Consider the following 55,932-nt stretch of genomic DNA (forward strand, 5'->3'; position numbering starts at 1 on the left):
GAAGCCGACCTCGTAGTCGACGAGGAAATCGTGGCGTTTGCCGGTGGCGATCATGTCGTCGTCGCGGTCGGGCCGGATTTTCACGGCCCGATGATGTTTCTTCGCGGCGATAGCGGCCAATGCCGCAAACTGATTGCCTTGCGTTTCCTTGCCGCCGAAAGCGCCCCCCATCCGGCGGATTTCCACCGTCACCGCGTGGCTCGGAACACCGAGCGCATGGCTGACCATGTGCTGGATTTCGCTCGGGTGCTGGGTCGAGGAATAGATGGTGACGTCGTGGTCCTCGCCAGGGATGGCCAAGGCGATATGACCCTCGAGATAGAAATGCTCCTGGCCGCCGATGCGCATCTGCCCTTTCAGCCGGCGTGGCGCTGCCTTGATCGCAGCCGCTGCATCACCGCGCTTCAGGGTCAGCGGCGGCGTGACCAGCTTGTCTTTCCGGGGATCGAGCTCGCCAATATCGGCGACGAACGGCAATTCCTTGTATTCGACCTTGGCCAGCCTCGTCGCCCGGCGCGCCTGCTCGCGGGTTTCGGCGATGACGCAGAAGATCGGCTGGCCGAAGAATTGCACCTTGCCGTCGGCAAGCACCGGCTCGTCGTGGCGGCCGGTCGGCGAAATATCGTTTTCGCCGGGCACGTCGCTCGCCGTCAGCACGTCGATGACGCCGGGTGCGGCGCGGACCCCCGACAGGTCCATGCTGGTGACGGTGGCATGCGTCGCCGCCGAAAGCCCAAGACAGCCGTGCAGCGTGCCGGCCGGTTCCGGCATGTCGTCGATATAGACGGCCGTGCCACTGACATGCTTGTGCGCGGAATCATGGCGCTGATCGGTGGCGACGCCGCCGGCGATTTTTTGCGCCTTCAAGTTCGGAGTGGCGTGCTTGTTCATCATGCCGCCTCGTGCCGTGATACCTGGATCGGCGCCCGGGTGCCCATGGTTTCGGCAAAGAAGCGCAGCAGCAGGTTGCGCGCCGCCAGCGCCCGGTATTCGGCGCTTGCCCGCATGTCGGTCAGCGGGGTGAAATCGCCGGCGTACGCGGCCATCGCCGCCTCGACCGTCGCTTCCGTCCAGGGCTTGCCAAGCAATGCCTTTTCTACGCCAAAGGCGCGCTTCGGCGTTGCCGCCATGCCGCCATAGGCGATGCGTATCTCCGCCACCGTGCCGTCCGCGGCCAGCGTCAGGAAAAACGCGCCTAGCGCTGCGGTGATGTCTTCGTCGCGGCGCTTGGTGATCTTGTAGACGGCAAATTTCGTCTCGCTGCCCGGCAGCGGAACATGCACGGCCTCGACGAATTCGCCGGGCTGCCGGTCCTGTCGGCCATAGGCGATGAAAAAATCTTCGAGTGGGATCGTCCGCCGCTTGTGGCCGCGACGCAGCGTCATGCGGGCACCGAGTGCGATCAGCGGCGGCGGCGTGTCGCCAATCGGCGAACCGTTAGCGATATTGCCGCCGATGGTGCCCATGTTGCGCACCTGATCGCCGCCGATGCGGTCGAACAGCGGGCCTAGCGCCGGGATGCATTTTGCCAGCGTCGAGAAGGCTTCGCTATAGGTGACACCGGCGCCGATCGAGATGACGCCCTTGTCCTCGGACATCCCGCACAGACCATCGAGATTGCCGATGAAAACCGCCGGCGAAATATCGCGCATGTGCTTGGTCACCCAAAGGCCGACATCGGTCGAACCGGCGACGATAGTGGCGCCCGGCTCCTCGACCAGCACGCTGGCGAGATCGTCGGCATTGGCCGGCACGATCAGCCGCTTGTTGCCGGAGCCGATCTCAATGCGCGAACCGTCCTTCATCGCGTCGAGCTTGGCCGTGACTGCCTTGCGCTCGGCCGCCAACGGATCCTTTGCCGCCTTGCCGTAGCTGGAGATGGCACGTGCGGCGCGCATGATCGCCTCGTAGCCGGTGCAGCGGCAGAGATTGCCTTGCAGTGCCTTTTCGATGGCGGCGTCCGACGGCTCCGGCGACCGCATCCACAGCGCATAAAGCGACATGACGAAACCCGGCGTGCAGAAGCCGCATTGCGAGCCGTGGAAATCGATCATCGCCTGCTGCACGGGGTGCAGTTTTCCTGCGTCGCCGCGCAGATGCTCGATGGTCACGACATGCGTGCCGTCTAGCGAGCCAAGGAAGCGGATACAGGCATTGACGCTTTCATAGACCAGTGTTCCACCGGAGAGCCTGCCGACCAGCACCGTGCAGGCGCCGCAGTCGCCCTCGGCGCAACCTTCCTTGGTGCCGCGCAGCGAGCGGTCGAGCCGCAGCCAGTCGAGCAGTGTCTGGTCGGGTGCAACCGTGCCGAGCGCGACGTCCTCGCCATTGAGGATGAACCGGATTTCGTTGCGTGTCTTGATCCCGGCCATCTCAGCTTCCCCGGTAGGTCGAATAGCCGTACGGCGACAGAAGCAGCGGCACATGATAGTGCATCGGCTCGGCCATACCGAAGCGGATGGGCACATGGTCGAGGAAGGCCGGTTCCGGCAGTTTTGTCCCCTGCCGGCGCAGATAATCGCCGGCCGCAAAGACCAATTCGTATTCGCCGGTACGGAACTCCGCGCCGGCAAGCAACGGAGCATCGCAACGGCCGTCATCATTGGTGACGACCGTTTTCAGATGCGTCCGGGCCTGGCCGTCAAGATGATAGAGCTCAATCGACAGACCGGCCGCCGGTTTGCCGGCCGCGGTGTCGAGGACATGGGTCGTCAGGCGCCCGCCTTCGGCTTTCGACGTTTCCGCCACTGGCTGCTCCATTCCCTGCACAGTCGAACACTATTCATGAATTGTGCGCCAATTAAAGGCGATGCATAAGTCCCGGTCGAGCGGAGCGCGACAAAAACACTTTCAAAAATTTCGGGGGAATGCGCAGGCACTCCTTTCGACTATCCTGATCACAATTTCCGGCAGGAGCGAGAATGCGTTACGAACGAGACATGCGCGGCTACGGAGCCAATCCGCCGGATCCAAAATGGCCCGGCGGGGCGCATGTCGCGGTCCAGTTCGTCGTCAATTACGAAGAGGGCGGCGAGAATTGCGTCCTGCACGGCGACAAGGCCTCGGAGGCTTTCCTGTCGGAGATCGTCGGCGCCGCGCCCTGGCCCGGCCAGCGCCACTGGAACATGGAATCGATCTACGAATACGGCGCCCGCGCCGGCTTCTGGCGATTGCTGCGCCTGTTCAGCGCGGCACAGGTGCCGGTCACCTGCTACGGCGTCGCCACGGCCCTGGCGCGCTCGCCCGACCAGGTCGCAGCGATGCAGGAGGCCGGCTGGGAGATCGCCTCGCACGGGCTGAAATGGATCGACTACCGCGACCATGCGCCAGAAGACGAGCGCCGCGACATGGAAGCGGCGATACGGCTGCATTATGAGGTGACAGGCGCGCGGCCGACCGGCTGGTACACCGGCCGCACGTCGATCAACACGGTGCGTCTGGCGGCGGAAGAAGGCGGCTTCGACTATGTGTCGGACACCTATGACGACGAACTGCCCTACTGGTTCGAGCATGTGACACCGAACGGGTCGGCGAAGCCGCAGCTGGTCATCCCCTATACGCTCGACGCCAACGACATGCGCTTTGCCACGCCGCAGGGCTTCAACTCCGGCGACCAGTTCTTTGCCTATCTCAGGGATAGTTTCGACACGCTCTATGCCGAGGGCAAGGCAGGGCGGCCGCGCATGATGAATATCGGCCTGCACTGCCGCCTGGTTGGGCGGCCGGGCCGGGTCGCGGCACTGAAGCGCTTCATCGACTACGTCAAATCACACGACAAGGTCTGGCTGGCACGGCGCATCGACATTGCAAAACATTGGCAGGAGACGCATCCGTTCCGGTTGCCGGCATTGCGCCCGTCGAAAATGGAATTCGAGGCCTTCGTCCACGCATTCGGCGGCGTCTTCGAACATTCGCCGTGGATTGCCGAGCGCGCCTACGAGTTGGAACTCGGCCCGGCGCATGACAGTGCCGGCGGCCTGCACAACGCGCTCTGCCGCGTCTTTCGCGCGGCCAGCGAGGCCGAGCGGCTTTCCGTGCTCAATGCCCACCCCGACCTTGCCGGAAAACTGGCGCAGGCCAAGCGGCTAACCGCGGAATCCTCCAGGGAACAGGCTTCGGCCGGGCTAGACGCGCTGACCGACAACGAGCGCGAGCTGTTCGCAAAGCTCAATGCCGCCTACGTCACCGGTTTCGGTTTCCCGTTCATCATTGCGGTGAAGGGCAAGACCAAGGAGGACATCCTGGCCGAGTTCGAAACGCGTATCGGCAACAGCCGCGATGTCGAATTCGAAACCGCCTGCAGACAGGTCGAGCGCATCGCGCTGCTTCGTCTCAAGGACATGCTTCCACAATAGGCTTTGGCTGCCGCGATGGGCCCTGGCTTCCGCAACAGGCTTGAATTTATGGATATGATGAAAATGGCCGAGCGAACCTATTATGCGCCGCAGGGCGGACATCCCGGCCAGAGTGAATTGCTGACCGGACGCGCCGTGTTCACACAGGCCTATGCCGTAATCCCCAAAGGCGTGATGCAGGACATCGTCACCAGCGCCTTGCCGTTCTGGGATGGGACACGGGTCTGGGTGCTGTCGCGGCCGCTGTCGGGTTTTGCCGAGACGTTTTCGCAATACATCGTCGAGCTCGCGCCCGGCGGCGGCAGCGACCGGCCAGAACCGGATGATGATGCCGAGGGCGCGATATTCGTGGTTGAAGGCGAGCTGAGCGTGTCGCTAGCCGGAAAGAAGCATGTGCTCAGGCCGGGCGGGTTCGCGTTTCTGCCGCCAGCGAGCGGGTGGACGGTGCGCAACGAAAGCGGCGCTGCCGTCCGCTTCCACTGGATCCGAAAGGCTTACGATGCGGTCGACGGCATCGAGCTGCCGCAAGCGTTCTTCGCCAACGAACAGGATATCGTACCGACGCCGATGCCAGGTACCGAAGGCCGCTGGGCAACAACGCGCTTCGTCGATCCTGAAGACATCCGCCACGACATGCATGTCACCATCGTGACGCTCGAGCCGGGCGCGGTCATTCCCTTCGCCGAGACGCATGTCATGGAGCACGGGCTTTATGTGCTGGAGGGCAAGGCGGTCTACCGTCTCAACCAGGACTGGGTCGAAGTCGAGGCCGGCGACTATATGTGGCTGCGCGCCTTCTGCCCGCAGGCTTGTTATGCCGGCGGGCCAGGCAAATTCCGCTACCTCCTCTACAAGGACGTGAACCGCCACGCCAAGCTCGGCGGTGTGGGCATCGAGGGTCGCGCGCGGTGATCCGCATCGTCGCGCGGCCGCTGACCCGCGAGAATTTCGCCGAATTCGGCGACGTCATCGATATGGGCGGCGACAACCATTATCCGATCAATGGCGGCAAGGCCGAGCGCTATCACGATCTCGCCACCGCTGAAGCACGAGGGCCGAATGCGCACGTGCTGATCTCGATGGTGCGTGGCACGCCCTATGAGCTGCCGTTGAAGCTTACCATGGTCGAGCGCCATCCGTTTGGCAGCCAGGCCTTCATTCCGCTGTCACCACGGCCGTTCCTGGTCATCGTCTGCCATGACGGCGAGGAAGGCCCGGGCGAGCCGCATGCGTTCATCACCGCGCCCGGGCAAGGCGTCAACTATCCGCGCAATTTGTGGCACGGCGTGCTGACGCCGATCGGCGAGCCCCAGGACTTCCTGGTCGTCGACCGGGGCGGCGACGGCTCCAACCTCGAAGAGTGCCACTTCTCGCACGCTTATGAGATTCATCTTCCCGATGGGAGCCGGTGATGGCTGACATTTCGCTGATCGACCGCCTGCTCGACGTCATAGAGCACGACATCGTGCCGAAGACGGCGAAGGGTGTCGCGCATGGCAACAAGTTGTTCGGCGCGGCGATCCTGCGCAAGGACGACAGCTCGCTGGTGCTTGCCGAAACCAACAATGAGACGGAAAACCCGCTGTGGCACGGCGAGGTGCATTGCCTGAAGCGCTTCTACGAAATGCCGAAGGCCGAGCGCGTCGACACCGCGGATGCCATCTTTCTCGCCACGCACGAACCTTGCTCGCTCTGCCTGTCGGCGATCACCTGGACCGGCTTCGACAATTTCTACTATCTGTTCAGCCACGAGGATTCGCGCGACAGTTTCGCTATCCCGCACGATTTGAAGATCCTGAAAGAGGTCTTCACCCTCGATCCCGGCGGCTACAATGCCGAGAATGCCTATTGGAAGAGCTTTTCGATCCGCAGACTGGTACGATCGCTGTCGGGGCCTGAGCGCGAGCGGCTGGAGGCGCGGATCAGCGCCATCTCTGCAATCTACGACGAACTGTCCGGCGCTTACCAGGCGAGCAAGGCCGAAAACGACATCCCGTTGAATTGACGCGGATTGACCAGCCGAATTCGTTGGCTGGCCCACGACGACATCCTGCGGACTCCATCATCTGGTGCTCCTGGAGTCTGCCGGCATGAAAATCGTCACTGAATTCCCACGAAAGATCGTCGAATTTCCGGATATGGGGATCGTCATGCCGGACGGCTGCCGGCTGTCGGCGCGGGTGTGGATGCCGGCCGATGCCGCCGACGATCCGGTGCCGGCAATCCTCGAACATCTGCCCTATCGCAAGCGCGACGGCACGATCTATCGTGATCAGCTGACGCATCCCTATTTCGCAGGCCACGGCTACGCCTCGATCCGCGTCGACATGCGCGGCAACGGCGATTCCGAAGGGCTGATGGACGATGAATATTCCGAGCAGGAATTGCAGGACGCTTGCGACGTCATAGCCTGGGCGGCGGCGCAGCCCTGGTGCAACGGCAATGTCGGCATGATGGGCATTTCGTGGGGCGGCTTCAACTGCCTGCAGGTAGCAGCCAAGCAGCCGGCGGCGCTGAAGGCGGTTATCAGTCTCTGTTCGACAGTCGACCGCTACGCCGACGACATCCACTACAAGGGCGGCTGCCTGCTGATCGAGAATTTCGGCTGGGCTTCGACCATGCTGTCCTATTCGTCGCGGCCGCCGGATCCGTTGCTGGCCGGCGACAACAGATGGCGCGAGCTGTGGCTGACCCGGCTGGAGAACCAGCCCTTCCTGGCGCCGCTGTGGTTGAAGCACCAGCATCGCGACGCCTATTGGAAGCGCGGCTCGATCTGCGAGGACTATTCCGCCATTCATGCCGCGGTGCTGTCGATCGGCGGCTGGCATGACGGTTATCGCAATACGATTTCCCATCTCGCCGCCAATATCGAGGCGCCGGTCAAGGGCATCGTCGGCCCGTGGATCCACAAATACCCGCATTACGCCGCGCCCGAACCGCGCATCGGCTTCCTGCAGGAGGCGTTGCGCTGGTGGGACCGCTGGCTGAAGGACCTCGACACCGGCGTAGAGGCCGACCCGGCCTACCGCGCCTATGTGATGGACAGCGTGCGTCCGGCGCGCTGGCATCCCGAGCGGCCGGGCCGCTGGGTCGCTGAAACGGAATGGCCGTCACCCAACATCAAGACGCAAGAGGTTGAGCTTATCGCTGAAGGCAACCACGCTATCGTCACTTCGCCGCAAAGCTGCGGCCTTGCCGGTGGCGAATATTTCCCCTTCACCTTTGGACCGGAACTGCCGGGTGACCAGCGCCCCGACGATGCGCTGTCGGTGTGTTTCGACCAGCCGGTGCTGAACGAAGCGATCGACATCGTCGGTGCTCCCGAAGTTGCGGTCAGGGGCTCGGCGGACCGGCGCCAGGCGAACATCGCGGTTCGGCTGTGCGACGTCCATCCGGACGGAGCGTCGGAGCTGATCTCCTACGGCGTGCTCAACCTGACGCATCGCAACTCGCACGAATTTCCCGAAGCGCTGGTGCCCGGCGAAATCGTCAACGCCCGGGTGGTGCTCGACCAATGCGCCTATCGCGTGCCGGCCGGTCACCGCTTGCGTGTGGCCATTTCCAACAGCTATTGGCCGATGATCTGGCCGTCGCCGGAGCCGGTCCGGCTGGAATTGTCGGCCGCGACATTGATGCTGCCGCTGCGCCCGCCGGCGACAGGCGACGAGGTCACCTTCCCCGCCCCCGAAGGCGCCACGCCCTGGGCAACCGAAACGGTCCGCGCCGCCAATTCCGAGCGTCATGTCGATCGCGACGAAAAGACCGGAATGATCACGCTTTCCATCGTCAACGATTTCGGTGAGGTGCGCGACCTGGAACACAGCCTTGCCAATGGCAGCATCGCGAGAGAGACGTGGGCGATCCATCCTGACGATCCGCTGTCAGCCTTGGGCAAGACGCATTGGACCCAGACGCTGTCGCGAAATGAATGGTCGGTGCGCACCGAAACCTTCGCCGAAATGCGCTCCGACGCGCAAAGCTTCATGGTTAGCGCCAGAATTGAAGCCTATGAAGGCGAGAAACTGGTCTTCGAGCGCGATTTCGAGGAGAACATCCCGCGGGTACTGCTTTGAGCGCTTATAGCGATTGGTCCAATTGCGACGCACGATTTACGCCACGGCATGTCGCATTCGGTCTTGCTTACCCCTTTCCCTTACGGTCATTATTCTCCCGATTGAAATGAGAAAAAACGACCATAAGGTCGGACCAACAGAGTGAGGAACTCAACATGTCGAACGAACTGGAATATCTGAGCCGGCGCGTTGCGTCCGGCAAGCTGAGCCGTCGCGATTTTCTCGGCCGGGCGGCAGCGCTCGGCGTCACCGCAACCTTCGCCAATTCGCTGCTTTCCAGCGCTTCCCGCGCGGCGGGTCCGGTCAAGGGCGGCACGCTCAAGGCCGGCCTCGTCGGTGGCGAATCCACCAACAGCCTCGATCCGGCGCTGTTCATGACGCAGGTGCCGTTCGCCTTCGGCAAGATGTGGGGCGAACTGATCGTCGAGCTGTCTCCCGAAGGCAAGCTCGAGAACCGCATTGCCGAGGAGATCGGCTCGTCGGACGACGCCAAGACCTGGACGCTGAAGATCCGCGACGGCGTCGAGTTCCACAACGGCAAGAAAGTGACTGCAGAGGACGTGGCCGCCACCCTCGAACGCCATTCGGACGAGAAGTCGAAATCCGGCGCGCTCGGCTATATGAAAGGCATCGAGAGCATCAAGGCCAGCGGCAAGGAAGTGGTGTTGACGCTGAAGGAGCCGAATGCCGATCTTCCCTATCTGCTTAGCGACTATCACCTGATCATCCAGCCGAACGGCGGCAAGGACAAGGCCGATGCCGGCATCTCGGCGGGTCCTTACAAGGTCACCACCAACGAGCCCGGCGTGCGCCATGGCGGCGAGCGCTTCGCCAACTACTGGCAGGGCGACAAGATGGGCCATGCCGACCAGATCGAGATCATCGTCATCAACGACGCCACGGCGCGTACGGCGGCCCTGCAGGGCGGCCAGGTCCACATGATCAACCGCGTCGAGCCGAAGATCGTCGACCTGATCAAGCGTGTGCCCGGCGTCACCATCCGCAACCATTCGGGACCCGGCCACTACGTCTTCATCATGCACTGCAACACCGCGCCGTTCGACAACAACGATTTGCGCATGGCGCTGAAGCTGGCGATCGACCGCGAGGAGATGCTGAACAAGGTGCTGCGTGGCTATGGCTCGCTCGGCAACGACTTCCCGATCAATGCATCGTACCCGCTATTCACCGAGATCGAGCAGCGCAAATACGATCCCGACAAGGCCAAGTTCCACTACAAGAAGTCGGGCCATGACGGTGCCGTCCTGCTCCGGACGTCGGACGTCGCCTTCCCCGGTGCCGTCGATGCCGCACAGCTGTTCCAGCAAAGCGCGGCCAAGGCCGGCATCAAGCTGGAGATCAAGCGCGAACCGGGCGACGGCTACTGGTCGGAAGTCTGGAACAAGCAGCCCTTCTGCGCCTCCTACTGGGGCGGCCGGTCGACGCAGGACCAGATGTACTCGACTGCCTATCTGTCGACGGCCGACTGGAACGACACACGGTTCAAGCGTCCGGATTTCGACAAGATGGTGCTGGCGGCTCGCGCCGAGCTCGACGAGGCCAAGCGCAAGGCAATGTACCACGACATGGCTGTGATGGTGCGCGACGAGGGCGGCCTGATCCTGCCGATGTTCAATCAGTTCATCGACGCGACGGGCGCCAAGGTTACCGGCTGGGTGGATGATCCGCATCAGGAGTTGATGAACGGATATGCTCTCGCGAAGTGCTGGCTCGAAGCCTGAGCCCGGCCTTGCGGATATGTCCTCACCCATCGTGAAACTGGTGGCCCAGCGCATTGCGCTGGGCATCATCCTTCTATTGGCCGTTTCGGTCCTGATCTTCGCCGGCACCCAGATCCTGCCCGGCGATGTTGCGCAAGCCATTCTCGGGCAGTCGGCGACACCGGAGTCGCTCGCCAATCTGCGCGAACAGCTCGGGCTCAACGATCCGGCTTACATCCGTTATTTTCGCTGGCTCGGCGGCATTCTGACCGGTGATCTCGGCACGGCTATGTCGAGCGGTCAGGATATCGCAACCTCTATCAAGGGAAGGCTGTGGAACACACTGTTCCTCGCCTTCTGGGCGGCGGTCGTCGCGGTGCCGCTGGCGATCATCCTCGGGCTGATCGCGGTGCGCTACCGCAATGGCTGGGTCGACAAGCTGATCTCGGGACTGGCGCTGGCCTCGACGTCCTTCCCGGAATTCTTCGTCGGCTATGTGCTCGTCTTTTTCTTCGCGGTGCAACATCACTGGTTTCCCGCCATTTCCACCGTCTATGACGGAATGCCGTTCGGCGAGCGCATCCAGGCCATAGCACTGCCGGCGGCGGCGCTGACCTTGGTGGTGCTCGCCCATATGATGCGCATGACGCGCGCCGCGATCCTCAATGTCATGCAGTCGGCCTATGTCGAAACCGCCGAACTCAAGGGGCTTTCCGCCTTCGCGGTCATCCGCAGGCATGCCTTCCCCAATGCTATTGCGCCGATCATCAACGTCGTAATGCTCAACCTGGCCTATCTCATAGTCGGCGTCGTCGTTGTCGAGGTGATCTTCGTCTATCCGGGTATGGGCCAATATCTCGTCGACCACGTCACCAAGCGTGACGTGCCTGTGGTGCAGGCGGTCGGGCTGATCTTCGCCGCCGTCTACATCAGCCTGAACATCATCGCGGACATAGCGGCAATCGTCGCCAATCCGCGCCTTAGACATCCGAAATGAAGGGGTCGGGTATGCTCGTCATCAAACGCATCCCCATCCCGGCATTGATCGGCATCGTGCTGACGGCGCTGTTCGTTCTGGCGGCGATTTTTGCGCCGTGGATCGCGCCGCATGGCAATGCCGAGATCGTCAGCGACGTCCCTTGGGAACCGATGTCGGCGGCGCATTGGCTGGGCACCGACAATCTGGGCCGCGATCTGTTGTCGCGCATGATCTATGGCGCCCGCATCACCCTGTTCATCGCGGTGCTGGCGACCGCGCTATCGTTCTCGCTCGGCGCCATACTCGGCTTCTCGGCGGCGGTTTTCGGCGGCTGGTTCGACACGCTTCTGTCGCGTCTCGTCGATCTCCTGATGTCGATCCCGACGCTGATCATGGCCCTTGTCGTGCTTTCGGTGCTGCCATCCAATCTGGTGACGCTGATCCTGGTCATGGGCGTTCTGGATTCGACCCGCGTCTACCGCCTGTCGAGGGCGGTCGCCGTCGACATCAACGTCATGGATTACGTCGAGGCGGCCAAATTGCGCGGCGAAGGCAGCGGCTGGATCATCTTCCGCGAAATCCTGCCCAATGCGCTGTCGCCGCTGGTTTCGGAACTCGGCCTGCGCTTCATCTATGCCGTGCTGTTCCTGTCGACGCTGTCCTTCCTTGGGCTTGGCGTACAGCCGCCGGACGCCGATTGGGGCGGTATGGTCAAGGAAAACAAGGATGGTATCGTCTTCGGCATAGGCGCCGCCCTCATTCCGGCGGCGGCGATCGCAGCGCTGGCGATTTCCGTCAATCTCGTCGCCGACTGGGTGCTCAACCGCACGACAAGCCTGAAGGGAGGACGCGGGTAATGGCTGACAAGCAACCGAAGCCCGGGCAACCGAAGCCCGGGCAACCGAGGTCCGGCGTGCTGCTCGACATCCGCAATCTGCGCATCGAGGCCACGGTATATCCGCCGGGCGAGGCGCCGAAGAACATCGTGCTGGTGCACGATGTCTCGCTGACGCTCGAAAAGGGCAAGGTGCTCGGATTGATCGGCGAGTCCGGCGCCGGCAAATCGACCATCGGCCTGTCGTCGATGGGCTACGGCCGCGGCGGCGTGCGCATCACCGGCGGTGAGGTCATCCTCAATGGCCGCGACATCCTGAAGGGCGGCAACGAAGGGTTCCGCAAATTGCGCGGCCGCGAGGTCTGCTATGTCGCGCAATCGGCGGCAGCTGCCTTCAACCCGGCGCACAGGCTGATGGACCAGGTGGTCGAGGCAGCACTGCTGCACGGCACGGCGACGCGGGCCGAAGCCGAAAAGCGCGCCGTGGCGCTGTTCAAGAAGCTCAGCCTGCCGAACCCCGAAAGCATCGGCGAGCGCTTCCCCCACCAGGTGTCGGGCGGTCAGCTGCAGCGCGTGATGACGGCAATGGCGCTGTGCTCGGAGCCCGACCTGATCGTCTTCGACGAGCCGACCACGGCGCTCGACGTGACGACGCAGATCGACGTCTTGGCGGCGATCAAGGATGCCATCCGCGACACGCATGTCGCGGCGCTCTACATCACCCACGATCTTGCCGTCGTCGCCCAGGTATCGGACGAGATCATGGTGCTGCGCCACGGCCGGCTGGTCGAATGGGGCGGCACGCGCCAGATCATCAAGGAGCCGCGCCAGGAATACACCAACGCGCTGGTTTCAGTGCATGAGATCGAACATCAGGAGCAGAAGCCCGGCACGAGCCCGTTCCTGTCGGTCAAGAACATCACCGCCGCCTATGGCCGCAGCCACATCAAGGTGTTGAAGAACGTCTCGGTCGATATTTTCCCGGGCCAGACGCTGGCGGTGGTCGGCGAGTCCGGCTCCGGCAAATCGACGCTGGCGCGCGCCATCACCGGCCTCTTGCCGCCCGAACAAGGCACCGTCACCTTCGACGGGCGGCCGCTCGCCAACCGGCTTGCCGACCGGCCGAAAGAGGATCTGCGCCAATTGCAGATGATCTACCAGATGGCCGATGTGGCGATGAACCCGCGCCAGACGGTCGGCACCATCATCGGCCGGCCGCTGGAATTCTATTTTGGGATGCGCGGGCGCGAGCGCGACAAACGCGTCGCCGAACTGCTCGACAAGATTGAAATGGGCAAAGGCTATATCGACCGCTATCCGGCCGAGCTTTCGGGCGGCCAGAAGCAGCGCGTCTGCATCGCCCGCTCGCTCGCCGCCAAGCCGAAGCTGATCATCTGCGACGAGGTGACCTCGGCGCTCGACCCGCTGGTCGCCCATGGCATACTGGAGCTGCTGCTCGGGCTGCAGAAAGAGGAAAACGTCGCCTATCTGTTCATCACCCACGACCTGGCCACGGTCAAGTCGATCGCCGATTCAATCGCGGTGATGTATCGCGGCGAGGTGGTGCGCTACGGCGCCAAGAGCACCGTGCTGACGCCACCCTTCGATGCCTACACCGATCTTTTGCTGTCGTCGGTGCCCGAAATGGAGATCGGCTGGCTGGAAAAGGCGATCAAGGGACGGCGCATGGCCAGCGCGGGAAATTAGACACTCCCGTGGCGCTCAAGACAAAACTTTTGGTCATCATCCTCGACGGCGTGCCTTACCGGAACTGGCGGCGGCTGATGGGCAATCTCGAAGGCTGGGTGCAATCAGGCGAAGCCCGCGTATGGAAAATGCGCTCCGTCCTGCCGTCGACCTCGGCATCCTGCTACGCCTCGATCCACACCGGCGTGCCGCCCCAAGTGCACGGTATCCTGTCGAACGAGAACCGGTTTCGCGTCGAACAGCCTGATATTTTTTCCGAAGTCAGCAGGGCCGGCGGCAAGACGGGTGCGGTCACCCATTCCTACTGGTCCGAATTCTTCCGGGCCTATCCGTTCGACCTGGTCGAGGACATGGAGTTCGACGAGCCGGGCGGGCCGATCGGCCACGGCCGGTTCCACACCATGACCGGCTATAATGCCAGGAACCAGATGACGCCGAGCGACGTCGACCTGTTCGCTACCTTGACCATGCTGACCAGGCGCTACGGCATCGACTACGGCATCCTGCACAGCTGCACGCTGGACTCGATGGGCCACCGCTTCGGCCATGACTGCCATGAGATGGATCATGCCGTCTATGCAATGGACGCCATGCTCGCCGGCTTCCTGCCGCGCTGGCGGGAGGCCGGCTACGAGGTGATCGTCACCGCCGATCATGGCCAGACCGATCGCGGCCATCATGGCGGCCACGACGAGGAGATGCAGGATTTCGCACTTTACTACTTCGGATCCAGCGAGGGTCCGGAAGCCAAGACGCTGCTCGATCAGCTGCAGCTCGCGCCAACGGTGCTTGCGCGCCTCGGCGTGCCGGTGCCGGCGACGATGAAGGCAAAGCCATTTCTCGACTGATTGGTGCCTGGCCTGCTTTGCTTGCGGAGAACATAAAGCCGGTCGAAATGCGCGACGCCAAATGGAGGCCAGATACAGGAGTCAAAGTTCGAGACAGACCTTGCCAAAATGCTTTTGGGACTCGTAGTGCTTGAAGGCATTGGCGATCTCCTGCAGGGGAAAACCGCGGTCGATCGCAGGCTTCAAACGGTTGGCCTCTATGGCACGGATCATGTCGTTCTGGTCTGCCCTGCTGCCAATCGAGATTCCGCTGATCCTGATCTGATTGGAAAACAGGGCCGGGATCGAAACTTGCCCGGCAAAACCAGTCAAGACACCGATCAGTGCGATGTGGCCGCCCATCCTGCAAGCTGTTATCGACTGCGCCAATGTGCCGGGCCTGCCAACCTCGATCACATGATCGACGCCGCGTCCGTCCGTCAATACCCTTGCCTTCTGGCCCCAATCCGGCACCGCCTTGTAATTGACGACAATGTCGGCTCCAAATCGCTTTAACTTTTCCAGCTTCTCCTCCGATGAGGAGGTGGCAATAACCCGAGCGCCTGCAATTTTTGCGAATTGCAGCGCGAACAGCGATACACTTCCCGTGCCAAGGACCAGCACCGTATCACCAGGCTTCACCTGGCCGCACACCATCAGGGCTTTCCAGGCGGTGACGCCGGCACAAGTAAGCGTTGCCGCCTCCACATGCGTGAAGTCTGCCGGTGCCCTTGTGAAGGCATGCCAGGGCATGCACACATACTCGCGGGCATAGCCGTCAACATCATCTCCCAATTCGCCCTTCTTATTGGCTGGCGTCGGTTCGCCTGCCAGCCAATGGGGCCAATAGGTGCTGACGACGGCATCTCCGACCTTGAATTCTTGGACATCGTCTGAGACCGCAACCACCTCTCCGGCGCCATCGGACAGCGGGATACGGCCATCGGCGCACGGTTTCTTTCCCAGCGCCACCATACTGTCGTGGAAATTCAACGAACACGCTCGTATCCTGACAAGCAACTCACCCGGCCCTGGTTCTGGGCAATCTTCCTCGACCAGCTTGAGATTTTCCAAGCCTCCCGGCGCTTTCAGCCTAATCAATCTCATGGAAAGCTCCTTCCGACCGCGCAAGGCTTCATGCGCCCCACCACTCGCGTGGACGCTTGACCGCGGCGAACACCGCCATGGGCGACTGATCCACGAGAATCGCGGCCGCAAAGCTGTTGTTGGTCATAACATTTCGTTTCTTCAGGCTGGATTGCCATTTGCGATCGGGACCTTAGTCGCCCGGCAGCGGACTGTTGAGTTACAAAACTGTCGGGAATCCCTGCACGGCGATGGCGTCCAATTACGCCTCGCCCGAGGCTGAACGACTGCACCTTACCCGATGGTTATGAGCCGCCTTGTGGCCGCCGTCATTGCGAGCCTGACGGCCGAGACAGTATCGCTAAAAAGGGGGAGAACGGTACACTCTGGCAACCTCTCCGCTCTTCGGTTAGCCTCCGCAAATATCCGGCGGAGGCGGTGAACCCTTTTTGGGCCGATCAGCGACAGATGCCCGAAGTGGAGATCGGCGGGCTGGAGAAGGCGAATCAAGGGACGGCGGATGGCAAGCGCGGGAAATTGAGCACCTAGGGATTCCCTCGCGTCACGGGAAATGCCGAGGATCGGTGCGCGGATCACGTGCGAGAACGGGTACTTTCGGGAGGTCACGTCGCGGCGAGCTTTGCGAGCCGGCGATAATCGCAATCCACCAGATTGGGGAGGCGCTGAAGTTCCTCGACATCAAACCACCGGATCTCGGTGTGTTCCTCGCAAATGTTGCTTGGATCCCCGCCTTCCCAGCCGATGACCTTGAAAACGTGGTGCAACGCCTTCCCATAGAGCTCGGGATGGCGCTCTCCAATGCACCGCATCCAACCGAAATCTGTTGGCGTCACTCCAATTTCTTCCTGAATCTCGCGAACGAGTGCCTCTTCCAGCGTCTCTCCGGCTTCAACGCGGCCGCCGATCGTGTCCCAATGCCCAGGCCACGCGCTCTTCCAGGCAGCGCGAAGACCCATCAAGACCTTCCGGTCGTGGTTCACCAGCAATGCACCGACCGTAACTGTGGGATTCCTGATCATTTGCGGAGCGTATTCGCTGCAGCGATGTTTGCAAAGGCGGCGTCTTCCCTCCCCCGCAGGGAGAAGGAGAAAGCGCACCTCTGGCAACCTCTCCGCTCTTCGGTTAGCCTCCGCAAATATCCGGCGGAGGCGGTGAACCTTTTTGGGCCGATCAGCGACAGAGCAGGCAGGAGCCAGGCGGCTCGACCGGCGATGACAGCCGCGGAGACCGATCGCGCGCTCGTCGAGCGGGTCGCGAAGGGCGACCGTGCAGCCGTGCGGCTCCTGTTCATGCGCCACCACGCGCGGGTCTACCGCTTCGTGGCACGCCAGACGGGATCGGAACTGATGGCCGACGATATCGCGAACGAGGTGTTCCTCGAGGTCTGGCGGCAGGCGCCGGCCTTCGAGGGGCGCTCGGAGGTCTCGACATGGCTGCTCGGCATTGCCCGCTTCAAGGCGCTGTCCCTGCTACGCAGGAAGAAGGAAGACTGGATCGACGACGATGACGCGGCCCAGGTCGCCGACGGTGCCGACACGCCGGAAGTCGTGACGATGAAGGAAGACAAGGCCGCTGCCTTGCGACGCTTCATCGATGCCATGCCGGAAGAGCATCGCACGGTGATCGACCTTGCCTATTATCACGGGCAATCGGTGAGCGAGATCGGCGAGGTGCTCGGTATTCCGGTCGCCACGGTCAAGACCAGGATGTTCTACGCCCGCAAGAAACTCGGCGAAGCTCTCAAGGCCGCCGGTTACGACAGGGGGTGGCCATGAGCGCCGCTGAAAAAATGTCACGCCGCGACGAAATGGAAATGCTGCTGCCGTTTTATCTGAACGGCTCGCTGGAAGGCGCCGAGCTGGAAGCCATCGAGGAATGGCTGGAGAGCGATCCGGCGGCGATGGCCGCGCTTGGCGAGGCCGAGGCCGAATTCTCCGGCACTGCTGCCGCAAACGAGGCAATCCGCCCGCCGGCCGATGCGCTCAGCCGCTTTGCCAAGGCGCTCGACGCCGAGGCCGGCCCGGCCCGCGCGCCGGCGGCGTCGCCCTGGCTGGCGCAGGCCTGGAGCCGCTTCATGGCGGTGCCGGCCGGCGTCGCCTGGGCCGCGGCCGCGGTGCTGCTGGCCCTGGTCGTCGCGCAATCCTTTGTCCAGACCGGCAGCAGAGGTGGCGACTTCAAGATTGCCGGATCGGCAGACGATCTGGCCAAAATGCCGTTTGCACTGGTGAAGTTCAAACCGGATGCGAAGCTGTCCGATATCGTCGCTTTTCTCGACCAGAACCAGTTGAAGATCGCCGGCGGGCCGACCGCCGACGGTGTCTTCCGCCTCGGCGTTCCGGCCAAGACCGCCGCCGACTATCAGAAGCTGCTTGGCCTTATTGCCGCCCAGCCTTTCACCGAAGCTGCCCTGGAGGGAAGGAAACCGGCTGATGGCGGCTAAGGCGGTCATTCGATTGACGGCGGCGATGACAATCTTCGCCACGTCCGCGATGGCGCAGACCAACGACCCGAACCTCACCCAGGCGGAGATCGACTGCCTGAACCGGGCAAGTGCCGCCGGCACCGACTGCGCCAAGGACGGCGACGACGGGAAGGATAGCGGCGGCAAAACGCCGGCTAAGGCTTCAACGGTGAGTGCCGTGTTTCTTCCCGCGCTGATCGTCGACTTGTTCCCCAATCCTACCCTAGTCACCGAGGCGCCGATACCTCCCGGCAATACCGCGGCCCCGCCGACCGCTCCGCCTTCGGGCCTGCCGGCAATACCGGCGGCCGCGCCGGGCGGTCCGATCGTAGCACCCACCGATCTTGTCGCAACCGAGCCGCCGCGCGCCGTGATCGGCGATTTCGTGCCCGACGAGGTGCTGGTCACGGTCAATGGCGATGCCGGCGCGGTCCAGCAGATCGCCGCCTCGTTCGGCCTCGAAATACGCTCGCAGCGGCAGTCGCGGCTGCTCGGCAACACGCTGGTGCGCTTCGGCATTCCCGATGGCCGCCCAGTCGGCGTCGTGCTGGCGCAGCTTGCCGCCGACGGCCGCACTTTGCGGCGTGAGGCCAACCACGTCTATTCGCTGCAGCAGGCGGCCAGCATCGTCAATTATGCGTTCGAGCGCATCGCGCTCGACGCCAAGGAAGCCAGCGGCGAGAATGTCCGCGTCGGCGTCATCGACACCGGCATCGACGACAGCAATCCCGCGCTCTCCGGTGTCATCGCCGAGCAGTTCGATGCCATGCCCGACGTGCCGATCAAGGCACGCGACCACGGTACTTCGGTCGATGGACTGATCGCCGGCACCGGCGCGTTCAAAGGCATGGCGCCGGGCGCCAGGATCTATCACGCCCGCGCCTTCGAGGGCGGCAAGTCGACCATGGACGTCATCCTTTCGGCGCTCGACTGGGCGGCGGAGCAGGATGTCCGTATCATCAATATGAGCTTCGTCGGCCCGAAGAACGACCTGCTCGGCATCGCCTGCCGCAATGCGCGCGCTCTCGGCATCGTGCTGGTCGCCGCCGCCGGCAATAACGGGCCGAAGGCGCCCTATGGTTATCCGGCCGCCTTCGACGGCGTGATCGCGGTGACGGCCACCGATGCCAAGGACGGGCTGATGCCGCAGGCCAATCGCGGCGCCTACGTCTTCATCTCCGCTCCCGGCGTCGAGATGGTGGCGCCAAGCGGCGCCGGCTCGGATGTGGTGACCGGGACGTCCTTTGCAGCGGCGATCGTGACCGGCGCGGTCGCCAACCTGTTGCATGCCGCGCCCGACCGTTCGGCCGACTGGGTCGAGAAAGCACTGGCCGCCACGGCAAAGGATCTCGGCCCCAAGGGGCGGGACAATGATTTCGGCTTTGGGCTGCTGGACACCAAGGCGGCCGAGGCGGCCAAGGACTAAGTCTCGTGTTTGAACCGAGCCGTCTCATAACGCTGTCGCGAAACTTGTCTCACGCCGTGCTATAATGACCAAGCCAACCTGCACTACGCCGCCGTAGGGAAAATGCTTCACCGCTGCGGGCGCACAGAATGTAGACCTGTGGTCGCCAGTCCGGATCAGAAATAAAAACGACAGGGAGGATGACGTGTCCCTCGACGCCAGTGGCTTCGATCAAGCAGTTGAAGAATACCACCTGGCTCTGGATGAGTTCATGAAAGGAAACCCCGCGCCAGCGAAGAAGCTCTTTTCCCAACGAGACGATGTAACACTGGGCAATCCCTTTGGCCCTTTCGCTCATGGATGGAAGCAGGTCGTTGAGACGATGGAGCAGGCGGCATCGAACTACAGGGACGGCGACGCTAGCGGCTTCGAGAACATAGCGAAGTGTGTGACGTCTGAGCTGGCATACATCGTCGAAGTGGAGCGGCTCAGGTCCAAGGTTGGCGGTCGGAGCGATGTCACGCCTCTTGCGTTACGCGCGACGAGCGTCTTTCGCCCAGAAGATGGTCTGTGGAAGATTGTGCATCGTCATGCCGATCCGATAACGACGGCTCAGCCGGCCGATTCGGTACTCCGCCGATAGCGGTTGTGGTATTGGGGAAGCGATCGATCTCCTTTGCTGCTGCAGCGCGGCTATTCTTCAGTCCGTTTTCTGCTAAGGGTTGGCCAGCGTCATCGGGCTCGCAGGGTCGGACGGCCGCTCTGGGTCGAACTCGGTCGCCGGGAGTGATCGAGTTTTGACCTTTACATCGGCGCGCCGGCCCTGGATGCCCTGACCACTGGTCGAACGGCCAGACCTCGCCGCGCGGCCTGCTCCGGCCAGAGATTCGCGACGCCAGCCGTTCGGCAATGCGCGCCGGCCAGGCGGATCGACTACGACGGCTCAAGTCGCGTTTTGCCGAGGACGCGCCAGAAAATAGAATGCGGCGATGTGCGTTATCATCAGCAGCGGTACGTAGATGATCGGGATCGCGTAGGTTGCGCCCAGTTCCCCCGCGCGGGCAGGAAGGCCGATCTGAATGGCGTGGTAATAGTCGACGATGAGGTCGACCGTCCCGACGACGTTGAAGGCGACGACCAACGGCCAGAAGAGCGGGCGTATCCTCACCGTGAGCAGCGCCAGCATTGCCAGCACGCCAGTCGCGAAATCGCCGTAGGCGGCAAACACGGCGAAATCGGCGGGCAGATTGGGGCTTACGACGCCCGGAACGATGAAGACGAGCCCGAAGAAGCGGAAGCTGTGCAGCGTAGCGATAGCACGTTGCGCTGCGACCCGGTCCATCGACCTGAGCCACGGCAAACCGTATGCGCCGAAGCAAAGCAGCCACGCGACATAGCCGAGAACAAGATGGGTTTGGAACACTATTTCCGTGGACATTTGGCCTTCTCTCAACAGTTGATTCACGCGGCTTTAAGCCCGCTACCGCAATTCGACTATCCGGTGTAATCACAACAACCTATGAAGCAGAACTACACAGTCCGACATGGTGCGCTGGAGGGCGTCGAGGCGTTCCTGGCCGTCGCCAGGCGCCGCAACTTCCGCCGTGCTGCCGCCGATCTCGGCGTGACGCCGTCCGCTGTGAGCCAAGCGGTGCGCGCGCTGGAAGCTCGCCTGGGTACGGCGCTGTTCGTCCGCACGACGCGGAGCGTCGGTTTGACCGAGCCTGGCCAGCGGTTCCTAGACCGTGCCGGCCCGGCATTCGAAGAGCTTGTCGCGGCCGGCGAGGCCGCCCGCGATATCGGCCAGCGGCCGACAGGTCTGCTGCGCCTGTCTGTGCCCCGCGCTATCGTGCCGCTGATGTTGGAGCCGCTGTTCGCGTCGTTCTGCAAAGCCTATCCTGAGATCGAACTGGAGATCGCCGTGAGCGACCAGATGGTCGATCTGGCGACCGGCGGGTTCGATGCCGGCATCCGCCTCGGCCAGCTCATCGCCGCCGACATGGTCGCGGTGCGGCTGACAGCGCCGTTCTCGTTCGTGGTCGTCGGCAGCCCTGATTATCTCGAGCACCACGGCCGTCCCGAGCGTGTCGACGACTTGCGCCACCACGCCTGCTTACGCTTGCGCCGCTCGAATGGCGCTATCGCGCCCTGGTCCTTCGTCGACGGCAATGGCGCGATCGAAGCGATCGTCTCAGGCCCGCTGATCGCGCACGACTATTCGACATTGGTCGGGGCTGCGACGCGGGGCGTTGGGCTGGCGCAGACACCACGACCACTCGCCGAAGGTCTGATAGAAGAAGGAAAACTCAAGTCGGTGCTGGACAGCATCGCCACGACGACGCCGGGTGTCTTCCTCTATCATCCAGGCAAGCGCCAAGTCCTGCCGAAGCTGCGCGCCTTCATCGATCACCTCAAATCTGCGGCCTGAGATCAGGACGCACTCGCTGGTGCTGGCCAACAGCCGCCAAGAGTCGACCTCGGCCGTTCAGAGTGATTGCCTCTAGGCCGGTGCGCCGGCGACCGATCCCCTGACCACCAGGTCGACCGGCCAGACCTCGCCGCGAGCCCCCTCCTCCAGGCCGGAAATCCGCGCCGCCAGCCGTTCGGCGATGCGCGCGCCGGCCAGGCGGATCGACGAACGCGTCGTCGACAGCGGCACCGAAAAATTCTCCGGCTTCAGCCAGGGAAAGACGTCGTCATGGGCGATCAGCGACAGGTCGCCCGGAATGGTCAGGCCGAGATCGCGCACCGCGCGCACCACGCCGAGCGCCATGATCAGGCTGGAGCAGGCGATCGCCGTCGGCGCGTCGCTTTGTTCCAGCAAGCGCCGGGCAGCGCGGTAGCCATTCTCCTCGGTCATGGTGAGGGAACAGACATGCTGATCACCAAGCACCAGGCCGCTTGCCGCTAGCGCGCGCCGAACGCCGCGCTCGCGGTGGATGGCGAAGGTCTCGCGATCGTCGCCATTGATCAGCGCCAGACGCCTGTGACCGAGCTGGACGAGAAGCCGCGCCGCCTCGTGGAAGGCGCCCTCATTGTCGATGTCGGTGAAGGGATAGTCGAAATCGAAGCCTTCGCTGCGGCCATGGACGATGAAAGGAATGCCGAGCGTATTGACCAGCGCCACCCGGCGGTCGGCCGGCCTCGGCGACGAGATATAGACCGCGTCGACCTGCCGGTTGGCGACAATACGGCGGTAGGTCGTCTCCTGGTCGTCGGCATCGGCCGGGGACAGCACCAGGTCGAGCTCGTGCGAACGCGCATAGTCGCCGAGGCCGGACAGGAACTCGACGAAATGCGGGTCGATGTCGACGGTCGTCCCCGTCGGCAGCACATAGCCGATCATGCCGGTCTTGCCGGTCGCCAGCCGGCGCGCGCTCGGATTGGGGCGATAGCCGTGACGCTTGGCGGCATCGACCACCCGCCGGCGCGTTTCCTCGTTGACTTCCGGGTAGCCGTTCAATGCGCGGCTGACCGTGGTCTGCGAAAGCGCCAGCATGTGGGAGAGCTGCTTGAGGTTCACCGGAGGCCTCCAAAACCTCAAAGCGCTTTTAATCTGAATCGAGCTGGCCGCTACGAACCGCCTTGCCGAGCGCAATGACCATACGCACGGTTCGGACCGGTTTGAAGCCGAATTTGCTGCTGCACCGCCAGGAAACTGTGCTGCAGCGCACTTTCGCTGGCACTCGGCCGCAGAAATTAAATCGATTAGCGTGGCTTTCTCTTGACTCCGGATCAATTCAGTGGCGTGATCAAAATCACCAAAGCGCTTTGGAAGACTCTACGAAAGGTTGCAGTTCCTTTCCGACTGAGTCACAGTCCTGCAGCGCCGGCGGACGGAATGGAGGTTTCGTTCGGTGTTTGTCACCACTGGGAGGGAATACCGATGAAGAAAATGCTTCTGCTGGGCGCTGCGTTTGCCACGCTCGCCCTGGCCATGCCGGCGCAAGCCGAACTGAAGTTCAAGCCGGGCGAAGATCCCCGTTTCAACTGGGCCAACTACGAGGAGCTCAAGAAGGTCGACCTCAAGGGCGAGACGCTGACGATCTTCGGACCGTGGCGCGGCGAGGACGAAGGGCTTGTCCGCACCGTTCTCGATTATTTCTCCGAAGCCACCGGCGCCGAGATCAAGTACTCCTCGTCGGAGAATTACGAGCAGCAGATCGTCATCGACACGCAGGCCGGCAGCCCGCCCAACATCGCCGTGCTGCCGCAGCCGGGTCTGATCCAGGATCTGGCATCGAAGGGGCTTTTGACGCCGCTCGGCGACGACACCGCCAACTGGGTCAAGGACAATTACGGCGCCGGCCAATCCTGGGTCGACCTCGGCACCTTCAAGGACAAGGACGGCAAGCCCGGTTTCTTCGCCTTCCCCTACAAGGCCGACGTGAAATCGCTGGTCTGGTACTCGCCGGATAATTTCGAGGAAGCCGGCTACAAGGTGCCGAAGACGCAGGAAGAGCTTGCCGAGCTCGAAAAGAAGATCATCGCCGACGGCGGCACGCCATGGTGCATCGGGCTTGGTTCGGGCGGCGCCACCGGCTGGCCTGCGACCGACTGGGTCGAAGACATCATGCTGCGCACCCAGACGCCCGAGACCTACGACAAATGGGTGAAGAACGAAATTCCGTTCAACGATCCGGCCGTGGTCAACGCCATCGACATTTTCGGCAAGATCGCGACCGACGACAAAATGGTCGAGGGCGGTGCAAAGGCGGTTGCGGCGACCGATTTCCGCGACAGCCCGAAGGGCCTCTTCTCGGTGCCGCCAAAATGCTATCTGCACCACCAGGCATCATTCATCCCGACCTTCTTCCCGCAAGGCACCAAGATCGGCGAGGATGCCGACTTCTTCTATTACCCGCCCTACGCCTCCAAGCCCGATCTCGGCACTCCGGTGCTGGGCGCCGGCACGCTCGCCATGATCACCAAGGATAGCAAGAGTGCCCGCGCGTTCATCGAATTCCTGAAGCTGCCGCTCGCTCATGAGATCTGGATGGCGCAGGGTGGCTTCGTGACGCCGTTCAAGTCGGTCAACAAGGACGCCTATGCCAGCGACGCGCTGAAGAAGCAGGGCGAAATCCTGGCCAACGCCTCGACCTTCCGCTTCGATGGGTCCGACCTGATGCCGGGCAAGATCGGCGCCGGCGCCTTCTGGACCGGCATGATCGACCTGGTCGGCGGCAAGTCCGCCCAGGACGTCGCCACCGATATCCAGAAAAGCTGGGACGCGATCAAGTAAGCGGCCGGCTTGCGTTCCCAATGTGATGCGGTCCGGGCCTCAAACGGCCCGGACCTTATCCGGTGCTTGGCGTCGCGTCGATTGTCGTGAGCACAACGCATTCCGGCATGATGCGCGCCCAGTGACCTGCTTTTCGGCTGGTCGCGCTCCAGACAACTGAATCGGCGCATGATCCCGTCGCCAAAGCCATTCTCGACTGGCGGATCCGTGCGCAGGGGGAGGGACCCATGGCGGCTCAGATTTTTTCGGCGATATTCGTCATCATCATCGGCGTGGGCGGCTGCGTCGCCTATTTCTGGGGCGCCAACAAGGCACTCGATACGATCTTTCCGGCACGCGGCGTTTCCGGCAAGGCGGCGATTAACAATCTGCGGCGGCAGGGGGTGATCCGGCCGTGGCTGTTCGTCGGGCCGGCGATGATCATCCTCACCATCTACCTGATCTACCCGGTGGTGGAGACGCTGAGGCTGTCGTTCCTCGATCGCGGCGGCGGCCATTTCGTCGGCTTGGCCAACTATCACTGGGCGTTCGGCGACCGCGAGTTCCGCAACTCGATCCTCAACAACATCATCTGGCTGGCAGTGGTGCCGGCCGCCTGCACCTTCCTCGGGCTGATCATCGCCGTGCTCACCGACAAGATCTGGTGGGGCACCATCGCCAAGAGCCTGATCTTCCTGCCGCTGGCCATCTCCTTCGTCGGCGCCAGCGTCATCTGGAAATTCATCTACGAGTATCGCGGCGACGGCCAGACGCAGATCGGTCTGCTCAACGCCATCATCCAGTATTTCGGCGGCCAGCCGCAGGTCTGGATATCGCTACCGTTCTGGAACAACTTCTTCCTGATGGTCATCCTGATCTGGATCCAGACCGGCTTTGCCATGGTCATCCTGTCGTCGGCCTTGCGCGGCATTCCGGAAGAGACGCTGGAAGCCGCCGTCATCGACGGCGCCAATCCTTTCCAGATCTTCTGGAAGATCATGGTGCCGCAGATCTGGGGCACCATCGCCGTAGTCTGGACCACCATCACCATCCTGGTGCTGAAGGTTTTCGACATCGTGCTGACCATGACCAACGGCCAGTGGAACAGCCAGGTGCTGGCCAATCTGATGTTCGACTGGATGTTCCGCGGCGGCGGCGATTTCGGCCGCGGCGCCACCATCGCCATCATCATCATGATCGCGGTCATTCCGATCATGGTCTGGAACATCCGCCAGGCGAACAAAGAGACGGAGGGACATTGAGATGGCCGTGGCGACCGGAAAGTCCTTTGTCAGCCGTTTCGGCGTCCATATCGCCGTCTTCATCTTCGTTGCGATCTGGACGATCCCGACGCTCGGCATCCTGGTCTCGTCGCTGCGCGACAAGGACCAGATCATCGCTTCGGGCTGGTGGAACTCGTTCACCAGTTCCAGCCAGACGGAAGCCGGACGGCTGCCGCCCGCTTCGGCGCAGGTCGAGAAGGACGGCAAGTTCGTCCTGCAAGGCAATATCTTCGGCGACGGTCCTGCCCGCAACATCAGCGCCTTCGGCGTCAAGTCGGCCGCACCGACGCAATATCCCGCCGGCACGACAGCCGATCTCGGCGACGGCGTGACCCTGCAGCTCAATGCCGACGGCAGTTTCGTCATGACCTCGCCGAAGGCTTTCGAAAGCGAACGCGGCCAGCGCGTCTATTACGCCTCGTCGGCGCCGCCGAAATTCACCACCGACAACTACGACACGGTGCTGTTTTCGGAAGGCATCGGCCGCTCCTTCATGAATTCGCTGACCGTCACCATTCCGGCGACCGTGATCCCGATCCTGATCGCCGCGTTCGCCGCCTACGCTTTGGCGTGGATGCGCTTTCCCGGCCGGGCGCTGCTCATCGCCGTCATCATCGGCCTCCTGGTCGTGCCGCTGCAGATGTCGCTGATCCCGCTGTTGAAGCTCTACAACGGCGTCGGCAGTTTCTTCGGCGTGCCGTCGAAAACCTATCTCGGCATCTGGCTGGCACATACCGGCTTCGGCCTGCCCTTCGCCATCTATCTGTTGAGGAGTTATATTGCCGGCCTGCCACGCGAGATCATGGAATCGGCGCGCATCGACGGCGCCAGCGATTTCGAGATCTTCGTCAAGATCGTGCTGCCATTGTCGTTCCCGGTGCTGGCCTCGTTCGCCATCTTCCAGTTTCTCTGGGTGTGGAACGATCTGCTGGTGGCGATGGTTTTCCTCGGTACCGAGGGCGACCAGATCGTGCTGACCGCCAAGCTCAATGCGTTGCTCGGTTCGCGCGGCGGCGACTGGGAGATCCTGACGACATCGGCCTTCGTCACCATCATCGTGCCGCTGATCGTGTTCTTCTCGCTGCAGCGCTATTTCGTCCGCGGGCTGCTTGCCGGCTCGGTGAAAGGAGGTTGAAATCATGCAATCCGCTTTGAAGGCGACCCCGAAGCCCGATCTCGCGATCGATCGCGACTGGTGGCGAGGTGCCGTGATCTACCAGATCTATCCGCGCAGCTATCAGGATTCGAACAGCGACGGCATCGGCGACCTCAGGGGCATCATCGGCCGGCTGCCCTACATCGCCTCGCTCGGTGCCGACGCCATCTGGATCTCGCCATTTTTCAAATCGCCGATGAAGGATTTCGGCTACGACGTGTCGGATTATTGCGACGTCGATCCGATGTTCGGCACGCTGGCCGACTTCGACGCGCTGACCGCAGAGGCGCACCGGCTTGGCATCAAGGTGATGATCGACGAGGTGCTGTCGCACACCGCAGACATCCATCCATGGTTCAAGGAAAGCCGTTCGAGCCGCAGCAATCCAAAAGCCGACTGGTATGTCTGGGCGGATGCCAAGCCGGACGGCACGCCGCCCAACAACTGGCTGTCGATCTTCGGCGGCTCGGCCTGGCAGTGGGACACCAGCCGCCAGCAATATTATCTGCATAATTTCCTGGCCGAGCAGCCCGACCTCAACTTCCACAGCCGCGTGGTCCAGGACGCGCTGCTCGATGTCACCCGCTTCTGGCTGGAGCGCGGCGTCGATGGCTTTCGCCTCGATACCATCAATTTCTACTTCCACAGCCAAGGCCTGGAAGACAATCCGCCGCTGCCGCCCGAGCAGCGCAACGACCAGACGGCGCCGGCCGTCAACCCCTACAACTACCAGGACCATCTCTACGACAAGAGCCGGCCTGAAAACCTCGGCTTCCTCGAACGCTTCCGCGCCCTGCTCGATGAATATCCGGCGACGGCCGCGGTTGGCGAAGTCGGCGATTCGCAGCGTGGGCTGGAAGTGGTGGCGGCCTATACGGCCGGCGGCAAGCGCGTGCATATGTGCTACTCCTTCGACTTCCTGGCGCCGGAGAAGATCAGCGCGGCAAAGGTGCGCTCGGTGCTGGAAACCTTCGGCAAGGTGGCCAGCGACGGCTGGTCGTGCTGGGCCTTCTCCAACCATGACGTGATGCGCCCTGCCTCGCGCTGGGCAGCCGGCGAGCCCGACCCGACCGCCTACCTCAAGGTCATCTCGGCGCTGCTGATGTCGTTGCGCGGCTCGATCTGCATCTATCAGGGCGAGGAGCTCGGGCTTAGCGAGGCCGAGCTCAGCTTCGAGGATCTGCAGGACCCATACGGCATCCGCTTCTGGCCGGAATTCAAGGGCCGCGATGGCTGCCGCACGCCGATGGTCTGGGACGGCGCTGCCCGCAATGGCGGCTTCTCGACGGCAAAGCCCTGGCTGCCGGTGCCCAGCAAGCATCTTGCGCAAGCGGTCAATGTGCAGCAGGGCGACGACGGCTCGCTGCTCGAGCACTATCGGCGCTTCCTGGCTTTCCGCCGCGCCCATCCGGCGCTGGCCAAGGGCGATATCGAGTTCATCGAAAGCGAGGGCGACACCGTCGCCTTCACGCGCCGCGAAGGCAACGAGCAGATCGTCTGCGCCTTCAATCTCGGAGCAAAGCCGGCCGAGGTCGATCTCGGCGGCCGCTCACTGCAGCCCTTGCCGGGACACGGGTTTTCGGGACAGACTGGCGCCGGCACTATCCGCCTCGGCGGCTACGGCGCCTGGTTCGGGCGTATCGACTGAATTCAAGGAAGAACTGGAGGGTACCATGGCCGATGTCACGCTAAGGCAAGTGAAGAAATCATACGGCAATCTCAACATTCTGCACGGCGTCGACCTCGACATAAAGTCGGGCGAATTCATCGTCTTCGTCGGTCCGTCTGGTTGCGGCAAGTCGACCTTGCTGCGCTGCATCGCCGGGCTGGAGGAGATCACCTCGGGCGAGCTCAAGATAGACGGCGAAATCGTCAACGACGTGCCGCCGTCGAAGCGCGGCATCGCCATGGTGTTCCAGTCCTATGCGCTCTATCCGCACATGACCGTCTACGACAACATGGCGTTCTCGATGAAGATCGGCAAGGAAAGCAAGGCCGAGATCGACAAGCGGGTGCGCCAGGCGGCCGAGATCCTGCAGCTGACCAAATATCTCGACCGTCTGCCCAAGGCGATGTCGGGCGGCCAGCGCCAGCGCGTCGCTATCGGCCGCGCCATCGTGCGCAATCCCAAGGTCTTCCTGTTCGACGAGCCGCTGTCCAACCTCGACGCGGCGCTGCGCGTCGCTACCCGCATCGAGATCGCCAAGCTCAAGGAATCGATGCCGGCCACAACGATGATCTACGTCACCCACGACCAGGTCGAGGCGATGACGCTGGCCGACCGCATCGTGGTTCTGAAGGAAGGCCATATCGAACAGGTCGGCACGCCGATGGAGCTCTACAAGCGGCCCGGCAATCTGTTCGTCGCCCAGTTCATCGGCTCGCCGGCGATGAACATCCTGCCGGCAACGATCGACAAGACCGGCAACCCGACGCTCGTCAGCCATGTCGGCGGCCGCAAGGCAACGGTGCCGATCGCAACGCCTGCCTCGGCGAAAGGCGCTGCGGTGAGCTTCGGGGTGCGGCCGGAGGATCTGATGATTGCCACCGGCGCCGACTATTTGTTCGAAGGGACGGTCGATTATGTCGAGCAGCTCGGCGAGGTCCAACTCGTCTATGTCGACATCGGCCGCGCCGACCTGCCGCTGGTGACCAAGCTGCCGGGCAATGTCGAGGTCAAGCGCGGAGCGACGCTGCGGCTGACGGCGGACGCAGGCGACCTGCATATTTTCGACGCCGACGGGCGCTCTTTCGCGCTCCATGAAGCAGAAGCAAAGGCGGCTTGAAGCAGGCGTTTTTCCGCCATGCAAAGACAAGAGCGGCGGGCTTGGCCCGCCGCTCTTGTTTGGAATTCCAGTTCGGCTGTTAGAGCGGTTCATCGTTTTCACGGAAACGCCGAACCGCTCTATCTCTTTGTTTTGACGCAATTCCGGACGGAAAACCGTTTCACACTTTTCCTGGAATTGCTCTAGTTGTTACCGAAGAGGTTGCGGTCGGCGCCCTGAGGCGCGGACTTGGGCACATCGCCAGACGAATTCAGCAGTTTGTAGATCGGCGAATTGCTGTCACGTACCGAAAACGTCTGCGTCTTGTCGACGTTGACGGTCGACTGCTTGTTGATGTCGGTCCCGCCAACATTGTCGTTGCGGGCATAGGCGCTGCCGGCGGCAATCAAGAGAGCGGCGGCAGTAAGAACAATCTTTTTCATTTGGGTACTCCTGGATTTTCGAATCAAGCGGCGGGCTCACCCGCCGCTTTGATGCTGGGATCGGCTATTAGTTGTTGCCGAAGAGGTTGCGGTCGGCGCCCTGGACGACCGGCTGCTTTTCAGCATGGTCCGACGTCTTGACGGAAGCCGTGTACGAGCTATCGACGGAAGGCGCAGGCTGGTTGGCACCGTTGGAACCATAATTGTCGCTAGCGGCGAAAGCGCTGCCGGTGATGGCCAGAACGGCGGCGGCAGCAAGAACGATCTTTTTCATTTTAATACTCCTGAATTTCTCGGGTCCCAGGCGGCGGATAATGCCCGCCGCCCTGATGCTGGGATCGGCTGTTAGTTGTTGCCGAAGAGGTTACGGTCGGCGCCCTGGACAGGCTGCTCGTCAGCATGAGCCGGCTTCTGAATGGAAGCCGTGTACGAGCTGTCGACCGAAGCGGCAGGCTGGTTCGCACCCTTGGAACCAAAGTTGTCGCTGCCAGCGAAGGCGCTGCCGGTGATGGCCAAAACGGCGACGGCGGCAAGAGCGATCTTTTTCATTTTAGTACTCCAGTATCTCAGTTTTTCCGTCCGGCGAGCGGCGTGTCTTGGGAGGAATTCGCGTCGTCCGGACAGCCCCGATGTGGGAAAGCCAATGGCCAGTTTCCAATCACGAAGTTGTTTGGTGTGGACCAAGAATCTACACCTTGAAATTGTGCCAGAGATTCCCTCCGCCACAATTTTATTGCTAAATATCAAGTAGATAGCCCATAGCATCGGTCTGGCTGCAAGGTGGCTTGGAGAGGCAGCGTTCACAGCGTCCTGCACGCATTGTCAACAGAAACGAACCGTTCGGTTCGATTTTTTAAACCGATAAAAGTAGCAGCAGGGGTTGTTTGTCGAATCGTTAACCATTTCAGCCAAGCGCGACCTTGCCGTTCTACCTGTTTTCGGCCTGTTTATGCCGGGCAGCAAAGACTGCAACGGGCAAGCAGAACCGGGTCAGACCCCGTAGCGTTCGGTGCGGATGAGTGCCGCCGGGACGCCGGCATCGATCAGTGCCTCGGCGGCGGCCGTCACGAATGCGTTCGAGCCGCAGACGAAGGCCAGCTTCGGCGGCGCGGGCAGCCTCGTCATGGCTTGCACCATCATCGCGGCGTCGATCCGCCGCGCATAATCCGCCGGACGGCGGGCCGGCTCGCGCGTCAGCGTCAGCACCAGGTCGAAGCCATCCCGGCGCTCGGCGAGGTCGATCAACTCGTCGCGAAAGATCACCTCGTCCCAGACCCGCGCGGAAAACACCAGCGCGGCGGCGACCAGCGACTCCCGCATCGCCCGGTGACGGACCATTGACATCAGCGGCACCACGCCCGACCCGCCGCCGACGAGCAAGAGCGGTCCGCCATCGCTGTCGGACCAGACGAAATGGCCGCCGAGCGGCCCGCGCAATTCGACGTCGTCGCCCACCGCCGCGATCTCGTGAAAGAACGGCGAGACCTCGCCGTCCTCGAGTTTTTCAATCGCCAGCTCGATGGTCTCGCCGGTCTCCGGCGCCGAGGCGATGGAATAGGAGCGGCGCGCCTGATAGCCGTCAGGCGCTGTCAGCCTGACGTCGACATGCTGTCCGGCACGGTAAGCGAAGGGCCGCGATGGCTGTAGGAAAAAGCTGGTGACGCGCGGCGTGCGCTTTTGGATGCGGGTGATGGTGACTGTCTGCCAGGGCGACTGCGTCGCCGGTGCGTCGCTCATGGATCGTTCGTGTAGCGCTGTTCGCGCCACGGGTCGCCATAGATATGATAGCCTCGCAGCTCCCAGAAACCCGGCTCGTCACGCTCGGTGAACTGCAGCCCGTTCAGCCATTTGGCCGATTTCCAGAAATAGAGATGTGGAACGAGCAGCCGCGCCGGCCCGCCATGATCGGGGGTGATCGGCTTGCCCTCGTAAAGCAGTGCCACCATCGCCTTGCCGCCGGTGAGATCCTTCGTCGGCACGTTGGTGGAATAGCCGTCGAAACCCAGCGCCAGCGTGAAGGCGGTGGGCGGCTCGATGCCGGCGTCGGCAAGGATGTCATCGACCAGCACGCCCTGCCACGCGGTGTCGAACTTGGTCCATGCGGTCACGCAATGGATGTCGCGCGTCATCTTGGTCAAGGGCAGCGCATTGAACTCGGCCCAGTTCCACTTCTTGATCGGCCGCGGCCCGTGCTTAAGCGTGAACGACCAATCCTCGGTGCGCACATGCGGCGTCGGGCCGGCCGACAGGACCGGGAAACCTTGCTCGAGATACTGCCCCGGCGGGATACGTGCATTCGTATCCGTCGGGGGCTTTCGTCCGGAAGAGAAGCCTCGGGTAACCATCGAGAATATCCGTTTGCGCAAGGTCCAATCGACCCTTGTCAGTTTTCTCGAAGACGCGCCCGCGGGCAACCGAAATCTTGGCTCGGCCTGGCGGCAGTGCTCTACGTCGATTTTGGCAGCGCGGCGCGTGCCTCAGCCACTGGCAAAGGGCACGGCGACAAACATCTGGGCGTCGCCGCGCTCGACAAGCAGCAGCACCGATTTCTTGCCGGATTTGGCAGCCTGAGAAATCGCCTGGTTAGCCTGCCTGGCGCTCCTCACCGGATGCTGGTCGACGGCGACGATGATGTCGCCGGGCTGAATGCCGGAAGCCGATGCCGCCTTGTTCGGGTCGACGCGCTCGACCAGTGCGCCGTGCTGGTTGCCTGTCATGTTCATTGCCTGGCGCACATCCGGGGTGACGTCCATCAGGCCGAGACCGAGCGTCGGTGCGCGAAGGCCCTGCTCCGTCGACGGCTGACCCTGATCGCCGGCCACCGATCCCGTCGCCATATCGTCTTCGTTGCGCCCGATCTCGACGGAGATCTGCAGGCCCTTCCCCTTGCGCCAGACATTGAGCGCTTCCCTCGTGCCGGGCGCAATGTCGGCGACGGCGCGTGACAGGTCCCTTGGATCCTTTATGTCCTGGCCGGCGAAGCTGGTAATGACATCGCCTGTCTCGATGCCGGCCTTGGCGGCCGGCGATCCGTCGCTGACCTGCGCGACCAGCACGCCGGCGGGGTGATCGAGGCCGATGGCGCTCGCCATATCAGGCGTCACCGGCTGGATCTGGACGCCGAGATAGCCGTACTGGATGGAGCCGCCCTTCATCAGCTTGGCGACGACCTTTTGCGCCTGGTCCGAGGGGATGGCGAAGCCGACGCCGACGCTGCCGCCATTCGGCGAAAAGATCGCCGTGTTGATCCCGACGACATTGCCGTTCACATCCGTCAGCGGGCCGCCGGAATTGCCCCGGTTGATCGGTGCGTCGATCTGGATGAAGTCGTCAAACGGCCCGCTGTGCAGGTCGCGGCCGCGCGCCGAGACGATGCCGGCCGTGACGGTGGTGCCAAGGCCGAAAGGATTGCCGAAGGCGAGCACCTGATCGCCCGGCATGAGCTTGTCGGAATCGCCCCATTTGACGGTCGGCAAGGGCTTGCCGGCTTTGACCTCGAGCACGGCAAGATCGTTCTTGGCGTCATGGCCGATCAATTTGGCGGGAAGCTCGGTGCCGTCGTCGAGCGTCACCTTGATCGACTGGGCGCCGTCGACGACGTGATTGTTGGTGACGATGGTGCCGTTGGCGCCGACGATGAAGCCTGAGCCGAGGGCCTCGGTGCGCGGCGCCTGTTCCGGCGGCGTCTTGGGGGCGGGCTGTCCCTGGTCATCGAAGAAATGGCGGAAATAATCGTCGAAAGGCGAGGTTCCGCCAAAGGGAGAGCCATCGCTCGTGGTGTCCGGCTGTTGGGCTTTCATGACCGTCGTGATGGTCACCACTGCCGGTTTGTCGGCCGCCACGACCGGAGCGAACGAACCGCTGGGAGCGGTCATGCCGGTGACAGGTGGCGTCACTGTTGCCGCCAGGACATCATTCAGCCTGGGAGCGAGAGGCAGGGCGAAGGGGCTGACGATCAGCGCGGCGCCCAGCAAAGCGGCGACGCGATGTCTGCGAAGGGTCTGGATTGGTGACATGGCCGTTGTCCGGGCGAGAGATTGATCGGGCGCCGCAGCGTTCCGTCACCGGAGCGCTCTATCGGCGTGTCGGCCTTGCCTGTCTCGCCTGGCACGGCGGCCGACCGGATCGACAGCCCCGCATCTAGGGCGCCGATCATGGTTTCCAGATAATATTACGAAGATTTAATTTCCGGCTGGCAACCGCCTTGCGCGTTGGCGCCGAAAGCCGAAAATAAAAAACCCGCCTCGAGGGGCGGGTCGTTGGGGCAAATCAGCACCATACCCAAATTAGTAGCATAGCTGCCGGCACAAAGCAAGAACAAAATAGCTACCCAAGACAAATCGCCTCAGGTTTGTGCCGCCCCTCACCGCCCCTGCCGAGGCTTCCTATGCCGCTGTCCCGTCCGTTCGCCTGAGATACGCCGAGGCGATCTCGCGCATCCGCCTGCCGTCGAAGCTCGGTCCATGACCGCCATGGCCGATGCGGATCGGCAGCTCAAGCAGCCGCTGCATCGTGCGGCGATAGGCGGCACGATCCGAATCCGGCAGGTCGTCGATCAGCGTGGCGTCGTAGATGGCGTCGCCGGCGAAGAACAGGCCGTCGGCCTCGTCGAACAGCGCGATCGAATCAGGAGAGTGGCCGGGCAGATGCAGGACGCGGAATTGGCGGTCGCCGAGGTCGACCCTATCGCCCTCGTCCAGGGTCCTAGTCAGCGGCGCCGGCGGAATCCTGTAATCGGCGGCTTTCCAGCCCTCCGCCGGCAGCCTGGAGACAGCCCCTTCCAGATCATGGAACATGTAGGCGTAGGTCACTGCTTCATCCATGCTGCCGAACTGCGCGGCGCTGTGGCGCGGCCCTGCCCGCAACGGAAACTCGTGCAGCGAGCCGACATGATCGAGATGGATATGCGTGGCGACGGCGAGCAGCGGCTTGCCGGCCGGCGTGTCGATCTGCGGCGCCAGCGGGCAGATCCCCATGCCGGTGTCGACCAGCAGGTCGACGTCGCGGCCGCGCAAATGCCAGATATTGGCGCGCACGAATTCATGCACGAAGGGCTCGGTCAGCATGGTCGTCTCTGCGTCGACGATGGTTTTGCTGAACCAGTTGTCCATCAGATCAAGGCCGGCATCAGACGAACGGCTTGCCGACCTTGTATTTTTGCGGGACCAGCCGCTTCAGATAGGCCATCCCCGCATCGGACAGCCGGTTGACATCGGGCAGCATGAAATCATCCGGCATATGGCGCGTCTTGCCGGCGACGTTCTTCAGCGGCACCTTCTTCAGCACGGTTTTCTTGCCGTCATATTGCAGCGCCACCGAACCGCCGCCCTCGTCGGCGACCGTGACCGCGAAGGCGCCGGCGTCGAAGGCCTCCTGCGCGTCCACCGCGCTGATGGCGCCGACATAGCCGCGCGGCATGTAGCCGAGCGCATCGACGCGCGCCCGCTTGCCCGGCAATCCCTCGGCCAGCGCGCGCTCCAAGGCTGCCGGCAGGTCGCTGCCCGACAGCTTGACGTTGCCGTGCTGGTCGCGCTCCAGCCTTTCCGGCGGCACCAGGCTTTCGACCAGTGCCTTGCCGTCGGCGGTGCTGACGCCTTCGGAGACGGCAACGATGCAGCGCTTGTGGCGGTCGAGCGTGGCGCGCACGTCGTCGATGAAACCGGCCGCCGAGAACGGCCGCTCCGGCACGTAGACGAGATGCGGGCCGCTGTCCTGATCGAGCTGCCATGCCGCGGACGCGGCCGTCAGGAAACCGGCGTGCCGCCCCATGACGATGCCGACATAAATGCCCGGCAAAGCGCGGAAATCGAGATCGACCGAAAGAAACGCGCCGGCGACGAACTCGGCCGCCGACATGAAGCCGGGCGTATGGTCGTTCTCCTCGAGATCGTTGTCGATGGTTTTTGGCGCATGCACGAAGGCCATCTTGCCGCCGGCGGCGTCGGTCAGGATCTGCTGCGTGCCCGAGGTGTCGTTGCCGCCGATATAGATGAAGGCGTCGGCACCGGCTTTCTTCAAGCCGTTGAGGACGAGGTCGCAATAGGCGGCATCCGGCTTGTCGCGCGTCGAACCAAGCGCGGCGCTCGGCGTCGCCGCGATCAGCCGCAAACGGTCCTCGGGGATGGCGGAAAGATCGACGTAATTGCCGTCACGAATGCCGCGCACGCCGTGGATGGAACCAAGGACCTTGGCGCCGGGATGCCGCTTGCGGATTTCGAGCGCAGCGCCCACCACCGTTTGGTTGATGACGGCGGTCGGGCCGCCGCCTTGCGCGATCACAAAAGTTCCGGCCATTGTTCACGTCTCCCGGGCGATGAAAATCGCAGGCACATTCGCCTGTCTTGTGGCATCGCGCAACGGCAGAGGCAGTGGGTCAGTTTGAAATCGCGCCACTCTTCGCTTGCAGCGCGATAGGATCCGTTTCGATGAGCCGAAGTGACCTGACCATACTCGCCGTCTGCGCCTTGTATTTGAGAAAGTGCGGCGTGGTCAGGTGGGCCTCATAGGCCGCCCGATCGGCGTAGCATTCGATCACGCGCACCTTTTCAGGCGTGCCTTTTACTGCCACCGCATGAAGGAAAAGCACGCCCGGCTCGACGCGTACAGAAGCCTCAATCTCTTCAGCAAGCAGGGCCCTGTAGCTGCCGATCTGCTTAGGATCGATTTCCAGTTCAGCTATCCTGACAAGCGGCATCAATTGCTTTCTTGCTTCTTGCAAGGGACCACGCATGGTCGGCTTCTCCGCTTCGCTCGCCTCGATCAGCGCAACGATGTCGCGATCTCCCAAAACTTGTCAGTCACACGAGCGGACATGGCTGGGCAAGGCGAAGCGTCGCATGAATTCGCACAAAATTGTAGTACATGGGTGTGCAGTGCTAGCCGGCAGAGTAATCGCTCGAGCCTTGGCCGCCGGTCAGACGACGACCACCGGATTCTTCTTGGAGACGCGGCTGTAGAGATCGATGATGTCCTGGTTGATCAGGCGCACGCAGCCCGACGACATCGCCTGGCCGATGCTCCACCATTCGGGCGAGCCGTGGATGCGATAGCCGGTGTCGCTGCCGTTCTGATAGATGTAGAGGGCGCGCGCGCCGAGCGGATTGTCGAGGCCGCCCGGCTTTCCGCTCTGCCATTTCACCAGCTCCGGCTTGCGGACGATCATCTCGGGCGGTGGGGTCCAGACCGGCCATTCCTTGCCGTACTGGATGTTGGCGCGGCCGGACCAGCGGAACCCGTCCTTGCCGATGCCGACGCCGTAACGGATCGCTTCGCCGCCGGGCTGCACCAGATAGAGCAGCCGCTCTTGCGAATGCACGACGATCGTGCCGGGTTGCTCGCCGGTCGGATCGACGACAATCTGGCGGCGGAATTCCGGCTTGACCTTGAGATAGGGCACTTCCGGCACATTGAAGCCACCGTCGGTGAGCGAAGCGTACATCACGTCGGGGCTGGTGATGTTCTTGTCGACGCTGATACTCGGGCGGATGGGCCGGATCGAGCCGGTGGTGACGTCGTCGAGCTGGAGCGACGGCAGATCCAGCGTCTGGCTGCAGCCGGCGACGCCGAGCAGCGCCAGCGCACCGGCGCCGGACAGCACCGTGCGACGGGAAAGCTGTATCTCGGTTTCGATTGCGTCGCCAGTGTGCGGCAGCGACAGACCGTGCGGCAACTCACGCATTTACCCAAACCCTACGCTATCGGCGGGAAACACGGTCCGGCCAGATAGCAGGCATTTTCACCAATCATGGTTGAAAAAGCGTGAAGGCCAGCCATCTGCCGTTAACGAGGGGCTTTTTCGGTTTTTGCCTCTTTACATCTTCGCGAGGCCAAGGATTTATCCTCTTCTTTGAGCTCAAGGAGAAGAAAATGTCCTTCGAAAACTGGGCCGCCTTTGCCGCCGCCTCGGCAGTCCTTCTGGTCATTCCGGGCCCGACCATCCTGCTGGTGGTGTCCTATGCGCTCGGCCAGGGCTGGCGCACGGCGCTGCCGATGGCAGTCGGCGTGGCGCTCGGCGACTTCACCGCGATGACACTGTCGATGCTGGGCATCGGCGCGCTGCTGGCGGCGTCGGCCACCGTATTCACCGTGCTGAAGGTGATCGGCGCCGGCTATCTGATCTATCTCGGCATAAAGCTATTTCGCGCCGGCGGCGCGCTCCGGGCCGAACCGCGCACCGATGCGGTGTCATCGGCCAAGATGACGGCGCATGCCTGGCTGGTTACCGCGCTCAATCCGAAAAGCATCACCTTTTTCGTCGCCTTCCTGCCGCAGTTCCTCGACCGGCATGCGGATTTCTGGACACAGATGCTGATCTTCGAGACGACCTTCCTGGCGCTCGCCTTCGCCAACGCCTTCGGTTATGCGCTGATCGCCGCAAGGGCGCGCAACGTCGTGCGCAATCCAAAGGCGATCCGCATCTTCAACCGCACCGGCGGCACGCTGCTGGTCGGCGCCGGCATCGCGACAGTGGCGATGCGATCGGGCAACTGAGGACAAGCCATGGCGGTCAGGGATGCATTTGGCCTAGCGCTGTCTGGCGCGACGGAGGCCGGGTTCTCGTCCTACAGCCGGGCTGTGCGCGAATTGCAGTGCTTCATCGGCGATCCTGTCGGTTCCGTTGACCGGGCAATCGCCGAAAATCCCGGCTTCGTCATGGCGCATGTATTCAAGGGTTATCTGTTTGGCCTCGCCACCGAGCGAGAGGCGACGGCGGTGGCCAAGGCATGTCACGAGGCAGCGCTGCCGCTTGCCGCGACGACGCGCGAGCAGGCGCATGTCGCCGCCCTTGGCCACCTTGCGGAGGGCCGCTGGCACGCCGCCGCCCGCATGCTGGAGGATATCGCCATCGAGTTTCCGCTCGATGCGCTGGCTCTGCAGACCGGCCACCAGATCGACTTCTTCACCGGCAATGCCCGCATGCTGCGCGACCGCATCGGCCGCGCGCTGCCATCCTGGCAGAGCGGCATGCCTGGCTACCACGCCATACTCGGCATGCAGGCCTTTGGACTGGAGGAAATGGGCGACTATGCGCGCGCCGAAAGGCTTGGCCGCATGGCTGTCGATCTCGAGCCGCGCGACGGCTGGGCCCAGCATGCCGTCGCCCATGTCATGGAGATGCAGAGCCGGCAGAAGGACGGCATTCTGTGGATGCGCGCCAATCCCGAAGCGTGGACGCGGGAGAGCTTCCTGCAGGTGCACAATTGGTGGCATCTGGCGCTGTTCCACTACGACCTCGGCGAGACCGACGAGGTGCTGACGCTCTACGACGGGCCGATCTATGGCGAACGCTCGACGCTGGCGCTCAACATGGTCGATGCCTCGGCGATCCTGTGGCGGCTGCATCTCGGCGGCGTCGATGTCGGCGACCGCTGGACGGCGCTGGCCGCCAACTGGTTGCCCAAGGCCAGCGCCGGCAACTATGCCTTCAACGACGCCCACGCGATGATGGCGTTTGTCGGCGCCGGCCTCGAAGCGCCGGCCCGCGGCTTGCTCGAGGCGCAGCGCGAGGCGATGCAGGGCAAAGACGACAACGCTGGTTTCACCAGGGATGTCGGCCATCCCCTGACGCTCGCCATCAAGGCATTCGGCGACGGTAATTATGCCGAGACGATACGCCTGATCCGGCCGATCCGGGCGATCGCCCATCGCTTCGGCGGCAGCCACGCCCAACGCGACGTCATCGACCTGACGCTGATCGAAGCGGCATTGCGTTCCGGTGATGGCGCGCTGGCGCGGGCGCTTGCGGCGGAACGTGCACTGGCACGGCCGGACAGCCCGTTGTCGGCACTGTTTTCACGGCGTGCAACCGCTCTCGCGGCGAATTGACCAAGGCCACATCTTGCCTTAAAAACTGCCCCGACCAGATTTTTTCGAGCGTCGAAAAAATCTTCGCGTGTTGACCGGGGTGCGTTTCCGGCGGCACGATTGCCGGGATATCTTCGCCGCCTCTGTCGCAGGCAGAGGCGGGGAGCAAGAAAGACCGTCGCCGCCAGGCCTGACGGACATGGGAGGAAACATGTATCTCGGCCTCGATCTCGGCACGTCGGGCGTCAAGGCGCTGCTGATCGATGCAAGGCAGAGCATCGTCGGTTCCGGCCATGCGCCGCTCGACGTGTCGCGCCCGCATCCCGGCTGGTCCGAGCAGAACCCGGCTGAGTGGATCCGCGCCTGCGAAGCGGCGATCGCCGAGCTGCGATCCGCGCATGCGAAGGAGCTCGCGGCGGTCAAAGGCATCGGCCTTTCCGGCCATATGCATGGCGCCACCCTGCTCGACGCCGCCGACCAGGTGCTGCGCCCCTGCATCCTGTGGAACGACACACGCAGCCACGCCGAGGCGGCCGCACTCGACGCCGACCCGCGCTTTCGCAAGCTGACCGGCAACATCGTCTTTCCCGGCTTCACCGCGCCAAAGCTCGCCTGGGTGAAAAACAACGAACCGGCTGTTTTCGCCAAGGTGGCAAAGGTCCTGCTGCCGAAGGACTTTTTGCGGCTCTGGCTCGCCGGCGAGCATATTTCGGAAATGTCGGATTCGGCTGGCACGTCGTGGCTCGACGTCGGCAGACGAGCCTGGTCCGCCGAACTGCTCGCCGCCACGTCGCTCGACGAAAGGCAGATGCCGTCATTGGTCGAAGGCACGGCAAAGGCCGGTGCCTTGCGCAGCGAACTGGCTGCGAAATGGGGCATGCAGGCGGGCATCCCGATCGCCGGCGGCGCCGGCGACAACGCGGCCTCGGCCTGCGGCATGGGCACGGTCGGTGCCGGCCAGGCTTTCGTCTCGCTCGGCACGTCAGGCGTGCTTTTTACCGCCAATGCGTCCTATCTGCCCAACCCGGAAAGCGCCGTGCATACATTCTGCCATGCCCTGCCCGGCACCTGGCATCAGATGGGCGTCATCCTGTCGGCAACCGATTCGCTCAACTGGCTATCGGCAATCGCGGGCAAAGGTGCTGGCGAGTTGACCGCCGAACTCGGCGATGCGCTGCAGGCGCCGACCGGTGTCTCCTTCCTGCCCTATCTCTCAGGCGAACGGACGCCGCACAATGATTCCGCCATTCGCGGCGCGTTTACGGGGCTTGCACACGAATCCGGCCGCGCGGCGCTGACCCAGGCCGTGCTCGAAGGCGTCGCTTTCGCTTTCCGCGACAGCCTGGAAGCTCTGGCCAAGGCCGGCACGACGCTGACCCGGGTGACGGCGATCGGCGGCGGCTCGCGTTCGCGCTACTGGTTGAAGGCCATCGCCACCGCGCTTGGCCTGCCCATCGATATTCCCGCCGAGGGCGATTTCGGCGCCGCGTTCGGTGCGGCCCGGCTTGGCCTGATCGCGGCGACCGCTGCCGATCCGCGCGCCGTGTGCACGGCGCCGGCGACGGACGCCACGGTCGAGCCGGTCGCCGCCCTCGGCGACGCCTATGCGCAGGCCTATCAGCGCTACCGCCAGCTTTACCCGGCGATCAGGGCTGTAACCGCGTGAGCTGGCGCTTACCCCCCTCTGGCCTGCCCTCTTTGCCACCACTTGGCATCTCCCCCTCAAGGGGGGAGATCGGCAGCGTCGACGGCTATGCCAGTCTTGCAAGATCGGTGATTGGCGAAGGCGGAAAGGCCAGCCAATCTCCCCCCTTGAGGGGGAGATGCCCGGTAGGGCAGAGGGGGGTGCTTGGCCCCCACTTTGCCGAGATTTCCTCACTGCGCCGGCACCTTGTCGAGAAAGCCGGTGACGCTTTTCAGCCGGCCATTTTCGATGATGCCGATATCGGTGCCTTCGATGACGGGCTCGGTGCCGTCCGGCCCAAGGTTCCACGAAAAGCGGATGGCGTCAGCGAAGCCGTCCGGCTCGCCTTTCAGCGAGAACCTGAAGCCGGCAAAGCGCTGCTGCACGCCTTCGATCAGCGCGGCGATGCCGTCATGGCCGTCGCCCTGCATGATCGGATCGCGGTAGCCGACATCCTCGGTGAAGGTCGTCTTGAGCAAGGCTTTCCTGCGCGCGGCGTCACTCTCGTTCCAGGCGGCGATGTAGTTTTCGGCAATGGTGTTGAGGTCGGTCATGGTCTGTCTCCTTCGTTGGATGCTCTTGACATGAGCCTTTTCGACCAACGCCAGCGCGAAACCAATTACGCTTGAGGTAATCAGGCCGAACCATGCGAGAGGAAAAGAACATGACCAGCGGTTTTTTCGGCGACATCCAACAGATCAAATATGAGGGACCGGATTCGACCAATCCGCTGGCCTACCGGTTCTACAATCCCGACGAGATCGTCGCCGGCAAGCGGCTGGAAGACCATCTGCGCTTTGCCGTCGCCTACTGGCATTCCTTTGCCTGGCCAGGCGGCGATCCGTTCGGCGGCCAGACGTTTGACCGGCCGTGGTTCCCCAAGGCCGGCGGTACCGACACGATGGAGCTGGCCAAGCTCAAGGCCGACGTCGCCTTCGAGATGTTTTCGCTGCTGGGCGCGCCTTATTTCTGCTTCCACGATGCCGATGTGCGGCCGGAGGGCCGGGACTTTTCCGAAAGTGCGGCGCGGCTCGACGAGATCGCCGATTATTTCTCGGGAAAGATGAAGCAGACTGGCGTCAAGCTGTTGTGGGGCACGGCCAACCTGTTCTCCAACCGCCGCTTCATGTCGGGCGCCGCCACCAATCCCGATCCGGACGTCTTTGCCTATTCGGCCGCGACGGTGAAACACTGCATCGACATCACCAAGCGGCTGAACGGCGAGAACTACGTGCTGTGGGGCGGCCGCGAGGGCTATGAGACGCTGCTCAACACCGACCTTGCCCGCGAGCAGGAACAGGCCGGCCGCTTTCTCAATCTGGTCGTCGACTACAAGCACAGGATCGGCTTCGAAGGCACCATCCTGATCGAGCCGAAGCCTCAGGAACCGACCAAGCACCAGTATGATTACGACGTCGCCACCGTCTATGGCTTCCTCAAGCGTTTCGGACTGGAGAACGAGGTCAAGCTCAACATCGAGCAAGGCCACGCCATCCTGGCCGGCCATTCGTTCGAGCATGAACTGGCGCTGGCCAATGCGCTCGGCATTTTCGGCTCGATCGACATGAACCGCAACGACTACCAATCGGGCTGGGACACCGACCAGTTCCCAAACAATGTACCGGAGATGGCGCTCGCCTATTATCACGTACTGCAGGCGGGCGGCTTCAAGACCGGCGGCACCAATTTCGACGCCAAGCTCAGGCGCCAGTCGCTCGATCCGCAGGATCTGCTGATCGGTCATATCGGCGGCATGGATTGCTGCGCTCGAGGCCTCAAGGCAGCGGCACGCATGGTCGAGGACAAGGCGCTGTCGGCGCCGCTCGCCGAGCGCTATGCCGGCTGGGATTCGGCCGAGGCCAAGGCGATGCTTGCCGGCAAGCGCACGCTGGAGGAAATTGCTGATCGCGTCGTCAAGGAGAAGATCGAGCCGCAGCCCCGATCCGGCCGCCAGGAACTGCTCGAGAACATCGTCAACCGGTACGTCTGAGGCGTACCGATTCGCGGCCGCATTGTTCAGCGGCCGCCGGCTGACGACTTTCCGCGGGGCCGAAACCGACAAGGTTTGCCCCCTTGCGAAACTTTCGGTCTGCTTGCTGACCGGGCCTGGCATTTGCCCTAGCCGTGATCGAGGCCTCTCAAATAGGCGCAGAACATGTCGGCCATGGCGTCGGCGTAGGCTTCAATCTCCGTGGCGGTTCGAGGCGCCTCCGAGAACTGCTTCCCCACCGTGCTCAGCGTCGTCATGACGAGGTCGCCGGCCAATTCGCGGGTCACTTGCGCGGCGTTGGGCAACGCCTCCTGCATGAAGAGCTGGATGGTGCGGTCTCCGGACGCCCTTGCCGCCCGCGCCTCAGGCGCGTCGCGGTAAAGCGGTGCGGCGTCGTCGAGCGCCACACGCACCGCGGCCTCGTCACACTCCGAGCGGAGGAAGGCGTGGACCAGGCCGCGCAGCCTTTCAAGCGGCGGTTTCCTGATATCCTCGAGGATGTCGCGCAGCAAATCGGTCGTCTGCCGCCATTCGTCACTCTGGAGCCGGAACAGGATCGCCGCCTTGTTCGGAAAATACTGATACAGCGATCCGACGCTGACACCGGCCTTCTCGGCCACCCGCGCCGTGGTGAAGCGCTGCGCGCCTTCCCTCGCCAAAACCTGAACAGCAGCCTCCAAAATCGCAGCAACGAGCTCCGCCGAGCGGGCCTGCTTGGGCTGTTTTCGCGAGGAAATCCGCGGACTTCGGTGATCGCTCATTGAGAGGCGCGCCAATGCGATTATTGAATGCGAATGATTAGTCGTATTTTGAATGCCGCACAAGAACGCATTCAATTTTGACTGGAGACCAATATGACCACACTGACGACAACGCCGCTGGCGCCCCTGCTGGACCGCCTGTTCGAGGAAGCCGCTGCGGCAACGAGCCCTGCCGTGGCGGAGCTCTCCGCCGAGGAGCGGAGCCGCTTCATTCGGAGCAAGACCGAATACCTCGATTTCTACGGGCGGCTAAAGGATCTCTGGCTTCCCGTTTCGCGAGAGACCGGCACGCTGCTCTACATGCTGGCACGGAGCAGCGGCGCCCGGACGATCGTCGAATTTGGAACCTCGTTCGGCATCTCGACCCTGCACCTTGCCGCAGCCTTGCGGGACAATGGCGGCGGCCGCCTGATCACCAGCGAGTTCGAGCCATCCAAGGTGGCGCGCGCCAGGAGCAACCTCACAGCAGGCGGTCTCATCGACATGGTGGAAATCCGAGAGGGAGACGCGCTGCAAACATTAAGCGTCGATCTTCCCGAAACGGTCGACCTGCTGCTGCTCGATGGCGCCAAAGCGCTCTATCCCGAGGTCTTGACCCTAGTTGAAAGTCGCCTCAGGCCGGGCGCCTTGGTCGTTGCCGACAATGCCGATCTTTGCCCCGAATACCTCTCGCGGGTGCGCTCGACCGGAAGCGGCTACATGTCCACGCCGTTCGGCGAGGATGTCGAACTGTCCATGCGGCTCGGCTGACGCACCGCCTGATCTGTCGGAAAGATCGTGCCCAAGATGGGCGGCGGCGGACAAAACTTTGCCCGGCATCGCCCATCAATCGCCTCGCTCTTGCCTTCAAACAGCCGTCACGGAGTTCCTATAGTGTGGTTCGTGGCGGGAATCAGAAAGAAGGAGGCGAAACGATATGCAGCACGAACGCGAAATCGACGCCCTGCTCTCATCTGGCGAGGCCGGATCGATCATCGACCGGCTGATGGCGCTGCCGCACCCCAAGCATGGTGCGCTGAGTGCAAACGAATGGGATCGCGCGGTCGCCAGCCGCTTCGAGACCCATCTGGCGAGACAGATGCGCTCGCAGATCGACGGCAACAGCGTCCGCCAAGACGCTGCCTGATCCACCTTTGTCTGTGCATGTCGTTATCCCAAAACCGCTACGCACTTTTGGGCGACATGCATTATCCTCGACGCAGCCTGACCGGCGCTTCGCCGAACGCTCTTGAAAACGCTCTGGAAAATGCCGCGGCGGACGAAAACCCCGTTCGCCCGGCAATGTCCGCCATGGCGATGCGCGTATCGACCACCAGCCGGCGCGCGGCGCCGAGGCGCAGCCTGAGATAATAGGCGCCCGGCGTTTCGCCGATCGACTTGCGAAAGATACTTTCCAGCGTCCGCGCCGTCACCCCGGCGCGCTTGGCCACGGCGGCGACAGTCAGGGGCTGGTCGACATGCGCTTCCATCAGCCGGATGGCTTGCGCCAGCCTGGGATCGTAGCCGTCAAGACGGCCGAGCGAGACCAGCGGCTGCGCGTCCGTCGCGGCGCGCGCCTGGTCGTAGATGAAGACGCTCGCGACATCGAGCGCCACGGCCATGCCGAGCCGCGTGCGGATCAGATGCAGCATCAGGTCGAAGGTCGGCGAGGCGCCGCCAGAGGTGAATACGGGACCGTCGATGACGTAGCGGTCGGGGCGCACGTCGACGCCGGGAAAGGCCGAAGAAAAATCCTCCATATCCTCCCAGTGGGTGGTGGCGCTGCGCCCCTCCAGCAAGCCCGCGCGCGCCACCAGCCAGGTGCCGGCCTCGACGCCGCCGCAGGCGCGTGCCGCGCGCGCCGCCCGGCGCAGTCCGGAAAGCAAGGCTGAAGTGGCGTAGTTCTGCGTGCCGAAGCCGGCGACGACGACCAGCATGTCGGTTGTGTCAGCCGCATCGAAGCGGCCGCTGACCGCCACCGGCAGGCCGCATGTGGTGACCGGCGCCTCGCCTGTGACCGAGACCAGCCTGAAATCGAACAGCGTCTCGCCGGCAATACGGTTGGCGGCGCGCAACGGGTCGACGGCCGACGCGACGCACATGATCGACGAGCCGGAGAATACCAGCAGCGTCACCTTGAGCGGCAGACGTTCGGCACGAAAGATCGTCGGTTTTTCGGTTTTGGTCACATGATCTTCGTAAAACGCAAAACAGTTTCCGGCAAGTCAGGCATTCTTGCCCTACGTTCTATTGGGAGAGAGTCCGATGCCGTTAGCGATGAACCGTGAGGTCTTCATTACCTGTGCCGTGACCGGGTCCGGCAGTTCGCAGGACCGCAGCCCGCACGTGCCGCGCTCGCCCAAGCAGATCGCCGATTCGGCCATTGAGGCGGCAAAGGCAGGGGCTGCGATCGTGCACTGCCATGTGCGCGATCCCGAGACCGGCAAGCCTAGGCGCGACGTGCACCTCTACCGCGAGGTGACCGAGCGCATCCGCGCGGCTGACGTCGACGTGGTTTTGAACCTGACCGCCGGCATGGGCGGCGACATGGTGTTCGGCCCACCGGAAAAGCCGCTGCCGCTGAACGAAAAAGGCACGGATATGGGCGGTGCGACCAACCGCGTGGAACATGTTCGCCAGTGCTTGCCGGAAATCTGTACGCTCGACTGCGGCACCATGAATTTCGCCGAAGCCGACTATGTCATGACCAACACGCCCGGCATGCTGCGCGCCATGGGCGGCATGATGACGACGCTCGGCGTCAAGCCGGAGATCGAGGCCTTCGACACCGGGCATCTGTGGTTTGCCAAGCAATTGGTCGAGGAACAAGTGCTGAAGCCGGACGCGCTGGTGCAATTGTGCATGGGTGTGCCGTGGGGGGCGCCGGACGACCTCAACACCTTCATGGCCATGGTCAACAATGTACCGTCGACCTGGAACTGGTCGGCGTTCGCCATTGGCCGAAACCAGATGGCCTATGTCGCTGCCGCGGTGCTGGCCGGCGGCAATGTCCGTGTCGGGCTGGAGGATAATCTCTGGCTCGATAAGGGGGTGCTGGCGACCAATGCGCAGCTGGTCGAGCGGGCGGTCAGTATCGTGTCGAATATGGGCGCCAGGGTCATCGGCCCGGATGAGGTGCGAAAGAAGCTGAACCTGACGAAGCGCGCACCGCTTTGAGCAAGGGCGGGAAGAACCCGGTTGGGAGGAGCCGCCGATGAAGACCGTGAAGTTCACCGCCATGAAGGACGGCGACCGCGAGGATTATGCCTTCCTCACCGAGCATGAGATCGACCATGCGGCAAAGACCGGCGAGCGTCTGCTCGACGCGCTTGTCCAGCTCGACGAAGGGCTGTCGGGCTACAAGATCACCCGGCTCGGCCATTCGCTGCAGGCGGCGACGCGGGCCTGGCGCGACGGCGCCGACACCGACTGGATTGCCTGCGCCTTGCTGCACGACATCGGCGACATCTACGCGCCCTATAATCACGACGAGTATGCGGCGTCGATCCTGAAGCCCTTTGTACGCGAGCAATGCACCTGGGTGGTGGAAAAGCACGGCGACTTCCAGCGCCTCTATTACGCACATCACCTCGGCGGCAACCCGCACGCCCGCGACCGTTTCGCCGGGCACATCTACTTCGACGATTGCGATGAGTTTTGCGAGCGCTGGGACCAGTCGAGCTTCGACCCGGATTACGAGACATTGCCGATCGATTTCTTCCGGCCCTTCGTGCTCGAAGTGTTCGCGCGCAAGGCCTATGACGCGTCCGTGATCCGTGCCGGCGAGCGTGTCGCCCTCACCGACCCCGCAACAGCCAGCACAAGAACCGGAGCCTCCGCATGAGCATCATCAACAAGGCGGCAGCCATCGGCGGCGGCGTCATCGGCGCCGGCTGGGTCGCGCGGCTGCTGCTCAACGGAATCGACGTGTCGATCTTCGATCCCGACCCCGAGGCGTCACGCAAGGTCGGCGAGGTGATGAAGGGAGCGCGACGCGCCTACAAGCAGATGCTGCCCGGCGGCCTGCCGAAAGCGGGCAAGCTCACTTTCGCCAAGACGATCGCCGAGGCGGTCGCCGATGCCGACTTCATCCAGGAAAGCGTGCCGGAGCGGCTCGACCTCAAGCACCGCGTGCTGGCCGAGATCGACCTTTATGCGCCGGCCAACGCCATTGTCGGCTCCTCCACCTCCGGCATCAAGCCGACCGACATGCAGGTGGCGATGAAGAAACATCCGGAGCGGTTGGTGGTCGGCCATCCGTTCAACCCCGTCTATCTCTTGCCACTGGTCGAAATCGTCGGCGGCGAACAGACCTTTCCCGAGGCGATCGAAGTCGCCAAGGAGATGTATGCCTCGATCGGCATGAAGCCGGTGGTGATCCGCAAGGAGATCGAAGCCTTTGTCGGCGACCGCCTGCTCGAAGCGGCCTGGCGCGAGGCGCTGTGGCTGGTCAAGGACGGCATCTGCACGGTCGAGGAGCTTGACGACATCATGCGCTATGGCTTCGGCCTGCGCTGGGCGCAGATGGGCATGTTCCAGGTCTATCGTGTCGCCGGCGGCGAGGCCGGCATGCGCCACTTCATGGCGCAGTTCGGCCCGTGCCTGAAATGGCCATGGACCAAGCTGATGGATGTGCCGGAGTTCAACGACGAATTGGTCGAGCTGATCGCGACCCAGTCGGACGACCAGGCGCACGGTCTGTCGATCCGCGAACTCGAAAAGATCCGCGACGACAATCTGGTCGCGATCATGGAGGCACTGTCGAAGCAGAACAAAGGCAAAGGCTGGGGCGCCGGCGCCCTGCATAAGGACTATACCAGGCAGCTGGCCAAGCTTGCGGCGAAGAAGCCCACCGCCTCCAAGGCTGCCGAGAAGGCCAAGGCTGAAAAGCCGAAGAAAAAGAAGAAAGGCTGAGACCATGGATTTTGGTCTTTCGGAGGAACAGAAGCTCATCGTCGAGACGACGCGGGCCTTCGTCGAGAACGAGCTTTACCCGCATGAGCGCGAAGTGGAGCGCACCGGCGTGCTGCGCCGTGAGCTGATCGAGGAGATCAAGGCCAAGGCGATCGAAGCTGGTCTCTATGCCGCCAACATGCCGGCCGATGTCGGCGGCGCCGGGCTCGATACGGTGACCTGGCTGCTCTATGAAAAGGAGCTCGGCCGCGCCAATTACGCGCTGCACTGGACCTGCGTGGCGCGGCCTTCCAACATCCTCCTTGCCGGCACGCCGGAGCAGCGCGAGAAGTATCTGTTCCCGTGCATTCGCGGCGAAAAATGGGATTGCCTGGCAATGACCGAGCCGGGCGCCGGCTCCGATTTGCGCGGCATGAATGCAACCGCCGTGCAGGACGGCGACGACTGGGTGCTGAACGGCACCAAGCATTTCATAAGCCACGCCGACCTCGCCGATTTCGCCATCGTCTTCATGGCCTCGGGTGAAGAGGATTCTGCGCGCGGCAAGCGTAAGAAGATCACCGCCTTCTTCGTCGACAAGGGCACCAAGGGCTTTACCGTGCGCGACGGCTACCGCAACGTCTCGCATCGCGGCTACACCAATGCCATCCTCGAATTCGACGATTGCCGTCTGCCGGCCACTCAGGTTCTGGGCGAGGTGCACAAGGGCTTCGACGTCGCCAATTCATGGCTTGGCGCGACGCGCCTGCAGGTCGGCGCCACCTGCCTCGGCCGCGCCGAACGGGCGCTTGGCCACGCCATCGAATACGCCGCGCAGCGCCAGCAATTCGGCCAGCCGATCGGCAAGTTCCAGGGCGTGTCGTTCAAGCTCGCCGACATGGCGACCGAGCTGAAGGCCGCCGACCTGATGGTGTTCGAAGCCGGCTGGAAGTACGATCAGGGCACCGTTACCGACCAGGACATGGCCATGGCCAAGCTGAAGGCCACCGAGATGCTCGCCTTCGTCGCCGACGAGGCGATCCAGATCCATGGCGGCATGGGGCTGATGGACGATCTGCCGCTGGAACGCATCTGGCGCGACGCCCGCGTCGAGCGCATCTGGGAAGGCACCTCGGAAATCCAGCGCCACATCATCTCGCGGGCGCTGCTGCGCCCGTTCGGGGGCTAGAGCATGATCCCAAAAAGTGGAATCCGGTTTTTGGAAAAGATCATGCTCAAACGAAAAGATGACGATGCACAAACTTGAGCGGCTTTTGCGCCCACGAACGATCGCAGTCTTCGGTGGCGTGCAGGCTGCTGCCGTCGTCGCGCAGTCGATCAAGATGGGCTTTGCCGGCGAGATCTGGCCCGTGCATCCGAGCAAGGACGAGGTCGCCGGCCGCAAGGCGTATCGCTCGGTGGCCGAATTGCCCGGTGCGCCGGATGCCGCTTTCATCGGCGTCAACCGGCACTTGACCATCGAAGTGGTCAAGGCGCTGGCCGAGCGCGGCGCCGGCGGTGCGGTCTGCTTCGCCGCCGGCTTCCTCGAAACCGAGGCCTATGACGAGGACGGCGAGCGGCTGCAGGCCGAGCTGGTCGCGGCGGCGGGTCCCATGCCGATCATCGGGCCGAACTGCTATGGGCTGATCAATTACGCCGACGGCGCGCTTTTGTGGCCCGACCAGCATGGCGGCATCAGGCTGCCTGAAGGCGGTCGCGGCGTTGCCATCATCACCCAGTCGTCGAACATCGCCATCAACATGACGATGCAGAAGCGCGGCCTGCCGATCGCCTTTCTGATGACCGCCGGCAACCAGGCGCAGACCGGGCTTTCCGAAATGGCGCTCGGCCTGATCGAGGACGACCGCGTCACCGCGCTCGGCCTGCATATCGAGGCCTTCGACTCGGTAGCCGGCTTCGAAAGGCTGGCGGCACGGGCACGAGAGCTGAAGAAGCCTGTTATCGCCATGAAGGTCGGCCGCTCCGAGCAGGCGCGGCAGGCGACCGTCTCGCATACCGCGTCGCTGGCCGGCTCGGACGCAGCGTCCGGCGCGTTCCTGAAGCGGCTCGGCATCGCCCGCATCGATTCGATCCCGGCCTTCATCGAGGCGCTGAAGCTGCTGCACGTCACCGGTCCCCTGCCCGGCTACCGGCTGTCGTCGATGAGCTGTTCGGGCGGCGAGGCGTCCGTCATGGCCGACAGCGCCGAAGGCCGCTGGGTGACCTTTCCGCCTCTCACCGCCGAGCATCGCATTCAGGTCAAATCGACGCTCGGCCCGCTGGTCGCGGTGGCCAACCCGCTCGACTACCATACCTTCATCTGGAACAACGAGCCGGCGATGACCGCCACCTTCACCGCCATGGTGTCTGGCGGCTTCGACCTCAACATGCTGGTGCTCGACTTTCCGCGCCCCGACCGCTGCTCCGACACCGACTGGTGGGCGACGCTGCGCGCCTTCGAAGCGGCGCTGAAGACCAACAGCGCGCAAGGCGCGATCGTCTCCTCGCTGCCGGAGAACCTGCCCGAGGAATACACTGCAGGGCTGATGGCGCGGGGCATGGTGCCGCTGTTCGGCATTTCCGAGGCCATGGACGCCGCCCAGGCGGCAGCCTTCATCGGCTGGGCGTGGCGCGAGCCGCTGGCGCAGCCGATCGACACCTCGGCGTCTGGCGCGCCGGCCGGCGACCATGTCACCCCGGACGAGGCGGAGGCGAAAGCGCGGCTCATCGAGGCCGGGCTCCCGGTGCCGAAGGGCGAGCGCGCCGGCAACGCGGTCGAGGCTGTGATCTCCTCGATGGCGCTCGGCTTCCCGGTAGCGCTGAAGGCTCTTGGCGTCATCCACAAATCCGAGCTCGACGCGGTCCGGCTCAATTTGAGGGATGCCGAATCCGTCAGCACCGCCGCCCATGATCTCGGCCCGCTCGGCACCGGCCTTTATGTCGAGCGCATGGTGCGCGATGGCGTCGCCGAGCTGCTGGTCGGCTTCACCCGCGACCCGATGTTCGGCGCGGTGATGACGCTCGGCACCGGTGGCGTGCTGGTCGAGCTGTTGCGCGACAGCGTCACGCTGATGCTGCCGGCGACCCGTGACGACATCGAGGCCGCTTTGCGCGGGCTGAAACTGTTCCCGCTGCTCGACGGCTATCGCGGCCGGCCGAAGGCCGATGTCACGGCGGCAATAGAGGCGATATCGGGCATTGCCGGCTTCGTGCAGCAAAATGCCGGCGAGATCGAGGAACTCGACATCAATCCGCTGATCGTCTGCGCCGAGGGCAAGGGCGCCTGGATCGCCGATGCGCTGCTGGTGCTGGGAGGCAAGAAGAATGGCTGAAATCATCACCACCCGCCGCGAGGGCACGATCCTCGAAGTCACGCTCGACCGGCCCAAGGCCAACGCCATCGACCTGAAGACGTCGCGGCTGATGGGCGAGACGTTCAAGGCGTTCCGCGACGATCCCGAGCTGCGCGTCGCCATCGTCAAGACCGCCGGCGACAAGTTCTTCTGCGCCGGCTGGGACCTGAAGGCCGCGGCCGGCGGCGACGCGGTCGACGGCGACTATGGCGTCGGCGGCTTCGGCGGGCTGCAGGAACTGCGCGACCTCAACAAGCCGGTGATAGCCTGCGTCAACGGCATGGCGGTCGGCGGCGGCTTCGAGCTGGCGCTGTCCTGCGACCTCATCTATGCGTCGGACCACTCCTCCTTCGCGCTGCCCGAAATCCGCGCCGGCACGCTGGCCGATGCGGCGACGATCAAGCTGCCGAAGCGCATCCCTTATCATGTCGCAATGGACCTTCTGCTCACCGGCCGCTGGATGGATGTCGCCGAGGCGCATCGCTGGGGCCTGGTCAACGAGGTGCTGCCCAAGGAAAGACTGGAGGACCACGTCTGGGAGATCGCGCGGCTGCTCGCCAGCGGCCCGCCGCTGGTCTTCGCCGCGATCAAGGAGACGGCTCGGGTCGCTGAATCGCTGACGTTCCAGGACGCGATGAACCGGGTGACGCGCCGGCAGCTGCCAACGGTTGACGCACTCTACGGCTCGGAGGACAATCTCGAGGGTTTTCGCGCCTTCGCCGAGAAGCGCGACCCGGTGTGGAAGGGGAAGTGACGCTGCGGAGATGATGGCGATCCTTCACACCCCCCTCTGCCCTGCCGGGCATCTCCCCCGCAAGTGGGGAGATCGGATGTCGCATCGGATTTCGCCAATTTCCAGCGTTGCAGGACAAGCGGCAAGGCCAAAGCTGCCGATCTCCCCCCTTGCGGGGGAGATGGCCGGCAGGCCAGAGGGGGGTGTCCAAGCTCAACCTTGGCGGCCCATTCGGCGCCCATGACCAACTACAAAACCCTCATCGACGCCGAGACCTGGGCCTTCATCGAGCGGACCAATTCCTATTATCCACCCGATACGATCGACTACACCATCGCCGAGCAGCGCGAGATCTATAACCGGATGTGCCGCGAGTTCTTTGCCGGCTATCCCCAAGGCGTCACCGCGGAAACCACAGCCATTGCCACACCCTGGCACATCCCGACCCGCGTCTACCGCGCCCCGGCGCCGGAAACGGCGGCGATGGTGCTGTATTTCCATGGCGGCGGTTTTATCCTCGGCGGGCTCGACAGCCATGACGACCTGTGCGCCGAGCTTTGCAGCCGCACCGGCTACGAAGTGGTTTCGGTCGACTACCGGCTGGCGCCGGAACACCTTCATCCGGCCGCCTTCGACGATGCCATCAGCGCCTTCGAATGGGCGTCGACCACCTACGAACGGCCTATCCTGCTCTGCGGCGACAGTGCCGGCGGCAATCTCGCCGCGTCCGTCAGCCACGCGACCCGCGGCCATGCGCGCAAGCCGATCGGCCAGATTCTGGTCTATCCCGGCCTTGGCGGCGACAGCTCCGCCGGTTCCTACGTCACCCACGCGGAAGCGCCGATGCTGACGGCGCGTGACCTCGTTTTCTACAGGGACATCAGGACCGGGGGCGAGGACCGCACCGGCGATCTCACCTTGTCGCCGCTCGCCGACGCCGACTTTGCCAATCTGCCGCCCACCGTCGTGATCACCGCCGAATGCGACCCGCTGTCGTCGGACGGCGAAGCCTATCGCGACCGCATCGTTGCCGCGGGCGGACGTGCCTGGTGGCTCGAGGAGCCGGGGCTGGTGCATGGCTATTTGCGCGCCAGGCACACGGTCGGCCGCGCCCGCTCGAGCTTTACCCGGATTGTCGATGCAGTGACGGTTCTGGGGAAGGGCGAATGGATCTGGTGAGGGATGTCCTCCTCACCCCGACGGGCTTTTATCCGCCGGGATAGCTCTACTTGCGGCTGCGTCGCCGCCCGGAAACCCGCCTCAGCCAAGGCCCCAAATGAAAGGCGCTCATCAGCAGGTACATCGGGACCATGCCGCCCAGCGGTGAGGTCTCTTGCCCGGTCGAGCACATCATATCCGGCGCGCCGCCGAGCAGTGTCAACAACGCCATGGTTGCGAAGGTCGGCGCGGCGGCGAAGGACAGCCAGTCGGCTGCGCCAAGGGCGGCCGGGCTCGCATCGCCGCCGGATCCGCCTGCATGAATCTCGCTCATGTCCGTTGTCCCTGGTAGTGAGCGGGATGCGTTCGAATGAACAGCGCATCCCGCTCCTCCATTTGTCTTAGCCGCATTTCTGCGACGCCAAAGATGTTCTATTCGGTGCGATTCCGGAACGCGGCCTCTCCGGCGTCCGATATCTCGACCCATTTTTTGTCGGGGACGGCTTCGGCGCCGTAATTGTCGTGCCAGTTCCACCACTTGTATGTCGGCGTCTGCGGATAGCCCTCGGGCGAATCCTCCCAAACCTCCTGGCGGCCGAGCGGCGTCAGGTCGAGGTAGCTCCATACGGTCCCCATCGCCTCGTCGCCGCGGTTGTTGATGAAGTAGGTGCGGAACACGCGATCGCCGTCGCGGATGAACACGTTGTGGCCGTGCCACTCGTCAACGCCGAAATCAGCATCGAAGCTGTCGGTGATGGTGTACCAGGGCATCTTCCAGTCCATCCGCGCCTTTAGCCGCGCAATGTCGGCCTGCGGTGCGCGCGAGGCGTAGGCAAGCGTGGTGTCGCGCGCGTTCAAATGGGCGAGATTGCCGACCTGATCCGCCCCCAGCGAACAGCCGCGGCAGGCGTGATCGGGCCAGCCAAATACGCCGGGCTCGAAGAAGGCACGGTAGACGACCAGCTGGCGGCGGCCCTCGAACAGGTCGAGCAGGCTCACCTTTCCGTCAGGCCCTTCGAACATATAGGACTTCTCCACCGCCACCCATGGCATCCGCCGGCGCTCGGCGGCCAGTGCGTCGCGAGCCCGGGTCATGGTCTTCTCCTTCACGAGCAGCTGCTGGCGCGCGGCCTCCCATGCGTCAGGCGAAACGACCGGTGGTGTCTTCATCGCGAGCCGCGTCGCCTGCTCGCCTGTGCCATTCTGATGTGCCGTCATTGTGCATCTCCCTTGCTGGTT

Annotated in this window: 55 protein-coding genes (1 of these 55 only partly in view); 33 read left to right on the top strand and 22 right to left on the bottom strand. The window is 63.4% G+C overall.

What is annotated here, in order from left to right; all coding sequences use genetic code 11:
• The 3 genes in view from xdhB to uraH are tightly spaced (at most 1 nt apart) and all read right to left on the bottom strand, a layout consistent with a single transcriptional unit that may run on beyond the window.
• Positions 1–891 carry the 5' portion of a xanthine dehydrogenase molybdopterin binding subunit gene (gene xdhB / locus NKH89_RS26710; protein WP_023718078.1) on the bottom strand. 1,461 nt of this gene lie to the left of the window's left edge, so 891 of the gene's 2,352 nt are visible here — the first part of the coding sequence; the start codon lies at positions 889–891; the stop codon falls past the left edge of the window.
• Positions 891–2,372, bottom strand: a complete 1,482-nt coding sequence (xdhA, locus tag NKH89_RS26715) for a xanthine dehydrogenase small subunit (RefSeq protein ID WP_352484368.1) — start codon at positions 2,370–2,372, stop codon at positions 891–893. The genes xdhB and xdhA overlap by 1 nt, the downstream gene beginning before the upstream one ends.
• A gap of 1 nt (position 2,373) precedes the next feature.
• Positions 2,374–2,748: a hydroxyisourate hydrolase gene (gene uraH, locus NKH89_RS26720; protein WP_023676223.1), complete on the bottom strand. Its 375-nt coding sequence runs from the start codon at positions 2,746–2,748 to the stop codon at positions 2,374–2,376.
• Positions 2,749–2,921: 173 nt separating this feature from the next.
• Here uraH and puuE point away from each other — a divergent pair, with 173 nt between their 5' ends.
• The 10 genes from puuE to NKH89_RS26770 all read left to right on the top strand — a co-directional run bounded on the left by puuE (position 2,922) and on the right by NKH89_RS26770 (position 14,518).
• On the top strand, positions 2,922–4,355 hold the full coding sequence (gene puuE, locus NKH89_RS26725; RefSeq protein WP_023718080.1) for an allantoinase PuuE: 1,434 nt from the start codon (positions 2,922–2,924) through the stop codon (positions 4,353–4,355).
• Positions 4,356–4,418: 63 nt separating this feature from the next.
• Complete coding sequence (locus NKH89_RS26730) at positions 4,419–5,267, top strand: bifunctional allantoicase/(S)-ureidoglycine aminohydrolase (protein ID WP_023718081.1); 849 nt, start codon at positions 4,419–4,421, stop codon at positions 5,265–5,267.
• Positions 5,264–5,767, top strand: a complete 504-nt coding sequence (locus NKH89_RS26735; RefSeq protein WP_023718082.1) for an ureidoglycolate lyase — start codon at positions 5,264–5,266, stop codon at positions 5,765–5,767. Before NKH89_RS26730 ends, NKH89_RS26735 begins: the two co-directional genes overlap by 4 nt.
• On the top strand, positions 5,767–6,360 hold the full coding sequence (locus NKH89_RS26740) for a nucleoside deaminase (RefSeq protein ID WP_023718083.1): 594 nt from the start codon (positions 5,767–5,769) through the stop codon (positions 6,358–6,360). Before NKH89_RS26735 ends, NKH89_RS26740 begins: the two co-directional genes overlap by 1 nt.
• Before the next feature lie 85 nt (positions 6,361–6,445).
• Entirely contained in the window at positions 6,446–8,428 is a 1,983-nt protein-coding gene (locus NKH89_RS26745; protein ID WP_352910645.1) for a CocE/NonD family hydrolase, read from the top strand.
• Between the two features lie 155 nt (positions 8,429–8,583).
• A complete protein-coding gene (locus tag NKH89_RS26750) occupies positions 8,584–10,170 on the top strand; it encodes an ABC transporter substrate-binding protein (RefSeq protein WP_352484366.1) in 1,587 nt (528 codons plus the stop codon).
• Positions 10,171–10,186: 16 nt separating this feature from the next.
• Positions 10,187–11,146, top strand: coding sequence for an ABC transporter permease (locus NKH89_RS26755; RefSeq protein ID WP_352910648.1), 960 nt, complete (start codon positions 10,187–10,189; stop codon positions 11,144–11,146).
• Positions 11,147–11,157: 11 nt separating this feature from the next.
• The gene (locus NKH89_RS26760; protein WP_023718087.1) at positions 11,158–11,985 is read left to right on the top strand and encodes an ABC transporter permease; all 828 of its coding nucleotides are present in this window, start codon (positions 11,158–11,160) and stop codon (positions 11,983–11,985) included.
• Positions 11,985–13,670 carry an ABC transporter ATP-binding protein gene (locus NKH89_RS26765; protein ID WP_023718088.1) on the top strand — a complete coding sequence of 562 codons (1,686 nt, stop codon included), beginning with the start codon at positions 11,985–11,987 and terminating at the stop codon, positions 13,668–13,670. Before NKH89_RS26760 ends, NKH89_RS26765 begins: the two co-directional genes overlap by 1 nt.
• Positions 13,671–13,678: 8 nt before the next feature.
• Complete coding sequence (locus NKH89_RS26770) at positions 13,679–14,518, top strand: alkaline phosphatase family protein (protein WP_352910651.1); 840 nt, start codon at positions 13,679–13,681, stop codon at positions 14,516–14,518.
• Between the two features lie 81 nt (positions 14,519–14,599).
• On the opposite strand, the gene NKH89_RS26775 is transcribed toward NKH89_RS26770, so the two are convergent.
• Together NKH89_RS26775 and NKH89_RS26780 are read right to left on the bottom strand one after the other, a co-directional pair.
• Positions 14,600–15,604 (bottom strand): zinc-dependent alcohol dehydrogenase family protein, encoded by a 1,005-nt coding sequence (locus NKH89_RS26775; protein ID WP_352910653.1) that lies wholly within the window; start codon positions 15,602–15,604, stop codon positions 14,600–14,602.
• Positions 15,605–16,206: 602 nt separating this feature from the next.
• On the bottom strand, positions 16,207–16,623 hold the full coding sequence (locus tag NKH89_RS26780; RefSeq protein ID WP_031193706.1) for an NUDIX hydrolase: 417 nt from the start codon (positions 16,621–16,623) through the stop codon (positions 16,207–16,209).
• A gap of 192 nt (positions 16,624–16,815) precedes the next feature.
• Here NKH89_RS26780 and NKH89_RS26785 point away from each other — a divergent pair, with 192 nt between their 5' ends.
• The 4 genes from NKH89_RS26785 to NKH89_RS26800 all read left to right on the top strand — a co-directional run bounded on the left by NKH89_RS26785 (position 16,816) and on the right by NKH89_RS26800 (position 20,113).
• Complete coding sequence (locus NKH89_RS26785) at positions 16,816–17,379, top strand: sigma-70 family RNA polymerase sigma factor (RefSeq protein WP_352910656.1); 564 nt, start codon at positions 16,816–16,818, stop codon at positions 17,377–17,379.
• Positions 17,376–18,044: an anti-sigma factor gene (locus NKH89_RS26790; RefSeq protein ID WP_352484363.1), complete on the top strand. Its 669-nt coding sequence runs from the start codon at positions 17,376–17,378 to the stop codon at positions 18,042–18,044. Before NKH89_RS26785 ends, NKH89_RS26790 begins: the two co-directional genes overlap by 4 nt.
• A complete protein-coding gene (locus NKH89_RS26795; protein ID WP_023718346.1) occupies positions 18,034–19,491 on the top strand; it encodes a S8 family serine peptidase in 1,458 nt (485 codons plus the stop codon). The genes NKH89_RS26790 and NKH89_RS26795 overlap by 11 nt, the downstream gene beginning before the upstream one ends.
• Positions 19,492–19,675: 184 nt before the next feature.
• Positions 19,676–20,113, top strand: coding sequence for a YybH family protein (locus NKH89_RS26800; protein WP_352847751.1), 438 nt, complete (start codon positions 19,676–19,678; stop codon positions 20,111–20,113).
• 300 nt (positions 20,114–20,413) lie between these two features.
• Here the strand turns inward: NKH89_RS26800 and NKH89_RS26805 are convergent, their stop codons facing one another.
• Entirely contained in the window at positions 20,414–20,908 is a 495-nt protein-coding gene (locus NKH89_RS26805; RefSeq protein ID WP_352484362.1) for a DUF8737 domain-containing protein, read from the bottom strand.
• An 81-nt stretch (positions 20,909–20,989) separates the two neighbouring features.
• On the opposite strand from NKH89_RS26805, the gene NKH89_RS26810 reads away from it, so the two are divergent.
• Positions 20,990–21,898: a LysR family transcriptional regulator gene (locus NKH89_RS26810; protein WP_352910660.1), complete on the top strand. Its 909-nt coding sequence runs from the start codon at positions 20,990–20,992 to the stop codon at positions 21,896–21,898.
• A gap of 72 nt (positions 21,899–21,970) precedes the next feature.
• Here the strand turns inward: NKH89_RS26810 and NKH89_RS26815 are convergent, their stop codons facing one another.
• Positions 21,971–22,993 carry a substrate-binding domain-containing protein gene (locus NKH89_RS26815; protein ID WP_352495219.1) on the bottom strand — a complete coding sequence of 341 codons (1,023 nt, stop codon included), beginning with the start codon at positions 22,991–22,993 and terminating at the stop codon, positions 21,971–21,973.
• 363 nt (positions 22,994–23,356) lie between these two features.
• Here NKH89_RS26815 and NKH89_RS26820 point away from each other — a divergent pair, with 363 nt between their 5' ends.
• From NKH89_RS26820 to NKH89_RS26840, 5 genes are all read left to right on the top strand, one after another.
• Positions 23,357–24,712 carry an ABC transporter substrate-binding protein gene (locus NKH89_RS26820; protein ID WP_352484360.1) on the top strand — a complete coding sequence of 452 codons (1,356 nt, stop codon included), beginning with the start codon at positions 23,357–23,359 and terminating at the stop codon, positions 24,710–24,712.
• A gap of 227 nt (positions 24,713–24,939) precedes the next feature.
• A complete protein-coding gene (locus NKH89_RS26825; protein WP_352640567.1) occupies positions 24,940–25,953 on the top strand; it encodes a carbohydrate ABC transporter permease in 1,014 nt (337 codons plus the stop codon).
• Position 25,954: 1 nt separating this feature from the next.
• Positions 25,955–27,109, top strand: a complete 1,155-nt coding sequence (locus NKH89_RS26830) for a carbohydrate ABC transporter permease (protein WP_023718340.1) — start codon at positions 25,955–25,957, stop codon at positions 27,107–27,109.
• Positions 27,110–27,113: 4 nt separating this feature from the next.
• Positions 27,114–28,778 (top strand): beta-galactosidase BglA, encoded by a 1,665-nt coding sequence (gene bglA, locus NKH89_RS26835; protein WP_352859902.1) that lies wholly within the window; start codon positions 27,114–27,116, stop codon positions 28,776–28,778.
• 25 nt (positions 28,779–28,803) lie between these two features.
• On the top strand, positions 28,804–29,916 hold the full coding sequence (locus NKH89_RS26840; protein ID WP_023718338.1) for an ABC transporter ATP-binding protein: 1,113 nt from the start codon (positions 28,804–28,806) through the stop codon (positions 29,914–29,916).
• A gap of 182 nt (positions 29,917–30,098) precedes the next feature.
• On the opposite strand, the gene NKH89_RS26845 is transcribed toward NKH89_RS26840, so the two are convergent.
• From NKH89_RS26845 to NKH89_RS26890, 10 genes are all read right to left on the bottom strand, one after another.
• Positions 30,099–30,338, bottom strand: a complete 240-nt coding sequence (locus tag NKH89_RS26845) for a DUF680 domain-containing protein (RefSeq protein WP_023718337.1) — start codon at positions 30,336–30,338, stop codon at positions 30,099–30,101.
• A gap of 67 nt (positions 30,339–30,405) precedes the next feature.
• Positions 30,406–30,612: a DUF680 domain-containing protein gene (locus NKH89_RS26850; protein ID WP_023718336.1), complete on the bottom strand. Its 207-nt coding sequence runs from the start codon at positions 30,610–30,612 to the stop codon at positions 30,406–30,408.
• A gap of 71 nt (positions 30,613–30,683) precedes the next feature.
• The gene (locus tag NKH89_RS26855; RefSeq protein WP_023718335.1) at positions 30,684–30,887 is read right to left on the bottom strand and encodes a DUF680 domain-containing protein; all 204 of its coding nucleotides are present in this window, start codon (positions 30,885–30,887) and stop codon (positions 30,684–30,686) included.
• A gap of 441 nt (positions 30,888–31,328) precedes the next feature.
• A complete protein-coding gene (locus tag NKH89_RS26860) occupies positions 31,329–32,075 on the bottom strand; it encodes an FAD-binding oxidoreductase (RefSeq protein WP_352484723.1) in 747 nt (248 codons plus the stop codon).
• Positions 32,072–32,683 carry a molybdopterin-dependent oxidoreductase gene (locus tag NKH89_RS26865; protein WP_352484722.1) on the bottom strand — a complete coding sequence of 204 codons (612 nt, stop codon included), beginning with the start codon at positions 32,681–32,683 and terminating at the stop codon, positions 32,072–32,074. The genes NKH89_RS26860 and NKH89_RS26865 overlap by 4 nt, the downstream gene beginning before the upstream one ends.
• A 132-nt stretch (positions 32,684–32,815) precedes the next feature.
• On the bottom strand, positions 32,816–34,354 hold the full coding sequence (locus NKH89_RS26870; protein ID WP_352910665.1) for a DegQ family serine endoprotease: 1,539 nt from the start codon (positions 34,352–34,354) through the stop codon (positions 32,816–32,818).
• Between the two features lie 369 nt (positions 34,355–34,723).
• A complete protein-coding gene (locus NKH89_RS26875; RefSeq protein ID WP_352910668.1) occupies positions 34,724–35,449 on the bottom strand; it encodes an MBL fold metallo-hydrolase in 726 nt (241 codons plus the stop codon).
• A gap of 16 nt (positions 35,450–35,465) precedes the next feature.
• Complete coding sequence (locus tag NKH89_RS26880; RefSeq protein WP_352484717.1) at positions 35,466–36,632, bottom strand: diphosphate--fructose-6-phosphate 1-phosphotransferase; 1,167 nt, start codon at positions 36,630–36,632, stop codon at positions 35,466–35,468.
• Positions 36,633–36,711: 79 nt separating this feature from the next.
• Complete coding sequence (locus tag NKH89_RS26885) at positions 36,712–37,032, bottom strand: putative quinol monooxygenase (protein ID WP_031193766.1); 321 nt, start codon at positions 37,030–37,032, stop codon at positions 36,712–36,714.
• Positions 37,033–37,251: 219 nt separating this feature from the next.
• Positions 37,252–38,016 carry a L,D-transpeptidase gene (locus NKH89_RS26890; RefSeq protein ID WP_023718328.1) on the bottom strand — a complete coding sequence of 255 codons (765 nt, stop codon included), beginning with the start codon at positions 38,014–38,016 and terminating at the stop codon, positions 37,252–37,254.
• A gap of 188 nt (positions 38,017–38,204) precedes the next feature.
• On the opposite strand from NKH89_RS26890, the gene NKH89_RS26895 reads away from it, so the two are divergent.
• From NKH89_RS26895 to xylB, 3 genes are all read left to right on the top strand, one after another.
• The gene (locus tag NKH89_RS26895; protein WP_023718327.1) at positions 38,205–38,828 is read left to right on the top strand and encodes a LysE family translocator; all 624 of its coding nucleotides are present in this window, start codon (positions 38,205–38,207) and stop codon (positions 38,826–38,828) included.
• Positions 38,829–38,837: 9 nt separating this feature from the next.
• Complete coding sequence (locus NKH89_RS26900) at positions 38,838–40,163, top strand: tetratricopeptide repeat protein (protein WP_352910672.1); 1,326 nt, start codon at positions 38,838–38,840, stop codon at positions 40,161–40,163.
• A gap of 190 nt (positions 40,164–40,353) precedes the next feature.
• Positions 40,354–41,808 (top strand): xylulokinase, encoded by a 1,455-nt coding sequence (xylB, locus tag NKH89_RS26905; protein ID WP_352495229.1) that lies wholly within the window; start codon positions 40,354–40,356, stop codon positions 41,806–41,808.
• A gap of 209 nt (positions 41,809–42,017) precedes the next feature.
• Here the strand turns inward: xylB and NKH89_RS26910 are convergent, their stop codons facing one another.
• Positions 42,018–42,380: a nuclear transport factor 2 family protein gene (locus NKH89_RS26910; protein ID WP_352484709.1), complete on the bottom strand. Its 363-nt coding sequence runs from the start codon at positions 42,378–42,380 to the stop codon at positions 42,018–42,020.
• A gap of 110 nt (positions 42,381–42,490) precedes the next feature.
• Here NKH89_RS26910 and xylA point away from each other — a divergent pair, with 110 nt between their 5' ends.
• The gene (gene xylA / locus NKH89_RS26915) at positions 42,491–43,816 is read left to right on the top strand and encodes a xylose isomerase (protein WP_023718323.1); all 1,326 of its coding nucleotides are present in this window, start codon (positions 42,491–42,493) and stop codon (positions 43,814–43,816) included.
• A gap of 128 nt (positions 43,817–43,944) precedes the next feature.
• Here xylA and NKH89_RS26920 read toward each other — a convergent pair whose 3' ends face one another.
• Positions 43,945–44,577: a TetR/AcrR family transcriptional regulator gene (locus tag NKH89_RS26920; RefSeq protein WP_352484707.1), complete on the bottom strand. Its 633-nt coding sequence runs from the start codon at positions 44,575–44,577 to the stop codon at positions 43,945–43,947.
• 93 nt (positions 44,578–44,670) lie between these two features.
• On the opposite strand from NKH89_RS26920, the gene NKH89_RS26925 reads away from it, so the two are divergent.
• Positions 44,671–45,327: an O-methyltransferase gene (locus NKH89_RS26925; RefSeq protein ID WP_023718321.1), complete on the top strand. Its 657-nt coding sequence runs from the start codon at positions 44,671–44,673 to the stop codon at positions 45,325–45,327.
• Positions 45,328–45,493: 166 nt separating this feature from the next.
• Positions 45,494–45,703: a hypothetical protein gene (locus NKH89_RS26930; RefSeq protein WP_023718320.1), complete on the top strand. Its 210-nt coding sequence runs from the start codon at positions 45,494–45,496 to the stop codon at positions 45,701–45,703.
• Positions 45,704–45,764: 61 nt separating this feature from the next.
• Here the strand turns inward: NKH89_RS26930 and NKH89_RS26935 are convergent, their stop codons facing one another.
• Positions 45,765–46,745 carry a GlxA family transcriptional regulator gene (locus NKH89_RS26935; protein WP_023718319.1) on the bottom strand — a complete coding sequence of 327 codons (981 nt, stop codon included), beginning with the start codon at positions 46,743–46,745 and terminating at the stop codon, positions 45,765–45,767.
• A gap of 76 nt (positions 46,746–46,821) precedes the next feature.
• On the opposite strand from NKH89_RS26935, the gene bcoG reads away from it, so the two are divergent.
• From bcoG to NKH89_RS26970, 7 genes are all read left to right on the top strand, one after another.
• Complete coding sequence (gene bcoG / locus NKH89_RS26940; protein WP_352495230.1) at positions 46,822–47,733, top strand: 3-dehydrocarnitine:acetyl-CoA trimethylamine transferase BcoG; 912 nt, start codon at positions 46,822–46,824, stop codon at positions 47,731–47,733.
• A 37-nt stretch (positions 47,734–47,770) separates the two neighbouring features.
• On the top strand, positions 47,771–48,400 hold the full coding sequence (locus NKH89_RS26945; RefSeq protein ID WP_352484703.1) for an HD domain-containing protein: 630 nt from the start codon (positions 47,771–47,773) through the stop codon (positions 48,398–48,400).
• Positions 48,397–49,470 carry a 3-hydroxyacyl-CoA dehydrogenase NAD-binding domain-containing protein gene (locus NKH89_RS26950; RefSeq protein ID WP_023718316.1) on the top strand — a complete coding sequence of 358 codons (1,074 nt, stop codon included), beginning with the start codon at positions 48,397–48,399 and terminating at the stop codon, positions 49,468–49,470. Before NKH89_RS26945 ends, NKH89_RS26950 begins: the two co-directional genes overlap by 4 nt.
• A gap of 4 nt (positions 49,471–49,474) precedes the next feature.
• Complete coding sequence (locus NKH89_RS26955) at positions 49,475–50,638, top strand: acyl-CoA dehydrogenase family protein (RefSeq protein ID WP_352495231.1); 1,164 nt, start codon at positions 49,475–49,477, stop codon at positions 50,636–50,638.
• A 64-nt stretch (positions 50,639–50,702) separates the two neighbouring features.
• Positions 50,703–52,781 carry an acetate--CoA ligase family protein gene (locus tag NKH89_RS26960; protein WP_352484700.1) on the top strand — a complete coding sequence of 693 codons (2,079 nt, stop codon included), beginning with the start codon at positions 50,703–50,705 and terminating at the stop codon, positions 52,779–52,781.
• Positions 52,774–53,556 (top strand): carnitinyl-CoA dehydratase, encoded by a 783-nt coding sequence (locus NKH89_RS26965; RefSeq protein WP_352484699.1) that lies wholly within the window; start codon positions 52,774–52,776, stop codon positions 53,554–53,556. Before NKH89_RS26960 ends, NKH89_RS26965 begins: the two co-directional genes overlap by 8 nt.
• A 219-nt stretch (positions 53,557–53,775) precedes the next feature.
• Complete coding sequence (locus NKH89_RS26970; protein WP_352495232.1) at positions 53,776–54,714, top strand: alpha/beta hydrolase; 939 nt, start codon at positions 53,776–53,778, stop codon at positions 54,712–54,714.
• A gap of 46 nt (positions 54,715–54,760) precedes the next feature.
• Here NKH89_RS26970 and NKH89_RS26975 read toward each other — a convergent pair whose 3' ends face one another.
• Positions 54,761–55,027, bottom strand: coding sequence for a hypothetical protein (locus NKH89_RS26975; protein ID WP_352495233.1), 267 nt, complete (start codon positions 55,025–55,027; stop codon positions 54,761–54,763).
• Positions 55,028–55,125: 98 nt separating this feature from the next.
• Positions 55,126–55,911, bottom strand: a complete 786-nt coding sequence (locus tag NKH89_RS26980) for a DUF899 domain-containing protein (protein WP_352484694.1) — start codon at positions 55,909–55,911, stop codon at positions 55,126–55,128.
• Between the last annotated feature and the right edge of the window lie 21 nt (positions 55,912–55,932).

Origin of the sequence: Mesorhizobium sp. M0923, from assembly GCF_040319365.1 — a bacterium.
GTDB lineage: Bacteria > Pseudomonadota > Alphaproteobacteria > Rhizobiales > Rhizobiaceae > Mesorhizobium.

Bases quoted from the DNA above. Each gene is read 5' to 3' on its own strand.
- xdhA (WP_352484368.1), bottom strand. From the start codon at position 2,372: ATGGCCGGGATCAAGACACGCAACGAAATCCGGTTCATCCTCAATGGC.
- puuE (WP_023718080.1), top strand. From the start codon at position 2,922: ATGCGTTACGAACGAGACATGCGCGGCTACGGAGCCAATCCGCCGGAT.
- NKH89_RS26730 (WP_023718081.1), top strand. From the start codon at position 4,419: ATGGCCGAGCGAACCTATTATGCGCCGCAGGGCGGACATCCCGGCCAG.
- NKH89_RS26740 (WP_023718083.1), top strand. From the start codon at position 5,767: ATGGCTGACATTTCGCTGATCGACCGCCTGCTCGACGTCATAGAGCAC.
- NKH89_RS26745 (WP_352910645.1), top strand. From the start codon at position 6,446: ATGAAAATCGTCACTGAATTCCCACGAAAGATCGTCGAATTTCCGGAT.
- NKH89_RS26750 (WP_352484366.1), top strand. From the start codon at position 8,584: ATGTCGAACGAACTGGAATATCTGAGCCGGCGCGTTGCGTCCGGCAAG.
- NKH89_RS26755 (WP_352910648.1), top strand. From the start codon at position 10,187: ATGTCCTCACCCATCGTGAAACTGGTGGCCCAGCGCATTGCGCTGGGC.
- NKH89_RS26760 (WP_023718087.1), top strand. From the start codon at position 11,158: ATGCTCGTCATCAAACGCATCCCCATCCCGGCATTGATCGGCATCGTG.
- NKH89_RS26765 (WP_023718088.1), top strand. From the start codon at position 11,985: ATGGCTGACAAGCAACCGAAGCCCGGGCAACCGAAGCCCGGGCAACCG.
- NKH89_RS26775 (WP_352910653.1), bottom strand. From the start codon at position 15,604: ATGAGATTGATTAGGCTGAAAGCGCCGGGAGGCTTGGAAAATCTCAAG.
- NKH89_RS26780 (WP_031193706.1), bottom strand. From the start codon at position 16,623: ATGATCAGGAATCCCACAGTTACGGTCGGTGCATTGCTGGTGAACCAC.
- NKH89_RS26785 (WP_352910656.1), top strand. From the start codon at position 16,816: ATGACAGCCGCGGAGACCGATCGCGCGCTCGTCGAGCGGGTCGCGAAG.
- NKH89_RS26790 (WP_352484363.1), top strand. From the start codon at position 17,376: ATGAGCGCCGCTGAAAAAATGTCACGCCGCGACGAAATGGAAATGCTG.
- NKH89_RS26795 (WP_023718346.1), top strand. From the start codon at position 18,034: ATGGCGGCTAAGGCGGTCATTCGATTGACGGCGGCGATGACAATCTTC.
- NKH89_RS26805 (WP_352484362.1), bottom strand. From the start codon at position 20,908: ATGTCCACGGAAATAGTGTTCCAAACCCATCTTGTTCTCGGCTATGTC.
- NKH89_RS26810 (WP_352910660.1), top strand. From the start codon at position 20,990: ATGAAGCAGAACTACACAGTCCGACATGGTGCGCTGGAGGGCGTCGAG.
- NKH89_RS26820 (WP_352484360.1), top strand. From the start codon at position 23,357: ATGAAGAAAATGCTTCTGCTGGGCGCTGCGTTTGCCACGCTCGCCCTG.
- NKH89_RS26825 (WP_352640567.1), top strand. From the start codon at position 24,940: ATGGCGGCTCAGATTTTTTCGGCGATATTCGTCATCATCATCGGCGTG.
- NKH89_RS26830 (WP_023718340.1), top strand. From the start codon at position 25,955: ATGGCCGTGGCGACCGGAAAGTCCTTTGTCAGCCGTTTCGGCGTCCAT.
- bglA (WP_352859902.1), top strand. From the start codon at position 27,114: ATGCAATCCGCTTTGAAGGCGACCCCGAAGCCCGATCTCGCGATCGAT.
- NKH89_RS26840 (WP_023718338.1), top strand. From the start codon at position 28,804: ATGGCCGATGTCACGCTAAGGCAAGTGAAGAAATCATACGGCAATCTC.
- NKH89_RS26845 (WP_023718337.1), bottom strand. From the start codon at position 30,338: ATGAAAAAGATTGTTCTTACTGCCGCCGCTCTCTTGATTGCCGCCGGC.
- NKH89_RS26850 (WP_023718336.1), bottom strand. From the start codon at position 30,612: ATGAAAAAGATCGTTCTTGCTGCCGCCGCCGTTCTGGCCATCACCGGC.
- NKH89_RS26855 (WP_023718335.1), bottom strand. From the start codon at position 30,887: ATGAAAAAGATCGCTCTTGCCGCCGTCGCCGTTTTGGCCATCACCGGC.
- NKH89_RS26860 (WP_352484723.1), bottom strand. From the start codon at position 32,075: ATGAGCGACGCACCGGCGACGCAGTCGCCCTGGCAGACAGTCACCATC.
- NKH89_RS26865 (WP_352484722.1), bottom strand. From the start codon at position 32,683: ATGGTTACCCGAGGCTTCTCTTCCGGACGAAAGCCCCCGACGGATACG.
- NKH89_RS26870 (WP_352910665.1), bottom strand. From the start codon at position 34,354: ATGTCACCAATCCAGACCCTTCGCAGACATCGCGTCGCCGCTTTGCTG.
- NKH89_RS26875 (WP_352910668.1), bottom strand. From the start codon at position 35,449: ATGGACAACTGGTTCAGCAAAACCATCGTCGACGCAGAGACGACCATG.
- NKH89_RS26880 (WP_352484717.1), bottom strand. From the start codon at position 36,632: ATGGCCGGAACTTTTGTGATCGCGCAAGGCGGCGGCCCGACCGCCGTC.
- NKH89_RS26885 (WP_031193766.1), bottom strand. From the start codon at position 37,032: ATGCCGCTTGTCAGGATAGCTGAACTGGAAATCGATCCTAAGCAGATC.
- NKH89_RS26890 (WP_023718328.1), bottom strand. From the start codon at position 38,016: ATGCGTGAGTTGCCGCACGGTCTGTCGCTGCCGCACACTGGCGACGCA.
- NKH89_RS26895 (WP_023718327.1), top strand. From the start codon at position 38,205: ATGTCCTTCGAAAACTGGGCCGCCTTTGCCGCCGCCTCGGCAGTCCTT.
- NKH89_RS26900 (WP_352910672.1), top strand. From the start codon at position 38,838: ATGGCGGTCAGGGATGCATTTGGCCTAGCGCTGTCTGGCGCGACGGAG.
- xylB (WP_352495229.1), top strand. From the start codon at position 40,354: ATGTATCTCGGCCTCGATCTCGGCACGTCGGGCGTCAAGGCGCTGCTG.
- NKH89_RS26910 (WP_352484709.1), bottom strand. From the start codon at position 42,380: ATGACCGACCTCAACACCATTGCCGAAAACTACATCGCCGCCTGGAAC.
- xylA (WP_023718323.1), top strand. From the start codon at position 42,491: ATGACCAGCGGTTTTTTCGGCGACATCCAACAGATCAAATATGAGGGA.
- NKH89_RS26920 (WP_352484707.1), bottom strand. From the start codon at position 44,577: ATGAGCGATCACCGAAGTCCGCGGATTTCCTCGCGAAAACAGCCCAAG.
- NKH89_RS26925 (WP_023718321.1), top strand. From the start codon at position 44,671: ATGACCACACTGACGACAACGCCGCTGGCGCCCCTGCTGGACCGCCTG.
- NKH89_RS26930 (WP_023718320.1), top strand. From the start codon at position 45,494: ATGCAGCACGAACGCGAAATCGACGCCCTGCTCTCATCTGGCGAGGCC.
- bcoG (WP_352495230.1), top strand. From the start codon at position 46,822: ATGCCGTTAGCGATGAACCGTGAGGTCTTCATTACCTGTGCCGTGACC.
- NKH89_RS26945 (WP_352484703.1), top strand. From the start codon at position 47,771: ATGAAGACCGTGAAGTTCACCGCCATGAAGGACGGCGACCGCGAGGAT.
- NKH89_RS26950 (WP_023718316.1), top strand. From the start codon at position 48,397: ATGAGCATCATCAACAAGGCGGCAGCCATCGGCGGCGGCGTCATCGGC.
- NKH89_RS26955 (WP_352495231.1), top strand. From the start codon at position 49,475: ATGGATTTTGGTCTTTCGGAGGAACAGAAGCTCATCGTCGAGACGACG.
- NKH89_RS26960 (WP_352484700.1), top strand. From the start codon at position 50,703: ATGCACAAACTTGAGCGGCTTTTGCGCCCACGAACGATCGCAGTCTTC.
- NKH89_RS26965 (WP_352484699.1), top strand. From the start codon at position 52,774: ATGGCTGAAATCATCACCACCCGCCGCGAGGGCACGATCCTCGAAGTC.
- NKH89_RS26970 (WP_352495232.1), top strand. From the start codon at position 53,776: ATGACCAACTACAAAACCCTCATCGACGCCGAGACCTGGGCCTTCATC.
- NKH89_RS26975 (WP_352495233.1), bottom strand. From the start codon at position 55,027: ATGAGCGAGATTCATGCAGGCGGATCCGGCGGCGATGCGAGCCCGGCC.
- NKH89_RS26980 (WP_352484694.1), bottom strand. From the start codon at position 55,911: ATGACGGCACATCAGAATGGCACAGGCGAGCAGGCGACGCGGCTCGCG.